58 protein-coding genes and 8 pseudogenes (1 of these 66 cut by a window edge) are annotated in these 54,949 nt (G+C 54.3%); 34 read left to right on the top strand and 32 right to left on the bottom strand.

The features are described from left to right. Positions 1-496, bottom strand: partial view of an Imm70 family immunity protein gene (locus ABLU95_RS21820; protein ID WP_023289588.1) — the 5' portion only. 5 nt of this gene lie to the left of the window's left edge; the window shows 496 of its 501 coding nt (coding positions 1-496); it begins with the start codon at positions 494-496; its stop codon lies off the left edge, out of view. 188 nt (positions 497-684) lie between these two features. On the opposite strand from ABLU95_RS21820, the pseudogene ABLU95_RS21815 reads away from it, so the two are divergent. Both ABLU95_RS21815 and ABLU95_RS21810 read left to right on the top strand, forming a co-directional pair. Continuing rightward, a pseudogene (locus tag ABLU95_RS21815) lies at positions 685-777 on the top strand (hypothetical protein); the annotation flags it as partial. 92 nt (positions 778-869) lie between these two features. Next, positions 870-1,547, top strand: coding sequence for an SOS response-associated peptidase (locus ABLU95_RS21810; RefSeq protein ID WP_023289587.1), 678 nt, complete (start codon positions 870-872; stop codon positions 1,545-1,547). Positions 1,548-1,711: 164 nt separating this feature from the next. Here ABLU95_RS21810 and ABLU95_RS21805 read toward each other — a convergent pair whose 3' ends face one another. From ABLU95_RS21805 to ABLU95_RS21790, 4 genes and pseudogenes are all read right to left on the bottom strand, one after another. Next, positions 1,712-6,481, bottom strand: a complete 4,770-nt coding sequence (locus ABLU95_RS21805) for an AAA domain-containing protein (RefSeq protein ID WP_241516067.1) — start codon at positions 6,479-6,481, stop codon at positions 1,712-1,714. Between the two features lie 331 nt (positions 6,482-6,812). Next, positions 6,813-8,078: a Y-family DNA polymerase gene (locus tag ABLU95_RS21800; protein WP_241516068.1), complete on the bottom strand. Its 1,266-nt coding sequence runs from the start codon at positions 8,076-8,078 to the stop codon at positions 6,813-6,815. Between the two features lies 1 nt (position 8,079). Continuing rightward, positions 8,080-8,298, bottom strand: a pseudogene (locus tag ABLU95_RS21795) (S24 family peptidase); the annotation flags it as partial. A 1-nt stretch (position 8,299) separates the two neighbouring features. Next, positions 8,300-8,536 (bottom strand): annotated as a pseudogene (locus tag ABLU95_RS21790) (helix-turn-helix domain-containing protein); the annotation flags it as partial. A 10-nt stretch (positions 8,537-8,546) separates the two neighbouring features. Here ABLU95_RS21790 and ABLU95_RS21785 point away from each other — a divergent pair. Continuing rightward, positions 8,547-8,772, top strand: a pseudogene (locus ABLU95_RS21785) (DinI-like family protein). 72 nt (positions 8,773-8,844) lie between these two features. On the opposite strand, the gene ABLU95_RS21780 reads toward ABLU95_RS21785, so the two are convergent. Then, complete coding sequence (locus ABLU95_RS21780) at positions 8,845-9,570, bottom strand: DUF1353 domain-containing protein (RefSeq protein WP_241516069.1); 726 nt, start codon at positions 9,568-9,570, stop codon at positions 8,845-8,847. Between the two features lie 313 nt (positions 9,571-9,883). After that, the gene (locus ABLU95_RS21775) at positions 9,884-10,480 is read right to left on the bottom strand and encodes a recombinase family protein (protein ID WP_023289580.1); all 597 of its coding nucleotides are present in this window, start codon (positions 10,478-10,480) and stop codon (positions 9,884-9,886) included. 91 nt (positions 10,481-10,571) lie between these two features. Between ABLU95_RS21775 and ABLU95_RS21770 the strand changes: the two genes are divergently transcribed. Continuing rightward, complete coding sequence (locus tag ABLU95_RS21770) at positions 10,572-11,108, top strand: hypothetical protein (RefSeq protein ID WP_023289579.1); 537 nt, start codon at positions 10,572-10,574, stop codon at positions 11,106-11,108. A 507-nt stretch (positions 11,109-11,615) separates the two neighbouring features. On the opposite strand, the gene ABLU95_RS21765 is transcribed toward ABLU95_RS21770, so the two are convergent. Further along, the gene (locus ABLU95_RS21765) at positions 11,616-11,891 is read right to left on the bottom strand and encodes a hypothetical protein (RefSeq protein ID WP_141650796.1); all 276 of its coding nucleotides are present in this window, start codon (positions 11,889-11,891) and stop codon (positions 11,616-11,618) included. A 278-nt stretch (positions 11,892-12,169) separates the two neighbouring features. On the opposite strand from ABLU95_RS21765, the gene ABLU95_RS21760 reads away from it, so the two are divergent. Further along, positions 12,170-12,529, top strand: coding sequence for a CHAP domain-containing protein (locus tag ABLU95_RS21760; RefSeq protein ID WP_071787217.1), 360 nt, complete (start codon positions 12,170-12,172; stop codon positions 12,527-12,529). A gap of 147 nt (positions 12,530-12,676) precedes the next feature. On the opposite strand, the gene ABLU95_RS21755 is transcribed toward ABLU95_RS21760, so the two are convergent. The 7 genes and pseudogenes from ABLU95_RS21755 to ABLU95_RS21725 all read right to left on the bottom strand — a co-directional run. Further along, positions 12,677-12,976, bottom strand: a complete 300-nt coding sequence (locus ABLU95_RS21755) for a hypothetical protein (RefSeq protein ID WP_348880394.1) — start codon at positions 12,974-12,976, stop codon at positions 12,677-12,679. 281 nt (positions 12,977-13,257) lie between these two features. Further along, a complete protein-coding gene (locus tag ABLU95_RS21750; RefSeq protein ID WP_348880393.1) occupies positions 13,258-14,073 on the bottom strand; it encodes an antitermination protein in 816 nt (271 codons plus the stop codon). Then, positions 14,070-14,366 (bottom strand): DUF1364 domain-containing protein, encoded by a 297-nt coding sequence (locus tag ABLU95_RS21745; protein ID WP_241516103.1) that lies wholly within the window; start codon positions 14,364-14,366, stop codon positions 14,070-14,072. Before ABLU95_RS21745 ends, ABLU95_RS21750 begins: the two co-directional genes overlap by 4 nt. A 2-nt stretch (positions 14,367-14,368) precedes the next feature. After that, positions 14,369-14,575, bottom strand: coding sequence for a hypothetical protein (locus ABLU95_RS21740; RefSeq protein WP_071787216.1), 207 nt, complete (start codon positions 14,573-14,575; stop codon positions 14,369-14,371). Then, positions 14,575-15,171 (bottom strand): DUF1367 family protein, encoded by a 597-nt coding sequence (locus ABLU95_RS21735; protein ID WP_023289574.1) that lies wholly within the window; start codon positions 15,169-15,171, stop codon positions 14,575-14,577. The genes ABLU95_RS21740 and ABLU95_RS21735 overlap by 1 nt, the downstream gene beginning before the upstream one ends. A gap of 35 nt (positions 15,172-15,206) precedes the next feature. Continuing rightward, positions 15,207-15,440 carry a hypothetical protein gene (locus tag ABLU95_RS21730; protein ID WP_023289573.1) on the bottom strand — a complete coding sequence of 78 codons (234 nt, stop codon included), beginning with the start codon at positions 15,438-15,440 and terminating at the stop codon, positions 15,207-15,209. 915 nt (positions 15,441-16,355) lie between these two features. After that, a pseudogene (locus tag ABLU95_RS21725) lies at positions 16,356-16,475 on the bottom strand (DNA polymerase III subunit theta); the annotation flags it as partial. A gap of 400 nt (positions 16,476-16,875) precedes the next feature. Here ABLU95_RS21725 and ABLU95_RS21720 point away from each other — a divergent pair. Further along, positions 16,876-17,628 (top strand): hypothetical protein, encoded by a 753-nt coding sequence (locus tag ABLU95_RS21720; protein ID WP_023289571.1) that lies wholly within the window; start codon positions 16,876-16,878, stop codon positions 17,626-17,628. A gap of 50 nt (positions 17,629-17,678) precedes the next feature. Here ABLU95_RS21720 and ABLU95_RS21715 read toward each other — a convergent pair whose 3' ends face one another. The 4 genes and pseudogenes from ABLU95_RS21715 to ABLU95_RS21700 form a co-directional block, all read right to left on the bottom strand. Then, positions 17,679-17,819 carry a hypothetical protein gene (locus ABLU95_RS21715; protein ID WP_023289570.1) on the bottom strand — a complete coding sequence of 47 codons (141 nt, stop codon included), beginning with the start codon at positions 17,817-17,819 and terminating at the stop codon, positions 17,679-17,681. Next, positions 17,812-18,054, bottom strand: a complete 243-nt coding sequence (locus tag ABLU95_RS21710) for a hypothetical protein (RefSeq protein WP_241516071.1) — start codon at positions 18,052-18,054, stop codon at positions 17,812-17,814. Before ABLU95_RS21710 ends, ABLU95_RS21715 begins: the two co-directional genes overlap by 8 nt. Continuing rightward, on the bottom strand, positions 18,047-18,247 hold the full coding sequence (locus tag ABLU95_RS21705) for a hypothetical protein (protein WP_032429148.1): 201 nt from the start codon (positions 18,245-18,247) through the stop codon (positions 18,047-18,049). Before ABLU95_RS21705 ends, ABLU95_RS21710 begins: the two co-directional genes overlap by 8 nt. A 24-nt stretch (positions 18,248-18,271) precedes the next feature. Beyond that, positions 18,272-18,322 (bottom strand): annotated as a pseudogene (locus ABLU95_RS21700) (Rha family transcriptional regulator); the annotation flags it as partial. A 161-nt stretch (positions 18,323-18,483) separates the two neighbouring features. On the opposite strand from ABLU95_RS21700, the gene ABLU95_RS21695 reads away from it, so the two are divergent. The 10 genes and pseudogenes from ABLU95_RS21695 (at position 18,484) to ABLU95_RS21650 (ending at position 22,911) form a co-directional block, all read left to right on the top strand. Beyond that, positions 18,484-18,870, top strand: a complete 387-nt coding sequence (locus ABLU95_RS21695) for a helix-turn-helix domain-containing protein (RefSeq protein ID WP_023289567.1) — start codon at positions 18,484-18,486, stop codon at positions 18,868-18,870. Between the two features lie 17 nt (positions 18,871-18,887). Next, complete coding sequence (locus ABLU95_RS21690) at positions 18,888-18,986, top strand: YoaK family small membrane protein (RefSeq protein WP_241516104.1); 99 nt, start codon at positions 18,888-18,890, stop codon at positions 18,984-18,986. A gap of 200 nt (positions 18,987-19,186) precedes the next feature. After that, positions 19,187-19,903, top strand: coding sequence for a hypothetical protein (locus ABLU95_RS21685; protein WP_032428826.1), 717 nt, complete (start codon positions 19,187-19,189; stop codon positions 19,901-19,903). Between the two features lie 38 nt (positions 19,904-19,941). After that, positions 19,942-20,439, top strand: coding sequence for a PIN domain-containing protein (locus tag ABLU95_RS21680; RefSeq protein WP_241516072.1), 498 nt, complete (start codon positions 19,942-19,944; stop codon positions 20,437-20,439). Between the two features lie 320 nt (positions 20,440-20,759). Beyond that, positions 20,760-20,990: pseudogene (locus tag ABLU95_RS21675) on the top strand (hypothetical protein); the annotation flags it as partial. Continuing rightward, a pseudogene (locus ABLU95_RS21670) lies at positions 20,983-21,444 on the top strand (DUF550 domain-containing protein); the annotation flags it as partial. The pseudogenes ABLU95_RS21675 and ABLU95_RS21670, both read left to right, overlap by 8 nt. Before the next feature lie 146 nt (positions 21,445-21,590). Then, complete coding sequence (locus tag ABLU95_RS21665) at positions 21,591-21,899, top strand: hypothetical protein (RefSeq protein ID WP_023289562.1); 309 nt, start codon at positions 21,591-21,593, stop codon at positions 21,897-21,899. 7 nt (positions 21,900-21,906) lie between these two features. Further along, complete coding sequence (locus tag ABLU95_RS21660; protein ID WP_004184543.1) at positions 21,907-22,146, top strand: DUF4060 family protein; 240 nt, start codon at positions 21,907-21,909, stop codon at positions 22,144-22,146. A gap of 59 nt (positions 22,147-22,205) precedes the next feature. Beyond that, positions 22,206-22,463 (top strand): excisionase, encoded by a 258-nt coding sequence (locus ABLU95_RS21655; RefSeq protein WP_012541846.1) that lies wholly within the window; start codon positions 22,206-22,208, stop codon positions 22,461-22,463. After that, the gene (locus ABLU95_RS21650; protein ID WP_023289561.1) at positions 22,444-22,911 is read left to right on the top strand and encodes a phage integrase Arm DNA-binding domain-containing protein; all 468 of its coding nucleotides are present in this window, start codon (positions 22,444-22,446) and stop codon (positions 22,909-22,911) included. The genes ABLU95_RS21655 and ABLU95_RS21650 overlap by 20 nt, the downstream gene beginning before the upstream one ends. 222 nt (positions 22,912-23,133) lie before the next feature. On the opposite strand, the gene dcp is transcribed toward ABLU95_RS21650, so the two are convergent. After that, the gene (dcp, locus tag ABLU95_RS21645) at positions 23,134-25,179 is read right to left on the bottom strand and encodes a peptidyl-dipeptidase Dcp (RefSeq protein WP_348880392.1); all 2,046 of its coding nucleotides are present in this window, start codon (positions 25,177-25,179) and stop codon (positions 23,134-23,136) included. A gap of 130 nt (positions 25,180-25,309) precedes the next feature. Here dcp and ydfG point away from each other — a divergent pair, with 130 nt between their 5' ends. Together ydfG and ABLU95_RS21635 are read left to right on the top strand one after the other, a co-directional pair. Then, positions 25,310-26,059, top strand: coding sequence for a bifunctional NADP-dependent 3-hydroxy acid dehydrogenase/3-hydroxypropionate dehydrogenase YdfG (gene ydfG / locus ABLU95_RS21640; protein ID WP_023289559.1), 750 nt, complete (start codon positions 25,310-25,312; stop codon positions 26,057-26,059). 91 nt (positions 26,060-26,150) lie between these two features. Continuing rightward, positions 26,151-26,837, top strand: a complete 687-nt coding sequence (locus tag ABLU95_RS21635) for a GntR family transcriptional regulator (RefSeq protein ID WP_004206025.1) — start codon at positions 26,151-26,153, stop codon at positions 26,835-26,837. 51 nt (positions 26,838-26,888) lie between these two features. On the opposite strand, the gene ABLU95_RS21630 is transcribed toward ABLU95_RS21635, so the two are convergent. From ABLU95_RS21630 to ABLU95_RS21615, 4 genes are all read right to left on the bottom strand, one after another. After that, positions 26,889-27,320 (bottom strand): universal stress protein, encoded by a 432-nt coding sequence (locus ABLU95_RS21630; protein ID WP_048334875.1) that lies wholly within the window; start codon positions 27,318-27,320, stop codon positions 26,889-26,891. 268 nt (positions 27,321-27,588) lie between these two features. Then, on the bottom strand, positions 27,589-29,052 hold the full coding sequence (locus tag ABLU95_RS21625) for a fructuronate reductase (protein WP_348880391.1): 1,464 nt from the start codon (positions 29,050-29,052) through the stop codon (positions 27,589-27,591). Between the two features lie 269 nt (positions 29,053-29,321). Further along, on the bottom strand, positions 29,322-30,605 hold the full coding sequence (locus tag ABLU95_RS21620) for an MFS transporter (protein ID WP_277475494.1): 1,284 nt from the start codon (positions 30,603-30,605) through the stop codon (positions 29,322-29,324). Between the two features lie 114 nt (positions 30,606-30,719). Beyond that, positions 30,720-31,082: a YnfA family protein gene (locus tag ABLU95_RS21615; protein ID WP_072140454.1), complete on the bottom strand. Its 363-nt coding sequence runs from the start codon at positions 31,080-31,082 to the stop codon at positions 30,720-30,722. A 108-nt stretch (positions 31,083-31,190) separates the two neighbouring features. Between ABLU95_RS21615 and ABLU95_RS21610 the strand changes: the two genes are divergently transcribed. Then, entirely contained in the window at positions 31,191-31,532 is a 342-nt protein-coding gene (locus ABLU95_RS21610) for a DUF1283 family protein (protein WP_004206035.1), read from the top strand. Between the two features lie 66 nt (positions 31,533-31,598). Then, the gene (speG, locus tag ABLU95_RS21605) at positions 31,599-32,159 is read left to right on the top strand and encodes a spermidine N1-acetyltransferase (protein WP_004206037.1); all 561 of its coding nucleotides are present in this window, start codon (positions 31,599-31,601) and stop codon (positions 32,157-32,159) included. Here speG and ABLU95_RS21600 read toward each other — a convergent pair. Next, entirely contained in the window at positions 32,153-32,863 is a 711-nt protein-coding gene (locus ABLU95_RS21600; protein ID WP_226327485.1) for a YnfC family lipoprotein, read from the bottom strand. The two genes, speG and ABLU95_RS21600, sit on opposite strands and share 7 nt — an antisense overlap. A 101-nt stretch (positions 32,864-32,964) precedes the next feature. Between ABLU95_RS21600 and ABLU95_RS21595 the strand changes: the two genes are divergently transcribed. The 6 genes from ABLU95_RS21595 to clcB all read left to right on the top strand — a co-directional run bounded on the left by ABLU95_RS21595 (position 32,965) and on the right by clcB (position 39,386). Further along, positions 32,965-33,234, top strand: a complete 270-nt coding sequence (locus ABLU95_RS21595; RefSeq protein WP_257707904.1) for a DUF1161 domain-containing protein — start codon at positions 32,965-32,967, stop codon at positions 33,232-33,234. 150 nt (positions 33,235-33,384) lie between these two features. Beyond that, on the top strand, positions 33,385-35,820 hold the full coding sequence (gene ynfE, locus ABLU95_RS21590) for a selenate/tellurate reductase subunit YnfE (RefSeq protein WP_277475495.1): 2,436 nt from the start codon (positions 33,385-33,387) through the stop codon (positions 35,818-35,820). A gap of 10 nt (positions 35,821-35,830) precedes the next feature. Beyond that, complete coding sequence (locus ABLU95_RS21585) at positions 35,831-36,448, top strand: DMSO/selenate family reductase complex B subunit (RefSeq protein WP_032452738.1); 618 nt, start codon at positions 35,831-35,833, stop codon at positions 36,446-36,448. A 1-nt stretch (position 36,449) separates the two neighbouring features. Further along, a complete protein-coding gene (locus ABLU95_RS21580; RefSeq protein WP_243805656.1) occupies positions 36,450-37,307 on the top strand; it encodes a DmsC/YnfH family molybdoenzyme membrane anchor subunit in 858 nt (285 codons plus the stop codon). A gap of 41 nt (positions 37,308-37,348) precedes the next feature. After that, complete coding sequence (dmsD, locus tag ABLU95_RS21575; RefSeq protein ID WP_087776828.1) at positions 37,349-37,957, top strand: Tat proofreading chaperone DmsD; 609 nt, start codon at positions 37,349-37,351, stop codon at positions 37,955-37,957. A 133-nt stretch (positions 37,958-38,090) separates the two neighbouring features. Continuing rightward, positions 38,091-39,386, top strand: coding sequence for a voltage-gated ClC-type chloride channel ClcB (gene clcB, locus ABLU95_RS21570; RefSeq protein WP_064154666.1), 1,296 nt, complete (start codon positions 38,091-38,093; stop codon positions 39,384-39,386). Here clcB and bioD read toward each other — a convergent pair. From bioD to ABLU95_RS21555, 3 genes are all read right to left on the bottom strand, one after another. After that, positions 39,339-40,034, bottom strand: a complete 696-nt coding sequence (bioD, locus tag ABLU95_RS21565; RefSeq protein WP_065882308.1) for a dethiobiotin synthase — start codon at positions 40,032-40,034, stop codon at positions 39,339-39,341. The genes clcB and bioD overlap by 48 nt on opposite strands. A gap of 127 nt (positions 40,035-40,161) precedes the next feature. After that, complete coding sequence (gene mlc, locus ABLU95_RS21560; RefSeq protein ID WP_032429145.1) at positions 40,162-41,382, bottom strand: sugar metabolism global transcriptional regulator Mlc; 1,221 nt, start codon at positions 41,380-41,382, stop codon at positions 40,162-40,164. A gap of 124 nt (positions 41,383-41,506) precedes the next feature. Next, complete coding sequence (locus ABLU95_RS21555) at positions 41,507-42,409, bottom strand: LysR family transcriptional regulator (RefSeq protein WP_348880390.1); 903 nt, start codon at positions 42,407-42,409, stop codon at positions 41,507-41,509. A gap of 130 nt (positions 42,410-42,539) precedes the next feature. On the opposite strand from ABLU95_RS21555, the gene ABLU95_RS21550 reads away from it, so the two are divergent. Continuing rightward, the gene (locus ABLU95_RS21550) at positions 42,540-43,790 is read left to right on the top strand and encodes an MFS transporter (protein ID WP_023289545.1); all 1,251 of its coding nucleotides are present in this window, start codon (positions 42,540-42,542) and stop codon (positions 43,788-43,790) included. A gap of 30 nt (positions 43,791-43,820) precedes the next feature. On the opposite strand, the gene ABLU95_RS21545 is transcribed toward ABLU95_RS21550, so the two are convergent. Next, positions 43,821-43,913, bottom strand: a complete 93-nt coding sequence (locus tag ABLU95_RS21545; RefSeq protein ID WP_004206050.1) for a hypothetical protein — start codon at positions 43,911-43,913, stop codon at positions 43,821-43,823. A 227-nt stretch (positions 43,914-44,140) separates the two neighbouring features. On the opposite strand from ABLU95_RS21545, the gene ABLU95_RS21540 reads away from it, so the two are divergent. From ABLU95_RS21540 to ABLU95_RS21530, 3 genes are all read left to right on the top strand, one after another. Beyond that, a complete protein-coding gene (locus ABLU95_RS21540) occupies positions 44,141-45,628 on the top strand; it encodes a carboxypeptidase M32 (protein ID WP_348880389.1) in 1,488 nt (495 codons plus the stop codon). 165 nt (positions 45,629-45,793) lie between these two features. Next, positions 45,794-46,156: an acid resistance repetitive basic protein Asr gene (gene asr, locus ABLU95_RS21535; RefSeq protein WP_114508139.1), complete on the top strand. Its 363-nt coding sequence runs from the start codon at positions 45,794-45,796 to the stop codon at positions 46,154-46,156. A 942-nt stretch (positions 46,157-47,098) separates the two neighbouring features. Then, a complete protein-coding gene (locus tag ABLU95_RS21530) occupies positions 47,099-47,911 on the top strand; it encodes a serine protease (RefSeq protein ID WP_044522790.1) in 813 nt (270 codons plus the stop codon). On the opposite strand, the gene ABLU95_RS21525 is transcribed toward ABLU95_RS21530, so the two are convergent. Next, positions 47,912-50,068 carry a bifunctional diguanylate cyclase/phosphodiesterase gene (locus ABLU95_RS21525; RefSeq protein ID WP_348880388.1) on the bottom strand — a complete coding sequence of 719 codons (2,157 nt, stop codon included), beginning with the start codon at positions 50,066-50,068 and terminating at the stop codon, positions 47,912-47,914. Here ABLU95_RS21525 and ABLU95_RS21520 point away from each other — a divergent pair. Beyond that, the gene (locus ABLU95_RS21520; protein ID WP_258315333.1) at positions 50,028-50,117 is read left to right on the top strand and encodes an ArsR family transcriptional regulator; all 90 of its coding nucleotides are present in this window, start codon (positions 50,028-50,030) and stop codon (positions 50,115-50,117) included. The genes ABLU95_RS21525 and ABLU95_RS21520 overlap by 41 nt on opposite strands. A gap of 55 nt (positions 50,118-50,172) precedes the next feature. On the opposite strand, the gene kpnF is transcribed toward ABLU95_RS21520, so the two are convergent. Next, positions 50,173-50,502 carry a multidrug efflux SMR transporter subunit KpnF gene (kpnF, locus tag ABLU95_RS21515; RefSeq protein ID WP_023289540.1) on the bottom strand — a complete coding sequence of 110 codons (330 nt, stop codon included), beginning with the start codon at positions 50,500-50,502 and terminating at the stop codon, positions 50,173-50,175. Further along, the gene (kpnE, locus tag ABLU95_RS21510) at positions 50,489-50,851 is read right to left on the bottom strand and encodes a multidrug efflux SMR transporter subunit KpnE (protein ID WP_023289539.1); all 363 of its coding nucleotides are present in this window, start codon (positions 50,849-50,851) and stop codon (positions 50,489-50,491) included. Before kpnE ends, kpnF begins: the two co-directional genes overlap by 14 nt. Before the next feature lie 442 nt (positions 50,852-51,293). Between kpnE and ABLU95_RS21505 the strand changes: the two genes are divergently transcribed. The 3 genes from ABLU95_RS21505 to ABLU95_RS21495 form a co-directional block, all read left to right on the top strand. Next, the gene (locus tag ABLU95_RS21505) at positions 51,294-52,328 is read left to right on the top strand and encodes an AI-2E family transporter (protein ID WP_023289538.1); all 1,035 of its coding nucleotides are present in this window, start codon (positions 51,294-51,296) and stop codon (positions 52,326-52,328) included. Positions 52,329-52,550: 222 nt separating this feature from the next. After that, positions 52,551-54,206, top strand: coding sequence for a malonate decarboxylase subunit alpha (mdcA, locus tag ABLU95_RS21500; RefSeq protein WP_004206060.1), 1,656 nt, complete (start codon positions 52,551-52,553; stop codon positions 54,204-54,206). Then, the coding region (locus tag ABLU95_RS21495; protein ID WP_348880387.1) for a triphosphoribosyl-dephospho-CoA synthase at positions 54,206-54,949 on the top strand (744 nt) is incomplete at its 3' end. The genes mdcA and ABLU95_RS21495, both read left to right, overlap by 1 nt.

Here is a 54,949-nt window from a genome sequence, read left to right as displayed (position 1 = left end):
TCTTCCAGAAAGGAAGGTCATCATCAGCCAGACGATCAAACTCCTCGACGGGTCTTTTACTATCCTCTATTGCATAGGGTATCTCAGTTCTCCCAAGTAGCATGGGAACAAATTCACCAAAGTCATCATGAAGGAAAAGAGTCATATCATAGGCGATATTAAATGCTTTGAAAATTGTACTGAAAAACGATCCCAAATCAGCAGCCTGCGTGTCCCATGACGTTTTATTCTTATCGACTCCGAACATTGAATAGAACTCGTTATGCAGGGGAAGCCTTGCAAGGCGTGCTTGTATCTCGTCCATTTCTAGCTTTGCTGTTTTTATCTCATCAAAACTCAAAGCTTTTTTATATAGTTTTAACATTACCACAGGATAGCTTGCATCCCTGCGCCCCTGTTCGAGAGTTTCAGACACTGTCTTAAAAAACAGTTCAACATCATCAGGGGAACCCAGCTCATATATAGTTGAAGCACCTAAGAGACCAATTTTACTCATTTTTCGATAAACCTTATATTCGAAGCTTTAATTATTCCATTTGCTTTACTGCTGATGTCTTTAAGGATTTTTCGTCGAATTTCATCAGTTAAGAGCTGCCCTCTGACATCAATGACCAGCTCGTGTACCATTCCCTGGGGCAAGTGCACTAGGCGTGCTACAGCTTGTTCCAAAACCTCGTTAATCAAACCACTAAGAGGGATATTACCACCGATCCGCTGGGCTCCAACGTCGCCGAGGTGGTCCGCCACGCCGAATGCTCGGTACTGGTGGTCCGCTAACTTTCATGATAACGGCCTTCACTAAGATCACCCATTCATTGAGCACTCACACGCGACGTCTATACTTTTAGTCTTACTGACTGGAGGTTTCTATGTGTGGACGTTTTGCACAAGCCCAAACCCGTGAAGAATATCTTGCATACCTGGCGGATGAAGCCGAGCGCGACATTGCATACGACCCTGAGCCGATTGGGCGTTACAACGTGGCGCCGGGGACTAAAGTTTTGCTCGTGAGCGAACGCGATGAACAGCTACACCTCGATCCGGTCCACTGGGGTTACGCGCCAGGGTGGTGGGATAAACCGCCATTGATTAATGCCCGGGTTGAGACCGCAGCCAACAGCAGGATGTTTAAACCCCTGTGGCAGCACGGTCGAGCGATCTGCTTTGCCGATGGCTGGTTCGAATGGAAAAAAGAAGGCGACAAGAAGCAGCCATACTTTATCCATCGTGCCGATGGCCAGCCGATATTCATGGCGGCAATCGGCAGCGTACCTTTCGAACGCGGGGATGAAGCAGAAGGTTTTCTGGTAGTGACGTCTGCGGCCGACAAAGGCCTAGTCGACATTCACGACCGCCGGCCGCTGGTCTTGGCGCCCGAAGCCGCGCGGGAATGGATGAGGCAGGATGTCACAGGGGCGAAGGCAGTTGAAATTGCCGGAGACGGAGCAGTATCCGCCCACCATTTCACCTGGCACCCGGTATCGCGGGCAGTAGGTAATGTTAAAAATCAGGGGGCAGAATTGATTGAGGCTATCAAAAATCTATAACTTGAACACACAGCCAAAAGCGGACATTTTAACAGCAATTAAAAAGATAGATAAAATGCAATCTCAGTCAATGATTAGGAGTCAACTCTATTTAGAGGGTTAGAAATAGTAATTCCTCACCCGGTTAACATCATATTATCGGGTGAGGTTGCTACGTTTCCAGATCAAGACTTCTGTGACTTACTTCCACTCTGTTTTTCATGAATCTGAATATCAATCGCAGAATCATCACTACGTACCTCGTAGTAACGTTCAGGCTTCCGATAAACGTTCACCATCTGATGGCCGGTCGAGAATGTATTCTCTTCAAGATATCTTGCATCGCCCCAAATCATCTTCTCAATTTCATTCGAACCATATTCGCAGTACGCACCACTTGCTTTCACCAACTTCTCAATCTCAGTAACTTTGCGTAAATTTCCAATATTCTCTGTTTCAGCATCAGGCATGACGATGAACAAGTTATCGCGTGCGCGGCTGATCGCTACATTAAGAATATTCTGTTTATTCAGGAACATACGAGAGTCACTTGAAATGCTTGGCGGCGGATTAAGAACCGCAATAATAATATTGCATTCATCTCCCTGGAATCCGTGAATCGTACCGACCTGAACATTTATAGTATCAGATTTGGTAAGCCATGAATCATTCAACTTGCTCAGGAGATTAGCTTGAGCGCGATAAGGAGCGATGACTCCTATACGGATTATCTCTGAATTTTTTCTCTGTATCTTCCCTGACAGCCAGCGAACAAATTCGAAAGTGAACAATGCTGAATAAGTCTGATAAGGTGTTCCGCTCTCCATTCGTTTTGCCCGGTAAATACTTTCATATTTACTGACCGGAAATTTGATGAGATTTATCGGCATAGCATCAAATCCGCAAAAACTAAACGAACAGGGAGATTCTGCCTTACGGTGATGTTGCAAGATCCCGTCATAAGTGAAACGGCTATAAACTTCACCAATTGCAGGAATACTTCGATACTGTGTTTCCAGATTGACTATCGGGTAATCATGAGGCTCCGTCGACGGCTGCGCAAAAGAACCTCGCTTATTGAGACCGACCAGCGTGTAAATGTTCTCATCTTTCCATTCTTCTACAGCAACAATCGGCCCAATCTGGAAAGGATCTCCAGCGATAATGAACTTTCGTGGACGGGTGCGATAAAGTGGATAAATGATGTTGGCTAACGAAATCATTGACGCTTCGTCAATAACGACTGTATCCCACTCCATGTCATAAAGTTTTTTACCATACTCACCAGTAAATCCATCATAGGCGAAGCGAGCAATGGTGGTGATTGTTATAGAGCGATCCAATGCGCCGATGTTGAATGTTCTGTCCCGCCATACTCCAGCGTTTTCAATACGCGCATCAACAGATGATCCGAAACGCACCAACCACTCCTGATATGAGGTATCCTCAACCATCGCCTCCACGATACGGGTCGTCAACACGTCTGCAGCCTTGTTGGTTGGCGCTAGGACAAGCACGTTTTCCTTCCCGCAACCCTTCATTTTTGGTATCAGCACTTTTTCTGCGAGATGAGTCGTCTTACCTGTTCCTGGTGGACCAAACACAAACTCAATATCAGGCGTCAGGCCCGTTTTCATCGCAAACGTTTCGTTTAATCTTAATTCCTGGAATCGTTCCAGTAACACCTGCTGCAGGAACGATGGATTCTGGACTTCAATACGTGCTTCCACCACCTCTTTCAGTGCCATCCCTTGTAAATCATCGGCAGATTCCAGTTTACCGAGCAATGAAAATTCTCTGGCCGTAAACGACTCAATACGTAATTTTCCTGTACGCCCATTACCAAAATCGAGATCCACACGTATGCCGGAAAGTTCTTCAATAGATTGTGGAATGAAGCGACTAGGTTCTTTCAGTACGATGGTTCTGGATGATTGTTCATCGTACTCAACCTTGCCAAAGCCAATAGAAATAGTCTTACTGTCAGCATTCTTTGTTCTGGTTGCTAAGCATTCAAGTTCCAACAAAGCCAGAAACCAGCCATAACTGTAGCGAGGTAATTCGTTGGCCTTGTCATATAACGTTTGCTCATGCTCCAGACGGTCAATTTCACTGGCATAACGGTCTTTGGCCAGGTCAATTTTATTGCCGTAGTTAACCGTTTTTGGCGTGTAATCGTCTGTGTCGATGCTCTCGTCGCTTTGACGATCTGCTACCACAGAATAGTCTTTCTGCGGGCCATCCGAGTGGGTGTCCTGGACGGATGGACGGCGTCGAGCAATATCACGGATGAATGGTGAGTCGGCCACTGGCTGATCTTTGTCAACGGGCCCCACGATTGGTTGGAATGAATCTTGCTTTTTTCGCTTAGCATCTTCAATCGCTATGCGGATTTCGTCCTCTGACAAACCGGAGTGTTCAATTGCATCCGCCAGTCTAATCTTTCTGGCTTCCTCGGGGCTTAAATGTATCTCATCACGAATGTTCAAAAAGTTGATGAGCATCTTTGCTTCTGAACTGACTGTGTCGTATTGCTCTGCAAGCGTTTGAATCGTGATCTCTTTGGCGGAAACCCATGCTCCATACTTATCAAGGATCCAGCGGGCTGTACGCAATTGTTCTTGCTCTGCGGATTCGTAACATTCGCTTCGATTTGAATAATAAAACCATACATGCTTGCCGCTGAGCTGGTGAATAAATTGTGGGAGTAATTTCCACAGCAGGAGTGACCGTGGCAAGTCAATATTTGCGATGATCTGCTGACAGCCATCAACTTTTTTTTCATACAGCTTGTGCGAACGTCCTTCTAAGGATAAGTGTCGTTCGCGCAGCTCTTGCCACTCAATATAGCGCCCTTCTGAGATTATTTTAGGGCGATCTGCAATTCCCAGTTTTTTGAAAAAGTCCTTAAGTGCAGGATATTCTTTTTCGCTAAACATTTCGTGGTATTTTTCCAAAAACAGAAACGGTGTTTCTGGCTTGGTCGTGAACCAGGTTTGCAAATCCTCGGTCGGCATGTAGATGTCATCGGCTTTGCCATGAGAAAACCCATTCTTTCCAGCCGTTATGTAGAGAAGAAAAGCTTTATCCTTAATAAGATTAATAAATTCTGAAACGTCTTCGTTTTTACACTCTTTGAAGTAACGGAAGAATCGGCCGAAATGGGTGTCGGCGTTATCAGGGCTGCTGGTGCTGTTATAGGCCGGGAGGATCTTGTTGTAGATCTCATCACGCAGGCTTGGCTTCTTGATTCCAAATTTTTCAATAAACTCACGAGTGCTCTCGTCGGACAGCAATTCGACATTGACGGTCTTGTAGCCGTCAATATCGTCGTCTGGTAGAAACAGGATGAGTTGATTCCTGGCATCAAAGGCCGGAATTGCCTGACCTTGCTGGTCAAGAAAGATAGGCTTATCTTTCACAATTTTTTGGTAAGAATTGCGTCCGGCAAGATATATATAGAGTCTGTGCAGCCATTTTATTGACTGACTGGCGATAAAGTCAGCGGTAAGTTTCTTAAGTGTAGCTTCGGGATCAAGACTTGATACGATAAGATTAGGTTCTCTTATTGACCATACCCTAGCATCGCCGCCGTCGATGTAATCAGCCAGAGCCTTATTAACATTTTGTACGTCTTTCTTGCCACGACTACGAAAAATCCAATTCGCGTTCTCTGTACCCGTCAATTGCGCCAGTTGCATGTCAGAGAATAATTCAACCAGTTCACTGTCTGCTGCCCAATAGGAGCAGCTTTTTGGTGAGTAGTTAGCATTGGCGGCAGGGAGCAACGTATCGGTCTGGAGTTTGGTTTTGATAGCAGAATAGAACGGCTTGAACGAAATTTTTCTCCGGTCGTCCAGTTCACTGAACTGACTTTCGTCATAGGGAATAATGTCAAAGATGCCATCATCGAGTAGTTTTTTATCACGAATAATGGGTAAACTATCCGCTGCAAGTTGCGCCAACTGCTGAATCAGTTGCTGGTTATGCTTTTCTCCTGCTTTGATACCTTCACGACTATCCGTTAACAGAAATGGCGCGTGAAGGATAAATTTCAGATGTGTTATTTCTTTGGTCGGGAAAAAACAGAATGCTGGATGTTCAACAGGCTCGAGTTTCCCGTCTTCTCCAATAGCATACCCTATTGTGCAGGCATTTCTGTTCGCGTGATTGTGTGTAAACAGGAGTAATTGATGAATAGCCTTAATGTCACCCAATTCTAATGTCAGCACCAGTTTTCGCGCCAGAATGTCCTCTTGCTCCAGCTCCTCTACAATTTTTTTAGTATATCTACCGTTAGTTTCACCTACGGTAAAGGATACCGATTTTAACGTCGAAAGGAATAAAACTGGAAATTCAAGCGCTTTCAATTTTTCAAAAATTTCGTTGTAGCTCTCCAGTGGCGTTTTTTCTTTATGGTCAAACGGAAAGAAAAAAACGGTATCTGAAGCATCGCGCCAATCAAGGTCAGCATTCAGCATCTGCGGCACGATGAAACGTTCGATCTTAAAACGAATTCTAGGGTCGTATATGTGTGGGGTTTGCGTGTATTGAAAGACAGCTTTAAATCCTACACCGAACTTACCTATAGACGCCTCTGTCTTACTTGAGTTAGCGATGGAGGTGATTGAATTGATATGTCCTAAAGCACCGTTGCCAGCGTCTTCACCTTCGCAGTGCGGGTCAGATACGGAAAAGTGAATAGAGCCATTATGAATGAAATACAGCCCATCTTGATCAAGGCGGAAGCTCACCGATGTTGCTCTGACATCATCTGCGTTTTGCAAAAGCTCGTAGATGAAATGCGCTTGGTCGGAATACTTGTCCACAACGCTGCGCTGGATGCCACGCATTGATGGTTTTTCCAGAGTGTTAGCATTATCCGCACGATCTTGCATTAGGGCGTAAAACCATTCTTTTTCCTGTTCGGTCAATCTATCTTCATGCGATTTCATCTAAAACTAGCCTTAAAGTTTAGTTGAGCTGTGTTCATTCAAAAACAAACTCAGACGATATTCAATCCACTACCGGAGTGGACTGCCCCTTGCTCTTGCGTAGCGTATGGCTTCCCACATCTAGGAAACCTGGACGGCATCAGTACTTGCCGTACTCAGTCAAAACCGCGTTGTGGGGAACTGGCTGGCCCTTTGTAAGTATCCGCTTAACTAATCCATTCGCTTTTAGAGAATTCTCAGAGAACGGTTCAGGTATCTTATAAGGCCAATGTCCGCTCCTCGCTCTAAGCGGACCGTAGTAGCAGTACAACCACTAAATGTTAAGGCTGAGTCACCTGACTTTGAGCAGGTCACAGAACCTCGTAGTATAGCGCGGCGAAAGCATTTCTCGCTTCATCTGCCAGGCGGTCTGGATCCCCTGCCCTGCAAAATACAGTGTACCCCTGCCATCCTTTGCGTTGAGATGGTCGAGAACTTCCATCAGTTTCTCGCTGTTCTTCCGCGGTGCGTTGTCGTCGAAGAGGTTGAGCTGCGCTACGCCCTGGCTGTAGAAATCTCCCAGCATTACGCCTGCTTTCTGGTAGCGATGCCCGTCTCGCCAGATTGCATCGAGACATTTCGTCGCCACAGTGATGATGTCCCGGCTATCCTGGGTCGGTGTAAGCAGCTTTACTGATGCATTGTTCCCGTAGTATGGCTCGTTCAGCGCAAAGGGACTGGTTTTGACAAAAGCGGAGATAAACCGGCAATACTGATGCTCGCCACGGAGCTTCTCCGCAGCTCGCGATGCGTATGAACATATAGCCTGTCTCATCTCATGGTATTCAGTGATACGGCCGCCGAACGAACGGCTGCACACGATTTCCTGCTTTACCGGCGCGAACTCCTCAAGACCGAGACATGGCTCTCCGCGCAGCTCCCGCACTGTTCTTTCCAGCACAACATTAAAATGCTTCCGGATAAAACGGATATCGGTATCCGCCAGCTGCAGTACCGTTTTAATGCCCATTGTCTCCAGATTTTTACTGATACGGCGCCCAACCCCCCAGACCTCATCCACCGGAAGCAAAGCCATCAACTTTCTCTGCCGTTCCAGATTCGACAAATTAACCACGCCTCCGGTCTGCCGCTGCCACTGTTTCGCGGCGTGATTGGCCAGCTTCGCCAGGGTTTTAGTCTGGGCTATGCCGACGCCGACCGTGAGGTGCGTCCTGCGCAGAACCGTCTCGCGAATTTCCCTGCCAAAGTCGGTAAGATCGCGACAGTTTCGCACACCATTAAGATCGCAAAATGCCTCATCAATACTGTAAATTTCGCAGCGTGGAGAGAGTTCCTCCAGTGTTGTCATCACTCGGTTGGACATATCGGCATAAAGCTCATAGTTGCTGCTAAACGCGATAATACCGTGCCGGCGAAATATGTCCTTTTGCTTGAAATAAGGCTCACCCATTTTGACGAAGGGCTTCGCCTCTTGCGAACGGGCGATCACACAGCCGTCGTTGTTTGACAGAACGACTATCGGCCGCCCCTTCAGGTCAGGACGAAATACAGTTTCGCAGGATGCGTAAAATGAGTTCACATCGCAAAGTGCAAACATCTCAGCCAGCCGATTTGATGATGTAAGTTACGACCCCGAACACATCGAGAGTATCCTCGCTACCGACGACTATCGGCGAATATGCAGGGTTCATTGGGTTAAGCTGAACCCGCGGATGCAGTTGCAGCTTCTTAACGGTGAATTCCCCATCCACAGCAGCAATAACGATATCGCCATGAACTGCTGTTCTTGAGCTATCCACGACCAGAAGATCACCTTCCTTAACCGGCTGGAAAATATTTATGAATCGTCTTCACCCCCACCCCTGTCTCATCGGCTACCTGCTGCCTGGTAGCGCCCGTACCCAACATCCTGCGGCATCGCTCCACAACCTCAGTGGACATTACCCGGCGGCGTCCGCCGACTCTCTCCTGCTCCCTCGCAGCGGCTAAACCGGCTCGGGTACGCTCCACTATCAACTCGCGCTCCATTTCCGCCAGGGCGCTCATGAAGTGGAAGGTGATCATCATGCGTGTAGAGATCAGCATTGCCAAAGGGTTCAATACATGCTTTGAAAGAAGAAATGACCCGACGGATTAGCGAGCAGTACGATGATGTTGAAGTGATCGTGAAGACGGCCAGCAACGACGGTTTGAGTGTGCTGTGGGCGACCAATAAGGAAATCGCGAAGGAGTTTGTGGAAGAAACGTTGCAAAATACCTGGGAGACGGCGGACGACTGGTTTGTGCGTTGATTTGTATTATATAGTTAGTGTGAATATAATTATAGAGGCTATACCTTGTATTTATAGCCTCTATTTATTACTTTATCTTTTAGGAACCACAAAACTATCACCATAGTGGCAATAAGTCGGGTTCTTAGCGATAACCGGATCTTTTACCCCATCCAATATTAACTTCTTCTGTAGCTCTTTCCATTTGATATTTGGATATTTTTCAATTATTAAAGGAAAATACTCCTTGGGGATGAATCTTATTAAACCCGCATTTTTCTCTCTATAATTCTTCTGCCAAGAATGCTTGCCAAAATCATGCACGCCAGTATGGACAAAGAAGCGCTTTACCACATTTACATCACTTTCCTTCATTCCTAACACCAATATTCTATCTGCTTGATCTTTAGTGCATACTTGGGTCCAATAAAGATAATCATGCACCACTGCTGCTCGCCCGTACTCTCCCTTTGACTTGAGCCCCAAACGAGATAGCTCGGGAGGTATAGAAGCAAAGTCTGTAACAAACCCCGCAGGAATAACAATCTTTTCTCCTGTATTTCCAATCTCATAAATCATATCCGAATACAAATACTCATATACACCATCATTCAGAGAAATTGAAATTGCAGGCCCAGGAGCCTTAAAGAGGGTAGCATTGTCGGTTAACAAGAAAGAGCTACGTTTTACCTCGTTAGTTTTTAAATCTATCGGTTGATTAGCGTAAGAATCACAAAGAAACGATTGAAATAAAAAACACACAAGAATTAGAATTACTTTATGAATTATCAGGTTGATTTCTCTTTTTTTACGTAACATACCCCCTCCTTTATAAAAAATATCAACCACTATATACATTAGTCAATACACAAAATTTTCCTTGGTATTTTTAAAAAAAAATTCATCGCCTAAAAATTAACAAAGAAGAAGATAGAAACTCTTAAATATCAAATAAAATAAAAATATCCACCTCTCTACCGCACTCACGTCTGCGATCTGCTGACGGACCACAACAAATTTATGAAGGCGGAAGAGATTTTGCAGAATGCTGCGACGGAATACCCGAGCTGGGCGATGTACCCTGTTCTTTGGATTCGACGACACTATGCGGCAGGTGACACGCTGTCAGAAATCAGTTTCGTTGCCTCAATGCTGTCTGATTTGTGGATTTTTTATCGCTGTATTGCACCGGGAGGTATTTGTAAATCGTCTTCACCCCCACCCCTGTCACATCTGCGATCTGCTGCCTGGTAGCGCCGTTCTCCAGCATTCTGCGACACCGCTCCACAACTTCAGTGGTCATTACTCGGCGACGGCCACCGACTCTCCCCTGCTCCCTCGCTGCGGCTAAACCGGCGCGGGTACGCTCGACGATCAGCTCGCGCTCCATTTCTGCCAGGGCGCTCATGACGTGGAAGAAAAAGCGGCCTGCTGGCGTACTGGTATCGATGCTGTCGGTCAGACTGCGGAAATTTACCCCGCGAGCCTGCAGCTCCGACACGAGCGTAATCAGATCGCGCACGCTGCGGCCAAGTCGGTCCAGTTTCCAGACCACCAGCACATCGCCGGGCTTAAGCCTGCGTAAGGCGCGCTTTAACCCTGGCCGCCGGGCATTTTTCCCGCTGGCCATATCCTCAAAAACCAGCTCACATTCTGCGCGGATCAGCGCGTTTTTCTGTAAATCGAGGTTTTGATCCCCGGTTGATACCCTCGCATAGCCAATCAGCACGATCTAATTCCTTGAAATAGCTGATTGTAAAAGGCCGCTGCCATTCGCTCAAACCCTCGTTTGGGCGAATACCGTTTTGGAGCAAAAAAACATGGCCTTTGATCCGCCTCTTGGGAGCACTTCGCCCGCGGTGCTGCTCGATAACGCCACTCGCCTGGATAATTTGCTGAATAGCCTGGCACTGGTTTTCCCTGACCGCTCCGGGGCTGATCTGGATACCTGGCGAGGTATCATGTCGCGGATTTCGACTACGCTGGACGATATCCGGCGCAACCTGGTTCCGTTGAGCCGTCAGTATATGACCCTCACGGAAGCGCAGGCGGATATCGCGAACATTCCGCCCGGCTCTGCGACGTTCGTTCGTAGCACAGCCGACGATGCTCTCGCAGATGAATACATCAATATCAGCGGCACACTCACCGCGACCGGTAAAAGGGGTCAGGCCCATCGGGATGATTTAACAACAGGTCGTATCGAAGATGGTTCCCGTGAGCCTGAAATGAAAAAGGCCGCGCAAGTGCGCAGCATCCAATATGGCGACTACTACAACCAATACCGAACAAATACCCACACGCAGAGTGCTAGCCCGATGACCACCATGATTTTGCTCATTGACGCTCCTGAGTGAAAAGTTACTTTTGCCGTTCCGGCCAAGTGATTATCTCAATAACGGCGGAGCAAAGTTCCGTTTAAGTCTGTGAATTACTGGTTCATGCAAATTTTTTTAAAAGTTACTTTTAATGGCCAGTAATGCACGCTGCCAGTGCAGCGAGGATAGCCGCAATGGTCCCAAGGTAGAGGGATTGGGTTGTGGTGCTGTGCGTCAGCAGTTCCTTCGTCGCCTTGGTATCCGCCGCAACCGAACCAACTAGCATCAGAAAAAGCCACAACGGAAAGAGCTCTGGTTTGGCTCGACATCTGTTAGGGTGGAACAGCCCTCAAATGTCAAATGCTCTTACCTATTGTGTGCCCTGTTTCGTAGGTCTGGCGGCCAGGCGAGCAATCTGGCACTTATAAGGACTTATTTAAGCGTTAATGCTCATGCCCGTGTATCGTAGTTGCCGTCATGTGGCGGCTTTTGGACCTGTCTGATATTGTTGATTTGAGAAGACCACAATACTGACAAGGAGATTATCTAATGAGCAAGGTTGACTTTAAGTGCCTTGGCTGCGGCCAAAATCTCACTGTACTCAGTGAGGTCGAAATCAAGAGTGTAGAGGATATTGAGGGAACCACCTGCGCCAACTGCGGGAGGGTCATTAACAAATCTGACATTGACAATCAAGCACTTAACCATATCGATAAGCTTGTCCGGGACATGCTCGGGAAGCCCCTCAAGTAACTCAGAAATCTTACTTTCAATCCTGCTGGTATCTGCGGTTATGGGTGCCAGCACTTTTGCTTTCTTCATGGCAAATACCCCAGACAGCTAATTCAAAATAGTTGCGTTATTCAATCTGGTTCAGGGCTCTCGCGCATGGGCTTTAACGTGTCGTGCAACACGTCTCTACCCAAGAGCCCTGACCGGATTGCAGAGAGTCTGGTGTCCTAGTCTCATTAAGCCAAGTTACTAGCTGGTTCTGATAAATATTCTCAGCGAATCGTCAAAAAGCATTAATAATTATATTGGTGTTGAGATTTCCTGGCCCTCGATGAGGATTTTTATTTAGAGATAAATAAGGATTAAATATGCCTTGGGATAGATATTTAGCAGCGCAATATGCCAGAAACCATGCAGAAAACCATAGTACCGGGTTATGCGCTCGATATGTTACTGATGCAATTCACCATGGTGGACTTGCTATCCCCAGAACTCCTTTTGCCAAGGATATGGGGAATACTTTATTCGCAGCCGGTTTTAAGTACGCTATTGTCAGTATTGATATTGGAGATATTGCTGTAATCCAGCCGATAACAAACCACCCGTATGGCCATGTTTGCATCTATGATGGAGAGAGCTGGGTTAGTGATTTCATTCAGCGAACAATGTATCCGGGGCTGGCATACAGAAATGCAGCCCCTCCTTTCATCATTTTTCGGCATGCCTGATTTAAAAGTGAAATTGCAAATAGATAATGCCATACAAATCAGTTAACAACGTATAAAGGGCTCGCGATTGCGAGCCCTAATTCCCTCAACGATTGAAATAACGAACAATAACAACCATGAAAAAGATAATTGTTGCAGTTAGGGAAATTAATATTTAGCAGGGCTATCCACCTGTAACTGTTTGCCAGCAAGCGAACAGACGCTGCTACAAACTCCTACGAACGCAAGTATCGCAGCACTAGCAAGCCTACCTTTAGGCCCGAAGAAGGCAGCAATTTTAGCTGCAGCTTCAAGTTTTTCCTTATACTTGCTGAACACCACACATGCATCAGCAAAACTACCTTGTATCTGGGCCTCTTGAGCCTCTTCAAAAAAATCATTGAGCAATTTTGTCGCTTCTTCAATTTCTTCGTCAGAGGGTTCCTGAACTGTATCCGGGGTTATCATTTGTATGCCTCCAGAGATAAATTATGCTGTATGTAGTGACTAAGAGTTACTACAACTTAAAGAGTAAACCAACCTCCGTAAGATCACCGCTAATTTAAAACAAATACCTCATGGATTTACCGATGGCTGCAGCCCCCAAGAAAAGCAAAAACCCCGCCGAAGCAGGGTTTTGATGATTAGTTTCGTTCAGGCGCTATACACCATGATTGAGAGCATACGCGACAACTTCGGACAAAATCAAGCCCTGCGTATCGAAAAAGCAAAATATTGTCACTATCGTTTTAAAAATTGGTCGATTGCTGAAATTCTTTGTCTGCATGACGCTCTTCCTTCCAGCATACGTCCACCAGCGCATCGCAGAAAGGTTTCCAGTTGCGGGTCCATGTTCTGATGTGCAGGTCTGGGATAAGCGTCAGAATCGCTTTATAAGCATCAGTAGATGGCATCGTTGAAAAGCCATTCCCCGAACAGCGCTCACAGATTTTATATACCGGAGCTCCCTGCTCTCTTGTCGCTTTGCGGTCCAGAACCCGGCCAGAACCACCACAGCGGCAGCGAGCATTTATTTTCCCCTTACCGTCACAGGCTTCACACTTAGCGCTGAAGACGGCTTTTACTTCATTCCACTTATCCCAGTCGGACGGACGAACAGCACGGGACTTTTTAGCCCAATATGGTGCTTTGCCCCACGGATTAGAAACTTTGCGTTCCGTGGTAGTGGTTTCAATCTTTCCGGTGCCATTGCATACCCTGCAGACTCCCGTTGTTTCCGCGGACCGGGAATACTCCGCAAAGGCAAACTGCGCCAAAATCAGGCAGCAGCGCCCCAGCTCTTTACCAGCTGTTTTGCGTACGTTCTTCGGTGCGGTTTCAATCGCATACCGCGCTAGCGCCCGGACGGCCAACTGCTCATCTGTCTTGCTGATGCCAGCTTTACCGAAAAATGCAGCCAAGCCGAATCGTGCACGACTGCTGGTGGTACCGATGGCCGCCATAACATCTGTTCCGGTCAGGCGATTTGGTGTTGTGCTTTTCACGTCATCGCTGATGTGCATACCCTGAGGGCTGAAATGTTTTAAGGATGCTTCGAGTTTCATGCTTTCAGTAACCCCTCTTTTTTCCATATAGCCAAAGTTCTTAGCACGCCTTCCGCATGCATCAGGCGCAGTTCGTCGCGGGTGTAATCAGTGGTTTTCTTTCTGCCATCAATGAGATCGTGGCAAGCAATGCAGGCAATTGCTCCCTGGGTATCGTCCGGCTTGCATCCAGTTCCGCAGGTACCCGCCAGGCGGTAATGCGCCAGAACACTGGTTTCCGGATTGCCATTGCAATACCCGGGGATCCGTACTGTGCATTCGCGGCCTCGGGCCGCTTTGTGAAGGTTCGCCATACTCACCCCCACATCCTGTTGCGCCAGCGAGAGTCTGGCCGCGGCGGATTTTTGTCCTCCACCAGCTGCGCGCTGACGGTCCATGTCATAAAGTCAGGGTTTAAGCTTCGTTCGACCTTTACGCCCCGCTGGCGATATCTCGCCATTAGTTCGTCGGCCTGCTGCGTTGTGCATTCGAGATGGTGAAACCATGAGTGTTTCATCGGCATCACCCCGCGAAGCTTAAAAGCTGGTTGGCGGCGTTCTCAGCTTCCTGCAGGCTGTTGAACGAACGAGAGAGGATCCACCGCCAGAGAACATCCAGCGATGCTTTGTACAGTTCCTGGAACTCGCATTCGTCCATGCTTGCGAAAGAAATGCTGCGAGGGTGTTTTTTCAGCGTGCCGTCCGGCAGCTGTATGGCGTCATAGTGGCCGGCTTCAACGATGACCCACGCCCGGTAAGCATCGAAAGATTTGCAAATACTGATATAGCCGGATCGCTTCTCGGCTATTCGGTCGAGATATTGCCCGGCGGCATCAAGCAACGCCGATTCACTCCCGCCATATGCAGCAAGGTATTTGGCGTAACCTGTGATTAGCCTGCGCTCATTAGACGAAATCGCCCCGCCGGTAGGTTCCCAATATTCAAAACCGAGATTGAGTAAAGCAAAGTAACGGCGGTGAAACGCCGGATTACGGACAAGCTTATAATCGGCCTCCAGAACGGAGCCGAGCTTGCATTTTGATTGTAGAAATTCGCTGGTCTCCTGCGTGGCAGGGATCAGTAAACCTTGTGACTGCTTTATTAAGTGCAATTGCGCCATGGTTTCTCTCCGTGGCGCAGTAGGTCAACGGTTGTTCAGGCCGTTGATTTCATATTATCAGAAGGCGGGATAACCCGGTAGCCGAGGCGATGCAGAAAAATGGTCATTGCGTTGAGATTAAATACTCCCTCGTCCTCAAGCAGTGGTCGCATAGAAGTAACACCATTTGCCGTGTATACCAGAACCCGGCCTGCTGCCCTGATGCTGCCAACAACTTCACCTGTAGAACGTTTAACCAGATCGTAGTACTCATTACTCTCATTGCGCATCCCTACCTCCCGGAAGCAAAACCATATACTGTGTTTTTATACAGTATAAATTAATGTTAAATCACTTACATGTGAAAATTTCATGGTAGCGGAAGATATGATGGCAGATGAAGATCGTCCTACAAGCCCCTATTTTCAAAGGAGATAATCAAAATCGAAACTTTGGTGCTTTTGTTTATTTTTACCGGTTGACGGAGGTAAAAGCTTTGCACGTTGGCCAAAGGCATATTTTGTGTGTTGTACAAGTCCCTATTTGATCAATGCAGTGATGAAATAGCAAAATATGATATTTAGTTAAAGTAACCGAAGGTTTTGCAGCATTAAAATCCAAATTATTTGGAAATATCTACATGACATATTGCACCGCCCTTCTGGCAAAAGATGAGTAATGGTTAACGACAAGGAACAAGTGTTAATAAACACCGGTGCAGGTTTGGATAATGAGGTGGAACTTCTGATGTTCTGCCTGGCCTCCTCCTGATAGTGTGCGCCAGGACGAAAGCGACCCCTTATCGCAGGTAAGGTGGAAGTGGAACATAAGAAATCGTCGTGTTAGTTGTTGCCGCACGCGTTACTTCCTGAAAGCTAAAGTGCTGCATGTAGAGCGCACAGGTCACCGGAGTTGTTCAAGCTCCGATGACATGGTTATGGCTGGTTGATAACGTAAAATCAATTTAATGGCTTCGGTTTATAAAGCTTGATCGCTTCCTCAAGTGATTCCCGTTTTATCTCGCTCTGGTGGGCAACCAGATAGTTTTCTCCTTCGTACGGATACACTGTTAAAGAATATTTTTCATTCTCTAAAACTATGGACCGTATTTCAGGAGGGATTCTTCCAACATATGGCTGGCAAGTAACGTAAGAATCGAATTCGCCGCGAAAAACTAAAATTTGTCGCTCCATTACTCTCCTTATTTTTTTATTCAATTCTACCATTTCGATGTAGCGCGCATCGCTCGCTCGCGGAAGTTGTAAGCTCTGCTCGCGGTAGTAGCTAACTCGCTCCATGAGGTACTCGCGCAAGCGCTGGTACCGCTAGTTCTATCTTGCTGTGTTTTTCCCCCAGAGTCTAGTTCCACTAGTATCCCAGAAATCTGCCTGGCAACCCAACCTTGACACCTCCCGATGACCCCCACAAACAGCCTTGGCAAAAACACTAGTGTCCTTTTTATGGCACAACCTAATCACGCCCCAGGACCGTGATAACCGTAGTTCCAGTGCAAGTTTGGCGGTGGCAGTTATTCCCTTTCTGACCATCGCCCTTTTTACAGCAGGACGACATTGCGATGACTTCATGCTGTAAATCCTGTGACACCCAGCCAAGGACGGCACTTTCCATCGTCCCTGTTTCGCCCGGTTCGTCAGGGCATTTTTTTGCCTGGTGACTGAGTGCTACCATAACGGTATACTGCCATAAAAAACATATGGGATTATCATGTTAGAATCACTTAAAGAATTCACGACATCAACATTCAACACAGCAATGAATCGCGTTAAAAACCCTGCATTCGGTGCCTTCGCAATTTCATGGTGCGCATTTAACTGGAAGCAAATACTTTATTTGTTTTTTGCTGATAATGGGATTTACTACAAAATAGAATACATTTCACAAAATAGCAACTGGTGGAACGTAATTGTTTTCCCTGCATTGTCGTCACTTATTTTATGCTTTGCACTCCCGTGGATTAATAATGCTATAACAAAATTGCAAAGCAAACCTCTTGATAATGCAGATTCAATCGATAACTTCAAACAGGCTAGAATGATTCAACGCGCTACAAGATTACAGCGATTGAAAGCCAAGCATGACGTGACCTATGAAAAAGTTAAAACTGGTGACGAGAAAAACATTCAAAAAATGAAAGAAGAAATTACAGAGTCACAATCAAGAATGGGAGAAATAACAAAGGAGAGAGATGAACTTTCCCTACATCTTTCACAAGAAAAAGCTAAACTCAATCATGCTTTGGGGGAAAATAGCGCATACCAGGAAAGATATAAATCAATGGAAAATGAACTCAATAAGGCTAATGATGAAAACCGCGAATTGGAATCACTCCTTGATTATAATATGCAATTTACACTTGGTAGTTCAACAGTCCCTGATGCAGTCAAAGCGCACCTAATAGAGGTTCATAATAGGGCTATAGAATTAGGGTTAATCGGGACAAGAAAAAATAAAAAATAAATCCCGCCCACGGGTCATACTAGCTGCTCACGTTGGGCGGTTTTCCTCCGTCATTGAGTTTTCCAGTAGGTTTCCATCCCCTGCGCCTTCTCAAGCGCCTCTACCAGCTCTATGGTCTCCGCTGGGGAAAGATGCTCACCACATTCAGCGTTTTTTTTGGCTGTCTGCGCCAGTTCGGTGATTTCAGTCATGGCTGGCCTCCTCGTGCAGCTGCGCGGCAATGCACGAAAAAAATGACTCCCACGTATGACTGTTAAGAGCTGATGCAAACGCCGCGTTAAGAACTGCAGCATCACAGCCGTCATCGGTACAGAGCGCGATTTTTTTCTTCAGGCGCGCTTTGGCTTCCTGCAGTTGCATACCCCGGCAGGCGCGCGGGATATACTCAGCAATTTGAGCGATACATTTTTCGTTCTGTTTAAACATGCTTCACCCCGACAGGCTTGATGGTGTCCAGCAGCAGCCGGCGGCGCGTATTTTCTGCAAAGTGACGGCGCCCGGTTTCTTTGTGGTAAAACTCGTTTTTGCCAACGACCCACATCCGCTCTGTCTGGTGCAGTTTTTTTACCTGCGGACCGTCTTTGGTGATCACAATGCCGGTGGCGGTGAAAATAGGCAGAACGCGATCTGCTGGTACGACTCCCTGGTAGCGGTTTTTCCAGCGGCTAACTGACATCGGTTTGATGCCCAACATGTTTGCAAGCTTGGTAGCTGTGCCTGCGGACTTTATGGCTTTTGTTAACCCGTTCATAGTTATCTCCGTTGTAAATGAAATCAAATTAAGCCCAAGGCTTAATAAAAAGTAAAGGTCCAGACGAATTTCCAAGTTTAAGCAAAAGGCTTATTCTTCAAAACATGAAAGAGAAAACCGTACTTAATCCGATACTTGTTGAACGTCTTACAGAGTTGAACAAGCGCGGCATGACTAAATCCGATATGGCTAGGGTTGCTGGGGTAACTCCGCAATCAGTAAACGGCTGGTTTAAAAAAGGCGTAATCAGCAAAAAGTCAGCGCTGGCTGTAGCTGACGCAGTTGGCGTTTCGGTACCTTGGTTGCTCGGTGAGGACGTTGATGAAAAAGGCGGGCTTAAACCAGACGAACAGCGCCTACTGGAGCTATACCGCCAACTGCCGGAAGAAGAACAGCAGAATATATTGCGGATCGTGTCACTGCGCCTCAAGGAACTCGACGAGTTATACGCCAAGTACATGGGGCGGAGGATCAAGGGTGATGGCGAGTGACATTTGATGGCTACCTTATGAGAATCGGTATAGCTTTCCCGGTAATAGTTTTTATCGTTGCTGTAGCATTTCTGGCTTGGTTTATTCTGGGTGGTTACGCCAATCCTGGTGTTTAATGCTGAGCTATCAGTGAGCTATGCCTCTGGCATACGGGAGACCTAGCTAGCTAAACGGTATGGTATGTTTCTTGAGTGAAAAGTGGTTTTAGAAATGCCATCTTTCAACGCTCAAACTCGTTGACGCCTTGTGAGTCATGCACAACAATAAAATTGCGTAAGGGCAATTTTTTAACAGATGTTGAGGTTACGTTAAATCCATGGGCAAAGATAATCGCCTGACCTTAAAACTTGATGGAACTAGCCCCGATGAGCTTACTATGTCTCGTCTAGGTAAGTATCTATCAGCTCTATCTGACCTGTATGGCTCAGTGGATGCCGTTCACTTTAAGGATGTGAGCGAGGGGTCGGCATGTCTGAACACCTGGGTTGATAGTCAAGCGTCATACGATGCCGTCATACAGCGTTCAATGTCACAAGCAGCCACATCAGGAAGTTCTTATCTAAAATTAGTTACTTTATTAGCGCAGGATGGGTTTGAAGCGAGACTTATTAACAAAGACAAGGTTACCATAATTGATTTTCCTTCCATCAATGAAGAACCATCTGTCATTGTAAGAAAGAAAGGCCAAGTGCAAGGGAAACTTTATAATGTTGGTGGCAAGGATGAGTCTGCACCAGTTAAGCTTGAGGGTGCTAGTGGTGAAACATACCATTGCGAGGCGACACCAATCATGGCTGCGAAACTTGGAGCTCTTCTTTTTAAACAAATACGAGTTTCAGGAGAAAGCGAGTGGGTAAAAAAAGACGGTAAGTGGAAACTTAAAAAACTAATAATTCAATCCTACGAAGTTTTAGAAAAATCCAATTTGAAGACTGCGTTTAAAGCATTACAGAATGCTCCAGGTAATCATTGGAAAGAAGAAGATGACACTCAAGCCATCTTAAAAGCTTTAAGGGCGCTAAATTGCGAATAATATTCGATACTAACATTCTAGTACAGGCCATCACTGGCATGAAGGATGGTTGCCAGTTAACCAATCCTGAGAATGGGTTGGAGATACTCGATCCCCTTAGAAGAGTCGAAGCTTTGATCGATATGATAGAAAATAGTGGTGGAACTATTATCATCCCCACTCCTGTGTTAGCCGAATACCTCGTGGGTATAGATAAAAAAGATCACCAAACCCATCTTAATATGATTCAACAACAGTCTTGTTTTGAAATAGTCAGCTTCGATGAAATCGCTGCAATTGAATGCGCCCAGATGCCTTCGCTAAAAGAACTAAAGCTTATGATGAAATCTGATACAGCGAACATGGTTAAATTTGACAGACAAATTATTTCTATTGCTAAAGCCCTCAATGTTGATGAGGTATGGACTCATGACAAAGGCGTTTACAACTTATGTAAAAAAATGGGAATAGTAGTCAAATGTCTGGCAGATATAGATCCCGCTCCAATACAAGTTTTGATTGATTTGAGTCCGGATGCTTCCTCAGAACTTCACTAGTTAACTTTAGAATCCGTACCCGGCCATCGTGCCGGGTTTTTTGTGCCCGTCTTATGCATCTTCCTCATCTAACCTTTTCCCGAACTCCCTAAATGTGTTCATAGCGTCAGGATTTCATGTCCTCCAATCCCCACGATCATCAAGATTAAGTCTAAAACTTACATACCGCGTTCGCTTCAGACTTGACAAATATTAAGCCCCAGACTTAACATGATATCTCCAAGACTAATTCCAAACCACCTAGGCATGGAGCCCACGAAGTAGCTGCCGGCGGCATACGAAACACCGGATGAGGTGGAGTTATTCACGCGCAGTAGGTTTATATCCGCGAAGCTGCACTCACCACGGCTAACTGCATGGTTGAACGAATGGCAGAAGATAACGCCCGAGCTGATTTTGGTATTAAGGGTTGGTCGTCGGATTTCTCAGACTGGTACGACGAACGTCGGGAGCACTATCGCAAAGACGCAAAGCTCATTCTTGATGCGTTTGCCTGCAACGAAGCTATTGATGAAGAAATTCAGAACGAGCTGGAGGCCTGGAATGACTGATATCGCCACCTTCACTAATGAGCAATTAATCGCCGTGTGCCGTGCTGACGTGGCGGAAATGTCGAAGTTTTTAAAAGAGGGTGAATTCAGCAATCCGTTCCGCGCAGCTATGTATTTGCGTATTACTGAAATCGCATTGGAAGCGCTGATGGGGGAGTTCTCATTTGCTCGCAATCAGGTTCGCCGCGAACACGCTGAATGGTCACATGCCACCTTCGGCAATGTTGGTCCGGCTGGCCCACTGAAACACCTCAGCATAGAAGCGCTTGAAGCTGCCGCGGAACCTAACGACCACAGCGAATGGGCTGATATGCAGTTCCTGATGTGGGATGCCCAGCGCAGAGCGGGAATCACTGACGAGCAGATTACCCAGGCGATGATCGATAAGCTCGCGGTAAATAAGGCGCGCCAGTGGCCCGATCCAAAGTACGGGGAACCTCGGATGCATTTACGAAGCGAAGACGAATCACTCAACGCCAGGCGCCGCCGTAATCGTGAATCAAATGCGCGCGCTCGCGAACGTGAAACGCCCGCACAACGCAAAGCCAGACTGGAGAAAAACAGATTGAGAATGGCTCTTCGTCGTAAGGGAGGTGCCAAATGAGCCTGAAACACCGCCTGCCCGAGCTGGAAGCCAGCATCGACCCGGCAGCATTGCGCGCAGCCGCCGACGAATATTCGGATCTGCTTCTGACTTTGTGCTTGTGCATGAAGATGGCCGGCCCCACCCGGGCTAACGTGCGCGCCTGCGCCACCGAGCTTAAAAAGCGCCTGACAACCTGGCACAGCCATAAAGAGCTCAATGCAATTCTGTCCAGTTGGGATCCCGTTGGCTATGTTCTCGGCCTCCGCCGGGAAGCGATCGACAACGCACGCGCAGCTGGCGATCCAGTTGATGTTTTTGTGTGAGGTGAATATGCGACTGATTAACCGAAGCAAACAATCACCGCTGGGCCGTCAGGCGTGCGATGCCGCGCTGGCAAAACATGTTGAGCTTTATGGCGATTATGGCCGGCAGAAAATGAAGCGGACCTATACCGTCGTGGTTCAGGGCACAAAAATCACTGTTGAGGTCGTTAATAGGAATTGCAGCTACGTGGCCACGGCCATGAACTGCGCCCGGCGGCTCCGGCATTTACCCGGTCAGGTTTCCTGATATCGGAATATCACCCTATCGGGCTTTGATGGCTCATATTTATCAAACTGGAGGTTTACATGGGACAGCTCGTTAGCTTAGAAGACTGGGCTTCCGGTCCTAATGGGTTTAAGCATCCGCCATCCAGAGCGTCGTTGCACAGAATTGCAAAAACGGGACAAACGATCCCGAGGGCGCTAAAGCTTGGTCGGCGATGGGTTATAGATGAAGATGCAAAATTCATAGGCTTAATCACATCGCCGGTTCTACCACCCCGCATGCCGAAAGCGGTTAAAACGCTAATGGAGCGAGTAATTAATGGCAGCCAGACCACGTGATCACAAAGTTAATATTCCAAATCTTTATTGCAAATTGGATAAACGTAACAGCAAAACTTACTGGCAATACCGGCACCCCTTAACCGGTCAGTTTATCGGGTTTGGCACTGATCAGGATGCGGCCAGTCAGGCCGCAACTGAACTTAATCGCCTGCTGGCACAACAGGAAACGGCTCAGTCGTTTGCCCTTATAGATATGGTGAATCATAAAAAGGTTAATTCAAAAAAATCCATACGGATGCGGGTATGGATAGACCGTTATCTAAAGATTCAAGAGGAGCGACTCAGTGATAACGAAATAAAACTTAATACGCTCAAATCGAGAAAGACATGCGTCGGTGTTCTTGCACAACGGATTCCTGATGTTGGGATACAGGAAGTAACCACGAAAATGCTTGCAGCCATTACCGACGAATATAAAGCCAAGGGTATACCCAACAGCTTTTAGGACACTCATCAGAAAAAATGACAGCACAGTATCACAACGATCGGGGTCTTGATTGGGTGAAAGTAAAGGTGTAGCTACGTGAAAAATTGGGCCGTACCCCCATGCAAATTTAGCAAAATTTAAAGATTCATTTTGGGGAAAAGTTTTGGAGGGATTTTGGGGAAGAAAAAATCGAAAAAAACCGGGCTTCGCGCCCGGTTATCGTGTCAGCGCGAAATGGCCCTACGCATTCAGCCCACGATTTTTCAGCATCGGCTCAATCTGTGGATCGTGCCCGCGCCACTGGCGATAAAGTTCAGCTAAATCAGCGCTATTGCCGCGCGACAGAATCGCGTCGCGGAAGCGCTGACCGTTCTCACGGGTCAAACCGCCCTGCTCCACAAACCACTGATAGCCGTCGTCGGCCAGCATCTGGGTCCACAGATAGGCGTAATAGCCTGCCGCATAGCCGCCGCCGAAGATATGGGAGAAGTAGCTGCTGCGATAGCGCGGGGGAACGGCCGCCAGATCGAGGTGTTCTTCCCGGAGTACCCTCTGCTCAAATGCGTCCACCTCGTCCGGAAATCCGGTGGTCGACAGCGTGTGCCAGCGCATATCGAGCAGCGCGGCGGCTAGCAACTCGCTCATGTCATACCCTTTATTGAAGGTTGCCGCACGCAACATATTGTCGCGCAGCGCCTCCGGCATCGGATCTCCGGAGCGATAGTGCTTCGCATAGTGGGCGAATACCTGCGGATGGCTGGCCCAGTGTTCGAAGATTTGCGACGGAAACTCGACAAAATCCCGCGGGGTATTGGTCCCGGAGAGGCTGGCATAGCGCTGGCTGGCGAACAGTCCGTGCAGGGCGTGGCCAAACTCATGGAACAGGGTGATCACCTCATCCCATGACAACAGCGCGCTCTGTCCGCTCTGCGGCCGGCTATAATTGCAGACGTTATAGATAACCGGGCGCTGCTCCCGCAGGGTCGACTGTTCGACAAACACGTCCATCCAGGCGCCGCCGCTCTTTGAATCGCGCGCGAAATAATCACCGTAAAACAGCGCCATCCCTTCGCCATTGTGGTCGAAGATCTCCCAAACCCGCACATCCGGGTGGTACACCGGGATGTCAAAGCGTTCCACGAAGCGGAGCCCAAAGAGCTGCGATGCCGTCCAGAAGACGCCGTCCTGCAGCACGCGCTCGAGGGCAAAATAGGGTTTGAGCTGTGCGTCATCAATGGCATAGGCAGCCCGCCGCACCTGCTCGCTGTAGTAGAGCCAGTCCCATGCCTGCGCGCGAAACTCCCCGCCTTCGTTGTCGATCACCTGCTGGATATCCGCCAGCTCACGTTCCGCCCTCGCCCGCGCCGCCGGCGCGATCTGACGCATAAAGCCCAATGCCTCCGCCGGAGAAGCCGCCATCTGATCGGTCAGCGCCCAGCTGGCGTAATTTGCCGCCCCCAGCAGTTCCGCCTGCTGCGCGCGGATCGCCGCCAGCCGCAGCACCAGACTACGGGTATCATGCTCATCGCCCTGTTGATTGCGCGTCCAGCCGGCGGCGAAGAGATTCTCCCGCGTTTGCCGGTCGCGCAGCGCAAGCAGCTGCGGCTGCTGGGTGGTGTTGGTCAGCGTCAGCAGCCAGCGATCGCCGAGCCCTTTTTCGCGCGCCGCGTCGGCCGCAGCCGCTATCTCCTCATCGGTCAGGCCATCCAGTTGATGCCGGTCATCGACCACCAGGCCACCGCTTTTCGCCGCCCCCAGCAGCCGCTGCTGGAACTGACTTTGCAAAGCGGCCGCTTCGGTGTTCAGGGCGCGCAGCACCGCCTTCTGCGCCGGGGCCAGCGTTGCCCCGGCGTGAACAAAGCGTTGCCATGTCAGGGTCAGAAGACGCCGGGATTCGCCGTCAAGCGAGAGCGTCTCGCGCTGCTCGTAGACGCTGTTCACCCGCTGGAATAAAGCCTCGTTGAGCCAGATGTCATTCCCCAGCCCGGCGAGCTCGGCGGAAAATTGTTCATCCAGTGATTGCAGATAAGGGTTGGTATGGGCGCTGGCCATGGCGAAAAAGACCCGCGTCACCCGCACCAGCAGCTGTCCGCTCTGCTCCAGCGCCTCGAGCGTGTTGGCGAAACTGGCAGGCTGCGGATTGTCGATAATGGCGCGGATCTCCTCGCGCTGCTGCCGGACGCCCTCATCAAACGCCGGCCGATAGTGACTGTCTTCAATCAGATCAAACCGCGGCGCCTGGTAAGGCAACAGACTGACGCTAAAAAAGGGGTTTTGTTCGGACATCTTTCTCTCCTGTACAGGCTTATCCTGTAAGATTAGGCTTCTCCTTAAGGGGTCGCAATGATTTCCGTTACCGGTCGCCGCCTGTGCGTGCTATGGTATGAAAACACAAAAAGCGTTGAGGAACAGTAAGATGATTATCATGGTCACCGGCGCCACTGCCGGTTTTGGTGAAAGTATTACTCGCCGTTTTGTCGCTAACGGTCATAAAGTGATTGCGACCGGACGTCGCGAAGAGCGCCTGAAGACGCTGAAAGACGAGCTGGGCGATAATCTTTATATCGCGCAACTGGACGTTCGCAACCGCGCCGCTATTGAGACGCTGATTGCCGACCTGCCCGCCGAGTGGCAGGCAATCGATGTGCTGGTGAACAACGCGGGTCTGGCGCTCGGTCTGGAGCCGGCGCACCGCGCCAGCGTGGAAGACTGGGAAGATATGATCGACACCAATAATAAAGGGCTGGTGTACATGACCCGCGCCGTCCTGCCGGGCATGGTGGCGCGCAATCGCGGCCACATCATCAACATCGGCTCCACGGCAGGCTGCTGGCCTTACGCCGGCGGTAACGTCTATGGGGCGACCAAAGCCTTCGTCCGTCAGTTCAGCCTCAATCTTCGCACCGACCTGCACGGCACCGCGGTGCGCGTCACCGACATCGAGCCGGGTCTGGTGGGCGGCACGGAGTTCTCGAACGTCCGCTTTAAAGGCGATGACGCCAAAGCCGGTAAAACCTACGAGAACACCGAAGCCCTGACGCCGGAAGATGTGACCGAGGCGGTCTGGTGGGTGGCCACCCTGCCGAAACACGTCAACATCAACACCCTGGAGATGATGCCGGTGAGCCAGAGCTTTGCCGGACTCAGCGTTCACCGCCAGGGCTAACCGTCAGCCACCCGGCCTGCTGGCCGGGTATGGGCGGAACCGCAAAAAACGCGTAAAATAGTGCGCATAACCCCATAAAAAGTAACCATCAATGGCCGCAGAATCGCAACTGAATCCGACGCAACCCGTCAATCAGCAAATTTATCGCATCCTCCGCCGGGATATCGTTCACTGCCTGATCCCGCCTGGCACGCCGCTGTCGGAGAAAGAAGTCTCCGTGCGTTTTGCGGTATCTCGTCAGCCGGTGCGCGAGGCCTTTATTAAGCTGGCGGAGAATGGACTTATCCAGATCCGTCCCCAGCGCGGCAGCTACGTCAACAAAATTTCCCTGTCTCAGGTGCGCAATGGTTGCTTTGTCCGCCAGGCGATTGAATGCGCGGTGGTCCGCCGTGCCGCTGGCATGATTAACGATGAGCAAGTCTATCAGCTGGAGCAGAATCTTCATCAGCAGCGTATTGCCGTCGACCGTCAGCAGTTAAACGACTTTTTCCTGCTTGATGATGAATTTCACCAGAAGTTGTCAGTTATTGCCGATTGTCAGCTGGCCTGGGATACGGTGGAAAACATCAAAGCCGCTATTGACCGCGTGCGCTACATGAGCCTCGACCATGTCTCCTCCCCGGAGATGCTGCTGCGCCAGCATCATGAAATTTTCACCGCGCTGGAAAAACGCGACGCCGAGGCGGTCGAGAAAGCCATGAGTATTCATTTGCATGAAATCAGCGAATCCGTGCTGTTGATCCGCCAGGAGAATCGCGACTGGTTTAGCGAAGAGTAAGGATCAGACGGCTGCGAAATAAGGCAGACGCAGCCGTCGTAATGGAAAGGATTATCTGACCACCAGCACCGGCGTTTTGGCGTAGCGCAAAATGGATTCGGCGTTGGAGCCCAGCAGATGGGTGGAGATCCCCGGTTTGCGGGAGCCAATCACTATCACATCGAACGCTTCGTTGTTACTGATAGCCAGAATTTCATCGCGCACGTTACCAAAGACGACCCGGGTATGGATCCGCGACATCGGTATGTCGAACAGTCGCGCCACCTCGCGCATCTTTTTCTCCGACTCTTCCTGCATATAGGCTTCGAATTTACGAATATCCGCCGTAAACCCGCGTAATAACGAACGGCTGCTGTTCGGCAGAACGTTGAGCAAGGTGATTTCGCCATTTTCCGCCGACGCGAGAAATTCCGCGTGACGCACTGCCTTATCGCTTAAATCCATTTCAAAAACATCAACAGGCAATAAAATCTTTTTATACATGGCCCGCACTCCTTTTCCAGAGAAAGTGATTTTTCAATAACTTAACTATGCCATTTTTGCGGTGAATGACCAGCCTTTATTCGGAAAAATAACAGCTAATTATCTTTAGTAAATCAGGGAAATATAGAGTTATGTAAGGACATTGCGGTCGATCATATTTTTAGTCTGCTAAAAGCAATCGACAGCAAAAAAAGATATATCAGCGGAACCGTGCGGAAACAGCAGAAGAGCCGGTGTCGACCCCATGACCGACACCGGGAATAAACGATTATTGCGCCTCAGCCCATGCGGCAACGGTCGCTTTGGCCCCCTGACGCTGCAGCGCAACATAGGCGCGGGTCACCGCCGAGACGAACCGCGCTTCCTGCGGCAGTTCACGGCCGAAGATGGCCTCAATGCCCAACAGCGCTTTGACGCGCGCTTCGCCATCGGCGCTGGCGGCAACCGCCTCCTTGATCACCGGCAGCAGCGGATCGCAAATTTCGATCGCCTGGCCGGCGTCGTCAACACCGCCGACATAGCGCATCCAGCCCGCCACGCCCAGCGCCAGCAGCGTGAAGTCATGCTGGTGCGCCAGGTGCCAGCGTACCGAGTCCAGCATACGCTGCGGCAGCTTCTGGCTACCGTCCATGGCAATCTGCCAGGTACGGTGTTTGAGCGCCGGATTGCAGTAGCGGTCAATCAGCAGACTGGCATAGTGTGACAGATCCACCCCCTGCACTTTCAAGGTCGGAGCCTGCTCGTCCAGCATCAGCGCCAGCGCCGCGCGGCGGTAGTTGTCATCCTGCATACAGTCGTTGATATGCTGATAACCGGCCAGATAGCCGAGATAGGCGAGGAACGAATGGCTGCCGTTGAGCATCCTCAGCTTCATCTCTTCGAAAGGCACCACATCGGCGACCAGCTCCGCCCCCGCTTTCTCCCACTGTGGACGTCCGGCGACAAAGTTATCCTCAATCACCCACTGGCGGAAAGGCTCGCAGGCCACGCCAGCCGGGTCGCGCACGCCGGTCAGCTGTTCAATTTTATCGAGGGTTTCCGCCGTCACCGCCGGGACAATACGGTCCACCATGGTCGACGGAAAGGTGACATTCTGTTCTATCCATGCGGCGAGATCCGCGTCCAGCGCCCGGGCGTAGGCGCAGACGACGTTGCGCATCACATGACCGTTTTCCGGCATGTTATCGCAGGACATCACGGTAAAGGCCGACAGCCCTGCCGCCCGGCGACGCGCTAAGGCCGCCACCACCACGCCCACTGCCGATTTCGGCTGGCGCGGGTTAGCGAGATCGGCGGCGATCAGCGGGTGATCGAGCTGCAGCTCGCCGCTGGCTGGCGAATGGCAATAGCCTTTCTCGGTAATGGTCAGGGAGACAATGGCCACCTGTGGCTCACACATCGCCGAAAGCACGGCCTCGAGACCATCGACCTGGGCGTGCAGCGCCTGCTTCACCACCCCGACCACGCGCGCGGTCCACGCGTCGGCGGACATTTCTGCCACGGTGTACAGAAGATCCTGCTGCCGGAGATCGGCGATCTGCTGCTCGCCGCCAATCAGGTTGACTTCAGTGTAGCCCCAGTCGCTGCAGTGCTCGCTGGCCAGTATATCGGCGTAGACCGCCTGATGGGCGCGGTGGAACGCGCCATAACCCAGATGGACGATACGGGGAACCAGCGCGCGGCGATCGCAGTCCGGCTGTATGGCGTTAGCGGTTAAGAGGGTGTTTTCCATGATGACTCTCGTTGTTATGTGGCTCATCAACCATTCTCTGGGATAACTCTCGAGGAGAATGCCTTTGTGCCTCAACCATCTCACGCAATTGGTATAACATCTTTGATTTCTGTCAACTACCATACAAGAAGCTTTTGCCGGGTTGTGGCTGCTGGCGAGCGATCACAAAATCTCTGGGATGGCAGGAGATAATCCGCCGCGAAGCGGTAAGAGAAGATGGAGCATGGCGCAGGCCGCGCCTCCCTGCGGGCCTGTGGCTTCCTGGTCGGTTAATCGATGCGGGTTTTGACGATAAAGAAGTAGCACAGCGCCCCGGCGAAGGTCACCCCGGCGGCGATCACCAGCGCCAGATTGAAAGAATGGGTGGTATCCACGACCCAGCCGGTGACTATCGGCGCGAAGGAGGCAAACACAAAGCTGCCAAAGTTCTGGATCGCCGCCACCGACGCCACTTTATGCTCCGCCACCAGCACCTGTACCAATCCCCAGGCGGAGGTGCCAGCGAAATGGACGCAGAACAGCGCCATGGAGATAAACGCCACCGCCTGGGTCGGCGTGGACGATTGCACCACCAGCAACGTTCCCAGCGCCGACAGCACCAGACCGGCAACGATCGCCGTTTTGCGGGTTTTCGCCAGGTCGTAGCCTCTGCGCGCCAGGGCGTCGACCACCAGACCATTGACCCACATTCCCACCGCCGCGGCGAGGAACGGGATCGCCGCCACCCAGCCGGTGCGCGCCAGGCTTAACCCCTGCTGAGCCTGCAAATAGCCGGGCAGCCAGGCGATATATAGCCAGCCGGTATAGTTCACCCCGGAGAAGCCGAGGATCATCCCCCAGGTGGTACGCCGTTTAAACAGCGCCAGCCATTCGCTCAGTTTCAGCGCCGGCCGGGCCGCCTCCTCGCTGGCCAGATAGCGTTGCTCCTCCTCCTGGAGGGTAAATTGCCGCCGGTTACGGTATCCCACATACCAGCACAGGCCGACCAGAATACCGGCCAAACCAATCACCACAAACATTGTCCGCCAGCCCCAGGCCAGCTGCATGATGACCAGGGCCGGCGGGGCGATGGCTTGCCCCAGCACCGTCGAGGAGTTAAATATCCCCACCGCCGTGCCGCGCTCTCTTTGCGCATACCAGTCGTTGATCGATTTCACCCCGGCGGGCATAAACGGCGCTTCACCGATCCCGAGGCCAATGCGCAGCAGAATAAAATGCGAGAATGAATTGACCATCCCGGTCAGGGCCTGCATCGCAGACCAGAATATCAGCCCGGCGCCCAGCACAACCCGCGGTCCGAGGCGATCCAGCAAAATGCCCGAGGGCAGTTGCGCGAAGCCATAGGAGAGAGAAAAAGCGGAGAGCAGCACCCCGAACTCGGTGGCGCTCAGACCCAGATCGGCGCGTATCGCCTCCCCGGCGACGCTCAGGGAAGAGCGGTCAAGAAAGTTAACGATCCCGGCGATAAACAGCAGCGTCAGGGTGATCTTCTGCACCCGACGGATGCGCAGCGGCGTCGCGCCCGCCTGTGGGGCAAATATCTCAATAGCCATCGTGATTCCTTACAGAGTCATAACCCAATATGATGTCTGATAAGTAAGGCAACAGGTCGACTACCATACAAGAATTAGGGTTTAAAAAAGTGGCAGGGATCACACAAGACGGGCTTACGCTCGTCCCCAGCCCGCCACGATGATCAGCATGCCGCACAGGGCGATGGCCGCGCCCGCCCAGTCATAATGGGTTAATTTGACCCCATCAACGACCCGCAGCCAGAGCAATGCCGTACAAACGTAGACGCCACCGTAGGCGGCATATACCCGCCCGCTGGCGGTCGGATGGAGCGTCAGGAGCCAGACGAACAGCCCCAGCGCCAGGCCGGCGGGGATCAGCAGCAGCGGCGTGGCCCCGCGCTTTAACCATAGCCACGGCAGATAGCAGCCGACGATTTCACACAGGGCGGTGGCAAAGAACAGCAGCGTTGTTTTGAGCATTAAAAGATTCGTAAAAGAGACAAAGCGTTGAACTATTCTACGCGATAATAGCCCTTTCCCTACGCTGTTTCGTCGGCTATGCCCGGCAAAAGAGCTGTAGTAAACTTAACCTGAGGGTTAACCCATCACTTAAAGGAAATCGTGATGAACATGACACTGAACAAACGCTGGTGCCTGACCGCCATTCTGGCGTTAAGCGCCGTCGTCTATACCTCCAGCTCGTTCGCGGCCACCGACCGGCTGGTGATTGAGTCCGGCGACAGCGCGCAAAGCCGTCAGCAGGCGTCGATGGAAAAAGAGCAATGGAACGACACCCGCAGCCTGCGCCAGAAGGTGAACAAACGGGCGGAAAAAGAGTGGGACAAAACCGATGTCGCCTTTGACGCGCAGGATAACTGCCAGAAGAGCGCCAACGTCAATGCCTACTGGGAACCAAACACCCTGCGCTGCCTTGACCGCCGCACCGGCCGGGCGATCAATCCCTGAGCACGCTGGCGCCTGCGGGCGCCGCCTTTCAGCCCCCTCTTTTCCGCTTTGACCACAGGAATACCCATGACCGACGCGCTACACGTCAGACTCCGCCCCCTTGAGCGCGAAGATTTGCGCTTTGTTCACCAGCTCGACAACAACGCCAGCGTGATGCGCTACTGGTTTGAAGAGCCCTATGAAGCCTTCGTTGAGCTTTCCGATCTGTACGACAAGCATATTCACGATCAAAGCGAGCGTCGCTTTGTGATCGAATGCAATGGCGATAAAGCCGGACTGGTGGAGCTGGTGGAGATCAACCATGTACACCGCCGGGCCGAATTTCAGATCATCATCTCACCCGACTTCCAGGGAAAAGGCCTCGCCACCCGCGCCGCACGGCTGGCGATGGACTATGGCTTTACCGTGCTCAATCTGTATAAGCTGTATCTGATTGTGGATAAAGAGAATGAAAAAGCGATCCATATTTACCGCAAGCTCGGCTTTATGGTCGAGGGTGAACTGATCCATGAATTTTTCATTAACGGCGAGTACCGCAACACCATCCGCATGTGTCTGTTTCAGCATCAGTATCTGGCGGAACACAAAACGCCGGGCCCGTCTCTGCTGAAGCCGACGGCTCAGTAATAATCAATGCGGTTTTTAATCGTGTAGTGGCGGGTCAGCGGCGGCTGCACGCTTTCATCGATCACCTGCAGCTCACAGCTCAGCGGATTGTTATGGCGATCGTAGTCGCAGGTCTGGCGCACCGTGCCCAGCGTGCGGTCGTTGAAGGTGCTGATGGCGGTATAGTCCATTTTCTTGCGCGGATCCTTCGACGGCGTGGAGGCGACGGTAAATCGCTCCTCTTTGGCGGTGGTGGTTTTCCCCAGCGGATAGCCATCGCTGTCGTAACGGTAGGTGGCGGTAGTCTCTTTGCCGCGGGCGCTGATAATAAAGCCGTTATCATCCGTTTCCCAGCTCACGCCGGTGGCGGGCATCTCCGCCAGCTGACATTTCCCCTGCAGACGCAGCCGCTTCTCATGGGTGCGGCCATCGACGTAATAGTTGGCGTCCAGCAGCAGCGTGGCGCCGGTGTTATTCTCCACATCCTCCAGCGTCAGCAGATCGAAACATCCCTCTTTTGACAGCTGCGCGCTCACCTTCTTGACCACCACATCGTGTTCGTCCAGTAACGTCTGGCTAAAATCCTTCACCGGACCGCGCAGCGGATCGAACTCAAACTCATTGGAAAAACTCGCCATCTCCGGGGTGAAGGCTTCCGGGGCGCTTTCGCGGTCGCACGCCGTCAGCAGCAGCGCGGTGGGGATCAACCAATACAGTCTTTTCACAGGTGATTCCTTTTGTGTACATCCAATCATATTAGCAAATACAATTGTTTACACCAGTTCTGCTATGCTTAAATCTGGATACCATCGATAAGGAGCGTAAGATGAAACTATCCCTCTGGACAGGCGCCGTGCTGCTGCTGTGCTCCACGACCGTGCTGGCGGCCCCCGACTCCTGTGAACGGGTCAAAAATGATATTCAACAGAAGATCATTAACAATGGCGTACCGGAAACGGCCTTCAGTCTGGCCATTGTGCCAAACGACCAGGCGGACCAGCCCGGCGCTCAGGTGGTGGGTCATTGCGCCAACGACACATTCAAAATCACCTACACCCGTAACAGCGACAGTCCCGCCGAAAACGACGCTCAGTAAGCCCGCCTCGCTTTCAAACGAAAGATCTTATCCCTGCATTGACCAGGGATAAGATCTGCCGGCTACCCATAACGTATTATCGCTCACCCCGGCGTTTGTTAATGACGCGGCGGCCCTTCTCCGCCCAGCATAACTATCATGGAGTGAGCAATGTCGAATCAGGAATCTTCCGGCGGCGTCACCCGACGCGCGCTACTTAAATCCACAGCCCTCGGTTCTCTGGCGCTGGCCGCCGGCGGGCTTCCCCTGCCCTTTACGCTGCGCAACGCCGCGGCGGCGGTACAGCAGGCTGCCGGCGACAACACCCGCATTGTCTGGGGCGCCTGTTCGGTCAACTGCGGCAGCCGCTGCGCCCTGCGGCTGCACGTGCGTGATGATGAAGTGGTCTACGTGGAAACTGATAACACCGGCGACGACCGCTACGGCGATCATCAGGTCCGCGCCTGCCTGCGCGGGCGTTCGATTCGCCGGCGCATCAACCACCCGGATCGCCTTAACTATCCTATGAAGCGCGTCGGCAAACGCGGAGAAGGCAAATTTGAGCGTATCAGCTGGCAGGAAGCGCTGGATACCCTTGCTGACCGTCTGAAACGCGTCGTCGCGCAATATGGCAACGAAGCCGTGTACATTAACTACTCATCAGGAATCGTCGGCGGGAACATGACCCGCTCCTCGCCTTCCGCTTCGCCGGTGGCGCGGCTGATGAACTGCTACGGCGGCTCGCTTAACCAGTACGGTACCTACAGCACCGCGCAGATCGCCTGCGCCATGCCCTACACCTACGGCAGTAACGACGGCAACAGCACTTCGGATATTGAAAACAGTAAGCTGGTGGTGATGTTCGGCAACAACCCGGCGGAAACCCGCATGAGCGGCGGCGGCATTACCTGGTATCTGGAACAGGCCCGCGAGCGCTCCCACGCGCGGATGATCGTTATCGATCCGCGCTACACCGATACCGCCGCCGGTCGCGAAGATGAGTGGATCCCCATTCGCCCCGGCACAGACGCCGCGCTGGTCGCCGGTATCGCCTGGGTGTTGATTAACGAAAATCTGGTGGATCAGCCGTTCCTTGATAAATACTGCGTCGGCTACGATGAGAAGACGCTGCCGGCCGGGGCGCCTGAGAATGGCCACTATAAAGCCTATATCCTCGGCGAGGGCGACGACGGCGTCGCCAAAACGCCGCAGTGGGCTTCGCGTATCACCGGCATCCCCGCCGATCGCATCATTAAGCTGGCGCGCGACATCGGCATGAGCAAACCGGCCTATATCTGCCAGGGCTGGGGGCCGCAGCGCCAGGCCAACGGCGAGCTCTCCGCCCGGGCGATCGCCATGCTGCCGATCTTAACCGGCAACGTCGGCATCAACGGCGGCAACAGCGGCGCCCGCGAATCGACCTACACCATCACCATCGAGCGTCTGCCGGTGCTGGAAAACCCGGTGAAAACCGCCATCTCCTGCTTCACCTGGACCGACGCCATCGCTCGAGGCCCGGAGATGACCGCCACCCGCGACGGCGTGCGCGGCAAAGAGAAGCTGGATGTGCCGATCAAGTTCCTGTGGAACTACGCGGGCAATACCCTCATCAACCAGCACTCCGACATCAATAAGACCCACGAGATCCTGCAGGACGAAAGCAAGTGCGAAACCATCGTGGTCATCGACAACTTTATGACCTCGTCAGCGAAATACGCCGACCTGCTGCTGCCCGACCTGATGACCGTTGAGCAGGAAGATATTATTCCCAACGATTACGCCGGCAATATGGGCTATCTGATTTTCATCCAGCCCGCCACCTCGGCGAAATTTGAACGCAAACCGATTTACTGGATCTTAAGCGAAGTGGCGAAACGGCTCGGCGACGATGTCTACCAGCGTTTTACCGAGGGACGCACTCAGGCGCAGTGGCTGCAGCATCTGTACGCCAAAATGGTGGCGAAAGATCCGGCGCTGCCGGCCTACGATGAGCTGAAGCGAATGGGCATCTACAAACGCAAGGACCCGAACGGCCACTTCGTCGCCTATCGCGACTTCCGCCGCGATCCTGAAGCGCATCCGCTCAAAACCCCGTCCGGCAAAATTGAGATCTACTCCAGCCGGCTCGCCGAGATTGCCGCCCGCTGGCAGCTGGAGAAAGACGAAGTCATCAGCCCGCTGCCGGTCTATGCCTCCACATTTGAAGGCTGGGACGATCCACTGCGCAGCCAGTATCCGCTGCAGCTGTTTGGATTTCACTATAAGGCGCGCACCCATTCCAGCTACGGCAACGTGGACGTGCTGCAGGCCGCCTGCCGTCAGGAAGTGTGGATCAACCCGCTGGACGCGGAAAAACGCGGGATTAAAAACGGCGATCTGGTGCGGGTGTTCAACCAGCGCGGCGAAGTCCGGCTGCCGGCGAAAGTGACGCCACGCATCATGCCGGGCGTGTCGGCGATGGGCCAGGGCGCGTGGCACGACGCCAATATGGCCGGGGACCGGGTTGACCATGGCGCCTGCATGAATACCCTGACCACCCATCGCCCGTCGCCGCTGGCGAAAGGGAATCCGCAGCATACCAACCTGGTCGACATCGAGAAGGTTTAAGGAGTAAACCATGAGCACGCAATATGGATTCTTTATCGACTCCGCTCGCTGTACCGGGTGCAAAACCTGCGAGCTGGCCTGTAAGGACTATAAGAACCTGACTCCGGAAGTCAGCTTCCGTCGCATCTATGAGTACGCCGGCGGCGACTGGCAGGAGGACAACGGCGTCTGGCAGCAGAACGTGTTCGCCTATTACCTCTCCATCGCCTGTAACCACTGCGCCGATCCGGCCTGCACCAAGGTCTGCCCGAGCGGGGCGATGCACAAGCGCGAAGACGGTTTTGTGGTGGTGGATGAAGAGGTGTGCATCGGCTGCCGCTACTGTCATATGGCCTGCCCGTACGGCGCGCCGCAGTATAACGCCGACAAAGGCCATATGACCAAGTGCGACGGCTGTTATCAGCGCGTCGCCGAAGGGAAAAAGCCGATCTGCGTCGAGTCCTGCCCGCTGCGGGCGCTCGATTTCGGCCCCATTGCCGAACTGCGCGCTAAGCACGGCCAACTGGCGGCGGTGGCCCCGCTGCCCTCGGCGCACTTCACTCAGCCGAGCATCGCGATCAAACCTAACCGCAACGCCCGGCCGTGTGGCGATACCACCGGTTACCTGGCAAACCCGAAGGAGGTGTGAGATGGGAAGCGGATGGCAGGAATGGCCGCTGGTGCTGTTTACGGTACTGGGGCAATGCGTGGTCGGCGCGACCCTCGTCAGCGGTCTGGTCTGGCTGACGCTGGCGGACCAGCGCGAAGCGCGGCAGCGGCTGGTGCGCAGCATGTTTTTTATCTGGCTGCTGATGGGGATCGGTTTTCTCGCCTCAGTGATGCATCTCGGTTCGCCGCTGCGGGCGTTTAACTCGCTGAACCGCGTCGGGGCCTCGGCGCTGAGCAACGAAATCGCCAGCGGTGCCTTGTTTTTCGTCGTGGGCGGATTCTGGTGGCTGCTGGCCGTGCTGGAAAAAATGCCGGCGGCGCTGGGTAAAGTCTGGCTGGCGATCGCCCTGCTGTTGGGGCTGGTGTTTGTGCTGGCGATGACCCGGGTTTATCAAATCGATACCGTGCCGACATGGTACACTGGCTACACCACCAGCGCCTTCTTCCTGACGGTACTCCTCAGCGGGCCGCTGTTCGCCGCCCTGCTGCTGCGTATGGCGAAAGTCGACGTTAACGTCTGGTTTATTGCCGGGCTGAGCGTGGCCGCGCTGGTCATCAGCGCCGCGATTATCGTGATGCAAAGCGCCGGGCTCGGCGCCATTCACAGCGCCGTTCAGCAGGCGGCCACCCTGCTGCCGGATTACGGCAGACTGCAGGCCTTACGTCTGATCCTGCTGGCGCTGGGACTTGGCTGCTGGCTGTGTCCGCTGATCCGCCGTCAGCCGCAGCGCGCTGCGGGGCTGTTGGCCGGCCTGTTGCTGGTCCTGATCGCGGAATGTATTGGCCGCGGCCTGTTTTATGGGCTCCATATGACCGTCGGTATGGCGGTTGCCCGTTAATGAGACGGCGCGCCGGCGCGCGCCGCAGAAAGGAATAAGTGATGATGCCGTTCCCTCACCGCGACGCTGTCGCCTTAAGCGCCCGTACCCTGGGCGCGTTGTTTTCTTATGCGCCGAATAGCCCGCAAATCGCGCCGCTGGTGGCCGCCTTCCAGGACGGCAGCTGGCAGCAACAGTGGCCCTTCCCGGTTGCCGCCCCGCTGGCATCGGGGTTTGCCGCGTCGGTTGAAGAGTCGTTGCCGGAAGCCTGGCAGCGCCTGTTTATCGGACCGTGGGCCCTGCCGGCGCCGCCATGGGGATCCGTCTGGCTGGATAAAGAGTCGGTGCTGTTCGGCGAATCCACACTGGCCCTGCGCGAATGGATGCGCGCGAACGGCATCGCACTGGACGCCGATCGCAACGAGCCGGAAGACCATTTCGGCACCCTGCTGCTGCTGGCGGCGTGGCTGTGCGAAACGGAGCAGGAGGCGCTGTTTGCCCAGCTGCTGGCCTGGCATCTGCTGCCGTGGTCCGGGCGCTTCCTGAGCGTCTTTGTCGAACATGCCACCCACCCCTTCTACCAGGCGCTGGGCCAGCTGGCGCAGGCGACCCTGGCGCAGTGGCAGGCGGGTCTGCCCCTCGCGGTGGCGGAAAAGCCGCTCTATCGCTAATCCCTTTGCCGCGCCGGGAGTCGGCGCGGTTTCCTTGATGGCTCCCCTCTCCGTAACCCGCACTTATCGCTTTTGCATATAAGTTTATTCCCTATCACAATAAGGCCATGTTTTCCCAATCTCGCCGTGACCGATGCACCGTCTTCATCCCTATCCTGATGTGCAGGTGATGTTTCGTCGCCTGCTGATCGCCACGCTGATTGGCCTTCTCGCCGCCCTGGCGGTGGCCCTGTTTCGCCATGCCATGGTGGTGCTGGAAACGCTGTTTCTCGGTAACGACAGCGGGAGCCTGGTCAACGCCGCGCAGTCGCTGCCGGCGTGGCGACGGCTGATTACCCCGGCGCTGGGGGGACTGGCGGCAGGGGCACTTCTCTGGCTGTGGCAACGACGCCGCGTTGCCCGTCCGCACGCCGCCACCGATTATATGGAAGCCCTGGAGACCGGAGACGGTTGCTTCGATACGCCGGCAAGCCTGGTGAAGTCGCTGGCCTCGCTGCTGGTGGTGGTCACCGGCAGCGCGATTGGCCGGGAAGGCGCCATGATCCTGCTGGCCGCGCTGGCAGCCTCGCTGTTCGCCCGCCGCTTCACGCCGCAGGCCGAATGGAAACTGTGGGTCGCCTGCGGCGCCGCCGCCGGGATGGCCAGCGCCTATCATGCTCCACTGGCCGGCAGCCTGTTTATCGCTGAAATTCTGTTTGGCACGCTGATGCTGGCCTCGCTTGGGCCGGTAGTGATCTCGGCGGTGATCGCCCTGCTGCTGACCCAGTTTCTCAACGGCGGCGCCGCGCCGTTGTACCATGTCGTCCTGCAGCAGGATCTCAGCGCGCTGCACTATGGCCTGATGCTCGCCACTGGACTGCTGGCCGGACTGTGCGGGCCGCTGTTTATCTGGCTGATGGAATACAGCCACCGCGGGTTCGTCAGGCTGAAACTGGCGCCGCCGTGGCAGCTGGCGCTGGGCGGTCTGATCGTCGGCGGCCTATCGCTCATCACGCCGGCGGTGTGGGGCAACGGCTACAGCGTGGTGCAAAGCTATCTGCTGCTGCCGCCGCCCGGCGCGCTGCTGGTGGCGGTATTCCTGTGCAAACTGCTGGCGGTGCTGGCCAGCAGTGGCTCCGGCGCGCCGGGCGGGGTGTTTACCCCCACGCTGTTTGTCGGCCTGGCGATGGGCATGCTATTGGCCCGCTTCAGCGGGCTGTGGCTACCTGGGGAGCAGGAGATGGCTATGATGATGGGACTGACCGGCATGGCGGCGTTTCTTGCCGCCACTACCCATGCGCCAATCATGTCGACTCTGATGATTTGTGAGATGACCGGGCAGTATGTGCTGCTGCCCGGCCTGCTGATCACCTGCGTGGTGGCGTCGGTGCTGTCGCGTACGTTACGCCGGGATTCGATCTATCGCCATCACGTTGCCGAGCATGTCTAAGTCGACGTAGCGGCTTAGCTCACGCTGTTCGGCGCGCGGCAGATACGGCAGCTCGCCAATGAGCGGCGCAGGCAGCTTTTTGCTGAGCACATCGATGATTTCGGCGTAGTGCGCCAGACCGGGGTTGATGCGGTTGGCCACCCAGCCGATCAGCGGCAGCCCGTCATTGGCGATCGCCTGGGCCGTCAGCAGCGCATGGTTGATGCACCCTTCCTGGATCCCTACCACCATCAGCACCGGGAGCTGCTCCTGTACCACCCATTCGGAGAGCGGTCGCAGGTCGTTCATCAGGCTGCGCCAGCCGCCGGTGCCTTCAACCACCACGTGTTCAACCTGCCCGGCCAGCCGCTGCAAACCATCCGACAGCAGACCGTAGTTGATCGGGCAGCTGTGCGCCACGCTGCTTTCGTCTTCGCTTAAGGCGATGGGATTGACAGCTTCATAGGGTAACGCCAGCGTGGAGACGCTCTGCAGCACCAGCGCGTCTTTATTACGCAAACCGTCCGGCGTCTCTTTGCTGCCCTTCGCCACAGGCTTGTACCCGGCCACGCTTTTGCCTCTGGCAGCAAGTGCCTGCAACAGCGCACGGGAAACCACTGTCTTCCCGACAGCAGTGTCTGTACCTGTAATAAAGAAACGCTTAAACATCACTAACCCCACAGTTTTGTCGATGAAATATACGGGAGAGAAATAATCAACAGTGGGCAAAGTCTACGTGAAGCCGCTGGGGGTCAGCTTGAGATAGCGCAATTTTTGGTGTGACTATGAAAAAATGTTAACCCTGTAACAGTCGTATGAGTAAGGATCCGTTATAGAGCGCATCCTTGACCAGCGCCGCGCCAGCCATCGTTCCGCGGTTGGAGAACTGGGTGCTTTCAACCGCGATATGCTGGCTGTAGGCCGGGAGTGATTGTTGCCGAATGCAGCTGGAAATTGCCGGAAAAAGAATGTCCGCCGCCAGGTTAAACGGCGAGCCGATCAGGATTTTCTGCGGGTTAAACAGATTGACCATGATCGCCAGAATGCGACCGACGTGATGACCGACGCCGCTGATAATGTCCCGGGCCAGCAGGTCGCCCTGCAGCGCCGCCTGGCACAGCCACTCCACGCTCAGCGGACGCTGATGCAGCAGCGAGCTCATCGACTGCGCCATCCGCATCTGCGCCAGCTCCAGCACGCTCTCCACGCTGGCGATCGTTTCCAGACAGCCATGGTTACCGCAGTAGCAGCGTTTGCCATAGGGGTCGACCTGGGTATGACCGATCTCCACGAGGCTGCTGCTGCCGGCGTGCAGCAGACGTCCGTCGGTGATAACCCCGGCGCCGACGTTATGATCGATCACCACCTGAATGACGTCCCGGGCGCCGCGCGAGGCGCCAAACAGCGATTCCGCCATGGTCCAGGCGCTAATGTCATGCTGAATATAGACCGGCACCCCGGTATGGTTGGCCAGCGTTTCGCCCAACGGGACGTCTTTGACCTCTTCATAAAACGGCATGCGATGAATAATGCCGTTTTCGGTATCAATGATACCCGGCATCGTTATGGCGATGGAGGTGAGGCGTTCCAGCTTCTTCTGGTGGCGAATAAAGAAGCGATCGATATGGTCGATGATCCGCGTCAGAAACGGCGAGCTGTCGGTAAGGGCCAGCTCCAGCTGCTCCTCCACCACCAGCTGGCTGCTTAAATCGCGCAGCGAAAGGTGGATCTCGCCGCGGCTGATGCGCACCGCCAGATAGTGCCAGGCCTCGGTTTCCACCATCAGACCCACCGCCGGGCGCCCGCGGCTGCCGGGCTCCTGAATCTCGGTCTCCTGCACCAGATGCGCTTCCAGCATCTCGCGGACAATTTTGGTGATGCTGGCGGGCGCCAGTTGCGCAAATCGGGAGAGGTCGATACGCGATACCGGGCCGAGCTGATCAATCAGGCGATAGACGGCGCCCGCATTGGTCTGCTTAATTTGATCGATATGGCCTGGTTGACTATCCGCTACCACCATTGACTCCCTTTATTTTCGCGCTTCGAAATAAACTTTCGGCTATGGTGAAGCACTTCGATGGTGAACGTCAAATTTTTGCTTAGCCTTGTGATTTACCGCACATTTCCAGCCCCTTTTTGCCTCAATTGCGCTCGTTTTTCCAGACCAGCAGCGTGTCACGAAAGCGTTTTGCCAGCGCCCCCTGCTCATGGTGTTTCGACCACACCAGCCACATCTCCGACACCGCATCCTTTTCGTCAATCGGCAGCCAGCGCATTTCGCTGAGCTGCACGCGCTGAAAGGAGGCCGGCAGGATCGACACCCCCAGCCCGGCGGCTACCAGGCCAATAATGGTCATCGCCTCCCCCACCTCCTGGGCAATCACCGGCGTATGGCCGTAGCGGCGCAGCAGGCCAAGGATGTCGTCATACAGGCCGGTACCGACGTGCGGGTCGAAAAAGACGAACGGCTCCCGCGCCAGCGCCGCCAGGCTGACCGAGGGCTGGCGGGCCAGCGGATGGTCCACTGGGACCATCGCCAGCAGCGGCTCGCGCAGCACTCGCTGCCACGCCAGGGTGTCCGGCAGTTGGGTATTGCGCAACAGGCCGAGGTCGAGGGCTCCCTCGCTCAGCGGGACAATCTGTTCGCGGGTATTGGTCTCGCGGGTGAGAATATGCACATCCGGGTAGCGCTGACGAAACAGGGACAGCGTATCGGATACCGCCTTGATAAAAGGGGCCGAGGAGGTAAAGCCGATACGCAGTTCGCCCGTTTCCCCATGGTGCAGACGGGCGGCGCGGGCGGCCGCGTCCTCCACCTGGGCGAGAATTTGTCGGCTGTCGGCGAGAAACTGTTTCCCCGCCGCCGTCAGGCTGACGCTGCGGTTGGTGCGGGCGAACAGGCGGGCGCCGGTCTGCTGCTCGAGGATCTGAATTTGCTGGCTTAACGGCGGTTGAGAGATGTTCAGTCGCGCCGCGGCGCGGCCAAAATGCAGCTCCTCGGCGACGGCGACAAAGTAGCGCAAATGACGCAACTCGATATTCATATTTAAAACGTCTTATTTGAGATTATTAATATATTAGACAGAATATTTACATTTTCATACCCTAAAAATGTGAGCTGAATGGTCACAACACTCTGTTGGTAAGCAGCAACTTCTACCCAAGGAATTCTCTGTGAGTCGTACAACAACCGTTGACACCGTGCCGGCGGGCGAGGTCAGCGTCGCTGGTGCATCCCGCCCGGATCCGTTTATTAAGCGCGGCACCCCGCAGTTTATGCGCGTCACGCTCGCGCTATTCTCCGCCGGTCTGGCCACCTTCGCCCTGCTCTACTGCGTACAGCCGATCCTGCCGGTGCTGTCGAACGAGTTCGGCGTATCGCCGGCCAGCAGCAGTATTTCTCTCTCCATTTCCACGGCGATGCTGGCGGTGGGCCTGCTGTTTACCGGCCCGCTGTCGGACGCCATAGGCCGCAAGCCGGTGATGGTCACCGCGCTGCTGCTGGCCGCCTGCTGCTCGCTGTTGTCGACCATGATGACCAGCTGGCACGGCATCCTGATTATGCGCGCCCTGATTGGCCTGTCGCTGAGCGGCGTGGCGGCGGTCGGTATGACCTACCTGAGCGAGGAGATCCACCCCAGCTTTGTGGCCTTCTCTATGGGACTCTATATCAGCGGCAACTCCATCGGCGGCATGAGCGGCCGCTTGCTCACCGGGGTCTTTACCGATTTTTTCGGCTGGCGCGTGGCGCTGGCGGTGATCAGCGGCTTCGCCCTGGCCGCGGCGATTATGTTCTGGCGAATCCTGCCCGAGTCGCGCCATTTCCGCCCGACCTCGCTGCGGCCAAAAACGCTGCTGATTAATTTCCGCCTGCACTGGCGCGATCGCGGCCTGCCGCTGCTATTCGTCGAGGGTTTCCTGCTGATGGGGGCCTTTGTCACCCTGTTTAACTACATTGGCTACCGTCTGATGATGTCGCCGTGGTCGTTAAGCCAGGCGGTGGTGGGTCTGCTGTCGGTGGCGTATCTCACCGGGACCTGGAGCTCGCCGAAAGCGGGCGCCATGACCGTACGCTATGGCCGCGGTCCGGTGATGCTCGGCTTTACCGGCGTGATGCTCTGCGGCCTGCTGATGACGCTCTTTTCTTCCCTGTGGCTTATTTTCCTCGGCATGCTGCTGTTCTCCGCCGGCTTCTTCGCCGCGCACTCCGTCGCCAGCAGCTGGATTGGCCCGCGCGCGCGCCGCGCCCGCGGTCAGGCGTCATCGCTGTATCTGTTCAGCTATTATCTTGGCTCAAGCCTGGCGGGGACATTAGGCGGGGTGTTCTGGCATCGCTACGGCTGGAACGGCGTCGGCGGATTTATCGCGCTGCTGCTCCTTGCCGCGCTGTTGACCGGCACTTGCCTGTATCGGCGACTCAAATAATCGCGCGTGACGTGGCCTGCGGGCCACGTTTCACCACATGCCCATGATAGATGACAAGCCCATCAGCTCTCTGACGGCATCAACGGACAGTAAGGCAATAAACAGCCAGGTGAACGGATTCATAAACCACCCCCGAACCTCCAGACTTGCGTTATCGATCACAGTTTAGTCACGATGCGTTACCGATTTCTGCAATACTGCTCACAGAGCCACGCTTTTTTTCCTGCTAACACGCGGCTAATGCTTTACCCCGCCCTCTGCGCGCCACGCTCGACCCGCCAGGCGTATCAGGATAGTGTAGAGGCATACCGATAATCTGTTCATTCACCTGTCACGGACCGAACGCTACTATGACTGAAAATACGCCTTATCAGCAGCTTACCCGCACCTTTCAGCGCCTGTCGCGCTTTTCGCATCTCTCCGCCATCGCCGGCTGGGATATGTTCGCCATGATGCCTCCGGGCGGTAGCGCCGCCCGCGGCGAAGCGCTGGCGGAACTCGGCGTGCTACAGCATCAGATCCTGACCGATAAAAAAGTGGGCCAATGGCTGCAGGCGGCCCGCCAGCAGGATCTCAACGACCTCGAACAGGCCAACCTGCGGGAAATGCAGCGCCAGTACGATCAGGCGGCGCTGCTGCCGGAGAGCCTGGTGGAGGCCAAATCGCTGGCCGGTAGCCGTTGCGAACATGCCTGGCGCAGTCAGCGACCGGCTAATGACTGGGCTGGCTTTGCCGATAATTTGCGCGAGGTGGTCAGGCTGAGCCGCGAGGAAGCGCAGATCCGCGCCGACGCCCGGGGCGGCTCACGCTATGACGCGCTGCTGGATATTTTCGAACCGGATATGACCAGCGCCCGGCTGGACAGCCTGTTTGCCGATCTCAAGTCCTGGCTGCCTTCCCTGCTGCGACAAGCGGTCGATAAGCAGGCGACGCGAACCTTGATCGCCCCGCAGGGGCCGTTCCCGATCCCTGAGCAGCGCGAACTGGGTCTGCAGGCGATGCGCATCCTCGGCTTTGACTTTGACGGCGGGCGTCTGGACATCAGCGCCCACCCGTTTTGCGGCGGCGTCCCTCAGGATGTGCGCATCACCACCCGCTACAACGAAAACGACCTGCTCAGCGCTCTGTTCGGCGTGATCCACGAGACCGGCCACGCCCGCTATGAGCAGAATCTGCCTCGCCCGTGGGTCGACCAGCCGGTAGGACTGGCCCGCTCTACTGCTATCCATGAGTCGCAGAGCCTGTTCTTCGAAATGCAGCTGGGACGCAGCGAGCGCTTCCTGAAACGCCTGCTGCCGGCGGTGCGCGAACGCTTTGGCGATCGGCCGGCCTTTAGCGAGGAGAATTTCATCGCCTGGAACCAGCGGGTGAAACCAGGCTTTATTCGCGTTGATGCCGATGAGGTCAGCTATCCGGCGCATGTGATCCTGCGCTATGAAATTGAACGCGCGCTGATCGACGGCGAGATAGAGGTGGAAGATATTCCGTCGCTGTGGGATGAGAAAATGCAGCACTGGCTGGGACTGTCGACCACCGGCAACTACCGGGACGGCTGTATGCAGGATATTCACTGGACCGACGGCGGCTTCGGCTACTTCCCTTCCTACACGCTGGGGGCGATGTATGCCGCGCAGCTGATGACCGCCGCCCGTCGCGCGCTGCCGACGTTAGACCGCGATATCGCGGAAGGGGATTTCAGCGCCCTGTTTGACTGGCTGCGGCAGAATATCTGGCAGCATGGCAGCCGCTTCACCACCTCGCAGCTGATCCAGCAGGCCACCGGCGAGGATCTTAACAGCTGCTACTTCCGCGACCACCTTACCGCCCGCTATCTGTGATCGTCCGCGCCGGGCTGCCCGGCGCGTCCTTCCACTCCCCGCCTTGTACATTCGGTTACACGCCGATACCAAACACTCACGGAAAGCCCGAAAAGACAAGCATATAGTGATTTCACCGGCCCCGCAGTGGGGTTGAAATTAAGAAAACTTTTCGAGGATATCAGAATGAAAAAAGTATTAGCTCTGGTCGTTGCCGCTGCTATGGGTCTCTCTTCCGCCGCTTTCGCTGCTGACGCAGTAAGCACCACTCAGGCGCCAGCTGCTACCCACAGCACTGCTGCCAAGACCACCCATCACAAAAAACACCATAAAGCCGCGGCCAAACCAGCTGCAGAGCAGAAAGCTCAGGCTGCCAAAAAACACAAGAAAGCAGAAGCTAAACCAGCCGCTGCCCAGAAAGCCCAGGCCGCGAAAAAGCACCACAAAGCTGCCGCTAAACCGGTAGCCCAGAAAGCTCAGGCAGCGAAAAAACACCACAAAACCACCAAACACCAGGCCGCTAAACCTGCTGCACAGCCGGCAGCCTAATTCCTCCCGGTGAACCAACCTTCTTAAATAATCGGCGCTGCTTCAGCGCCGTTTTTTCTGGAGAGCACTATGCTGCGGCGTTATCGTTTTGAGCTCATCCTGATCCTGTTAATCATTTGCGCAGTGGTTGCGACCCGCTTTTTCCTCTATTAATCATTTCGCCTTTCTCTCCCGTTTTGCCGCCTGGCTCAGACTTCCCGCAAGGTGAATGTCGCGCAAATATTGTTGCCCACCCTTATCACTCTCTTTTACCCTGCCGCTGCCAGCGGCGCAAATCATGCCCGGCGCCCGAAGACGCCAGACACGTTAGCAATAAACCATCGCGCGCCTGGCCCCCACGCGGCGGCCAGACTCATCACAACGCACGTACCGCTTCCATCACCAGATAGCCGGTTGCGCCCCAGATGGCCACCGAGACCAGGGAAACATAGACCAGTGCGCGAATACCTTTTTTAGACATATACCCTCCGAACGCCGGGGAAATAGAATTCAGGCTATCATCGCCGGTATTACCTCTCTATTTACTCAACGGACGGGTGACGGTAACAACGTTTTCGGTGAGAAAATGTTTCGCATTGAAAATAATTACGTGAGGCGTAAAGAAGTGCGAATTCTGGTGAAGTTCTGGCGGGTAAAAGTATTATTTTTGCGCATTATGCTGCCAAACCAGGAATAACCTCAAAGAGGTATTGCTGCATTATTCGCCAATTTCAGTACGTTCTGATACACGAATGTGCTTGCGCCAGACCGTGCTTTCTGCGGAAATAGCAGCAGAAGGTTAATGGTATTAACCGATTGAAATCAGAAGGTTTTACCCGCGCCAGAGCCTGTCGCGCGCAGATGAGACATGCCGTTTGGCCTGATTAGAATTATTGTTTACTTTCAAAAACTTAAATCTCCTGCTACTGTCAATAGACATCATAGCCTCCCCCAGAGAGTGATATGCGTAGAGACGTTCTGTTATTACTGTGTTCATTTTATCTGTTACCTCTGGGCGCACATGCCGAAGATAGCGGACTGAGCGCCAAAGATATTAAGACGTTGTTTTTCGGCCACGATGAGCGTAAAGCGGTGAGCCGCCCGGAGGAGAGTCCGTGGGACGCGATTGGCCAGCTGGAGACCGCCAGCGGCAATCTGTGCACGGCGACGCTCATCTCCCCCAACCTGGCGCTGACCGCGGGCCACTGCCTGTTAACGCCCCCGCGCGGCAAGCCGGACAAAGCGGTCGCTCTGCGCTTTATTTCCCGCAAGGGTAACTGGGTGTATGAGATCCACGGCATTGACGGACGCGTGGATCCCGGGTTAGGCAAGCGTCTGAAAGCCGACGGTGATGGCTGGATCGTTCCCTCCGCCGCGGCGCCCTCGGATTTTGGCCTGATCGTGCTGCGCTATGCCCCCTCGGGCATCACGCCGATCCCGCTCTTCCCCGGCAGTAAGGCCGATTTAACCGCCGCTCTGAAGGCGGCGGACCGGAAAGTGACCCAGTCAGGTTATCCTGAAGATCATCTGGACAATCTTTACAGCCATCAGGATTGCATCGTCACCGGCTGGGCGCAAAACAGCGTCCTGTCGCACCAGTGTGACACCCTGCCCGGCGACAGCGGCTCGCCGCTGCTGCTGAAAACCGCGGACGGCTGGCAAGTGATCGCCGTGCAAAGTTCGGCTCCCGGCCCGCAGGATCGCTGGCGGGCGGACAACCGCGCCATCGCGGTGACCGGCTTTCGCGATAAGCTGGAGGCGCTGGCCGGAGAGTAATTACCCCTGCTGCTGACGCCGCTGCAGCAGGTCGGCGATCGGCATCGGTTTACTGAAGTAAAAGCCCTGTAGCCGGTCGCAACCGGCCCGCCGCAGCAGCGCCAGCTGTTGCGGATCTTCAACCCCCTCCGCCACGACCGTCATCCCCAGCGCGCGGGCGATGCGCACCGTGCCGCGCACCATCTCCGCCGCCTGCGCATCGCAATCCACCCGCCCGGCGAGGGATTTGTCAATCTTCAGGCTGTCAAAGCGAAAGCGGCGTAAATAGCCGATGCTGGAGTAACCGGTGCCAAAATCGTCCAGCGCCACGGCGATGCCCTGGGCCTTCAGATTCTCCATCACCGCCTGCGAACGTTCCGGATTTTCCAGCACATAACTCTCCGTCACCTCCACCTGCAGGCGCGACGGCGGAAAGCGGCAGGCAGCGACCGTTTCCATCACCCGGCTTTCAAACGCCGGATCGCGAAATTGCGCCGGCGAGATGTTCACCGACAGCAGCAGATCGCCCACCGGCTGCAGGTCGCTGCAGGCGCGTTGCAGGACGAACTGGCCGAGGGTGTCAATCAGGCCGCTACTCTCGGCAATGGCGATAAACGCATCCGGCGCCAGCGCACCCTGCGGGCGACGCGGCCAGCGCAGCAGCGCTTCAACGCCGGTCATCGCCAGCGTATCGGCATCGACCACCGGCTGATACCAGACCTCAAATTCATCCTGCTCCAGCCCCTGACGGATGCCATTCTCAATCATCAGCTGATGACGTCGCACGGCATCCAGCGCATCGTCATACCAGGCCGTCCGCCCCTTGCCGCTCTTCTTGGCGTGGTACATGGCGATATCCGCCCGGCGAAACAGTTCGGTACTGGAGCATTCCGCCGGAGTACCGCTGGCGATGCCGATGCTGGCGCCGATATAAATTGTGCGTTTGCTCAGCGCCACCGGCGCTTTAAGCAGCTCCAGCGCCGCCCACGCGAACGCCGCGGCCCGGTCGATCGCCTGTTCGCCGCTCACCGCCATGGCGAACTCATCCCCGCCCATTCTTGCCAGCATGGCCCCCGCCGGCACCCGTTTTTGCAGCGCGCTGGCGATATGGCGGATCAGAGTGTCGCCCACATCGTGGCCATAGTTATCATTCACATCCTTAAAACCGTCCAGATCGATAAACACCACGCACTGCATATCGTGCTTACTCGTGTCGCACACCTGGCTGAGCCGCAGCAGCAGCGCACGCCGGTTGGGCAGGCGGCTAAGCCAGTCAATCAGGGCGATCTCCCGCGCCTGACGTTCGCCGCGGGCCAGCTTATACATGCCGAGGCTGCTGAACAGAATAAACAGCAGGATCAGGCTGGCGGCCACCCCGGCGATCAACCGCATACTGCCTGACGAGGCCAGGGCCGCTTCGGCGCCGGGCAGGCGCGGCTGCCACGCCAGATAGCCCAGAACCTCGCCTCCCTGCGTGCGCAGCGGGATCCTGTGTTCGCCTGGGCCGTCGCTGAGATGCAGATGGCTTATCTGGAAGGTGTCGCCTAAACGCTCCAGCAGCTGAGGGCTGATGTGCCGGGTAATGACCAGATAGCGTCGGGTCTCGTCAGCCACCTGCAGCCGGCCGCTCGTCGGCCGTATCAGGCCGATGCCGACGAAAGCGATCCCGGCCTCGGTACGTGTGATGCCGGCGAAGGCGTTTCTCCCCTCGCGCAGAGCCTGTGCATGATAGCGGATCAGGCTGGTCAGCCCGGCGCCGAGAAATGAGAGGTCTTCCCGGGGCATAACCTGACTCTGAAAGGCGCCCCACAGGATGTGATAATGTTCATCAAGGACAAAGGTGCCGTCATACAGGTTATTGATTTTGAAGCCAGATCCCCAGGAGTCGTACAGCCATTTTTGATCCAGGCTGGGAGCGTAAGTCTGGGTCACCGCATCGTCCCAGATGGCATTGTCCAGCACCAGCGACAGCACCCGGTTGACCGAGGTCTGCACCGCCCCTTCCACCGACAGGACCGAGCGCTGTTGGTCAATTTCATTGGATTTGCTGGCAATGAGGTGTTGCGAGAGGTAAAGCAGGGAGATCACCGACGCGGTGAGGCCGAGCCCGGCGAGAAAAATCATTATTGACAACGTCCTGGCGGAAGGAATTTTCCGCCAGCCGAAAGCTGTGAGCATGCGCAGTCCTCATCGTCACCGGGCACAATACCTGCGGGGCCGGTCTTGAGTAAGCATACTACAGCGAACCCGTTTTGCCGCCTGGCTTTGCAGGCGGCGCGACGTCAGGCGAGTTTAATTAACACCATGCCGGCAACCAGCAGGATGACACCCGCCCAGCCTTTGTTATTCAGGCGCTGGCCAAACAGCACCCAGCCGGCGGCGATGGTCGCCGCGATACCGAAGCCGCCCCACAGCGCATAGGCGACCGACAGATCGATGCCTTTCACCGCCTGCGACAGGGCGCTGAACGCGCCCAGCACCGCCGCCAGCGACAGAATGCCATAGACCTTGCGGCGGAAACCGTCGGAAAACTTCAAAAAGACGTTGGCAATAATTTCCAGAACAATGGCGATAGCCAGCCAGATGGCGTGGATCCACTCAAACTGCTGCATGAGCCACCTCCTGCTTCGACGACGCTTTTTTCTGGGTGCCGGACTTAATTAAGACGATCCCCACCACCAGGGTGGTCAGACCGGCTATTTTCAGCAGCGACAGGCTTTCATCAAACAACAGTACGCTGAACAGGGTGATCAGCAAAATACCAATCCCTTCCCATAACGCGTAGGCCACGCCGAGGGCAATTTTTTTAACCGCAAAGGCGAGAAAAATATATGACAGGGCAATCATGGCCAGCATTAAAATAAATCCGGTATGCCCACCGCTAATGCTTGCCCATTTCATCGACAAGGTGCCGGTAATTTCAGCAATAATCGCTAAAGCTAATAAAATCCAATAAAACATGATCCCTTCTCCTGCTTGAGAATATAATCCATTACCGTTTACGCGACGCGTAAACAGGAAAATTTCTGACGTAGATTTCGCTGTGCGCTTGGCGCCAGCTCAGGCAGAAAGAAGGTGACTATAGCGCCGAATGCCAGTGCTGTTCGCCGGCAAAACGGGAAAAAGTGAGGGATACTGCGGGGTGATTTAAAATATACATCCTGAACTGATTGTCCATAAAATTACAATTATCCGCGGTGTTGCTTCTCGTCCGGTGCGGATGAAAATTGTCCTCAGTAGTTAAACACAGGTACATTTGTAGCATAGTGCTACATTTTATTCAAAGACTTTGCAATTCTTTACGCCGCGGTTTTGCTGCAATGCGTTTTTTCTGAAAAAAAACGTCATTATGCTAATGTAACGCAACCTGTTAACAGGCAAGGAAGATTGAGGACGGGATCCTATGGCTAAACCTATTATTACACTTAACGGATTAAAGATGGTCATCATGCTGGGCATGCTGGTGATCATCCTGACCGGCATTCGCTTTGCGGCAGACATTATTGTCCCGTTTATACTCGCGCTTTTTCTGGCGGTGATTATTAATCCGCTGGTCCAGCTGCTGGTCCGCTGCCGGGTGCCACGCGTGCTGGCGATCTCATTGCTGATCGGCCTTATCGTCATGTTAGCCGTTGTGCTGCTGGCCTCGCTGGGGACTTCGCTTAACGAGCTGGCGCGCACCCTGCCGCAGTACCGCAACTATCTCTACGAACCGATGCAAACCATCGCTCCCTGGCTGCAGCGCCTGGGCTTTACCGTCTCGGTGGTGGAGCTAAACAAATACATCGACCCCAACGCCGTGATGACCCTGGTCACCGGTCTGCTCACTCAGCTGTCGAACGCCATGTCCTCGATTTTTCTGCTGCTGCTGACGGTGGTGTTTATGCTGCTGGAGGTTCCGCAACTGCCCGCCAAACTGCAGCAGCTGATGTCCCGCCCGGTAGAAGGCATGGGGGCCATTCAGCGCGCCATCGACAGCGTGTCGCATTATCTGGTGCTGAAGACCGCGATTAGCCTGGTCACCGGGCTGGTGGTCTGGGGCATGCTGGTTCTGCTGGACGTGCGTTTCGCCTTTATGTGGGGGCTGCTGGCCTTCGCGCTGAACTATATTCCCAATATTGGCTCCGTGCTGGCGGCCATCCCGCCGATCCTGCAGGTCCTGGTATTCGGCGGCCTGTACGAGGCGCTGGTGGTGCTGGCCGGCTATCTGATCGTTAACCTGGTGTTCGGCAATATTCTCGAACCGCGGATCATGGGGCGCGGCCTGGGACTCTCCACCCTGGTGGTATTCCTGTCGTTGATCTTCTGGGGCTGGCTGCTGGGTCCGGTCGGTATGCTCCTGTCGGTGCCGTTGACGATCATCGTCAAAATCGCCCTCGAGCAGACCAGCGGCGGCCAGAGCATCGCATTCTTATTAAGTGATGTGAGCAAAGAGTAACCCTTCCCCGGGGGGGCGAGTGGCCGGCCCCCCCTCTCCCTGACACCTGTGGTAGACCACTACGCCTTTCGTATTATTGATCCTCATCACAAAGGGCCAATCACAATTGTTACTCTCAGGCTAACGATTGGCCGCCGTGCTTAATTGATGCTCCGCGCCTCGCATCGCACACTAAACTCCACCAGGACAAACAAAACGATTTGTCGAATCAGGAGGTTAATAATGAATGCCGAACAAACGACGGGGCGGGTCTGGAACCGTCGCCGGACGGAAAAGCAGCGGCGGCTGGCCGAGGCCAACATCCCCGGCAAAGTCATCCCCACTGACCAGCTGGTCAGCGTACTGGAAAACCTGCTCGCCCCCGGCGACCGGGTGGTGCTGGAAGGCAACAACCAGAAGCAGGCCGATTTCCTCTCCCGCATGCTGGCGGAAGTCAATCCGCAGAAAATCCACGATCTGCATATGATCATGCCGAGCGTCGGGCGCAGCGAGCATCTGGACCTGTTTGAAAAAGGTATCGCCCGCAAACTCGATTTCTCCTTCTCCGGTACCCAAAGCCTGCGCATTTCGCAGCTGCTGGAAGATGGCCTGCTGGAAATCGGCGCCATTCATACCTATATCGAACTCTACTCCCGCCTGTACGTCGATCTGTCGCCCAACGTCGCGCTGATCGCCGGCTACAAAGCCGACCGTAAAGGTAACCTGTATACCGGGCCGAGTACCGAAGATACCCCGGCGCTGGTGGAAGCCGCCGCCTTCCACGACGGTATTGTTATCGCCCAGGTTAACGAACTGGTGGACGACGAGTGCGATCTGCCCCGCGTCGATATTCCCGGCTCGTGGATTGATTACGTGGTGGTCGCCGACAAGCCGTTCTTTATTGAACCGCTGTTCACCCGCGACCCGCGCCTGATTAAGCAAGAACACATTCTGATGGCGATGATGGCGATCAAGGGCATCTACGCCGAGCATCAGGTGCAGTCCCTCAACCACGGGATCGGCTTCAACACCGCCGCCATCGAACTGCTGCTGCCGACTTACGGCGAACAGCTCGGTCTGAAAGGCAAAATCTGTAAACACTGGACCCTGAACCCGCATCCGACGCTGATCCCGGCGATCGAGAGCGGCTGGGTGGAGAGCGTGCACTGCTTCGGCGGCGAGCTGGGGATGGAAGAGTACATCCGCGCCCGTCCGGATATCTTCTTTACCGGCCCGGACGGCTCCATGCGCTCCAACCGCGCCTTCTGCCAGCTGGCGGGGCAATACGCGGTGGATATGTTTATCGGTTCGACCCTGCAGGTTGATGGTCTGGCTAACTCCTCGACCGTCACCCGCGGCCGCCTTTCCGGCTTCGGCGGCGCGCCGAACATGGGCCACGATCCGCACGGCCGCCGCCATGCCACCCCTGCCTGGCTCAATATGATCACCGAGCCGGACCCAATGCAGCGCGGTAAAAAACTGGTAGTGCAGATGGTCGAAACCTTTCAGGCCGGGGTGAAGCCGACCTTTGTTGAGACTCTCGACGCGGTCGACGTCGCCAAAACCTCCGGCATGCCGCTGGCGCCGGTGATGATTTACGGCGATGACGTCACCCACGTGCTGACCGAAGAGGGTATCGCCTACCTGTATCGTGCGGAAAGCCTGGAAGAGCGCCGGGCGATGGTCGCCGCCGTCGCCGGGATCACCGACATCGGTCTCGGAGTGGACGCGAAACGCGTGGCTGCCCTGCGTCAGAGCGGCAAAGTGGTCTACCCGGAAGATCTCGGCATTCGCCGCAGCGAGGCCACCCGTTCGCTGCTGGCCGCCGGCAGCGTCGCCGACCTGGTGGAATGGTCCGACGGACTGTACAACCCACCGGCAAAATTCCGGAGCTGGTAATGAAAATTCTCTCCCCCCTGCACGCAGAAAGCCGCGTCAGCTGGCTGGCGGATACCGCCAGCGCCTGTCTGATTGACGAAGCCCGTCTGAGCCCGAAACCGGGTCTGGTTGACAGCCGCGGCAGCGGCGCGCATCAGGACCTCACGCTGGCGCTGATGGAACACTCCGCCCGCAGCCTGCAGCCGACCTTCCACGCGCTGGCCCAGCAAAGCTGGCGCCGCCCGGCGGATATCGCGCTGCGCGAAACCGTCGGCCGCCTTGGCCGGGAAGGCGAAGCGCAGATGATGCAGGCCACCGGCGGGGTCAACACCCACCGCGGCGCCATCTGGGCGCTGGGGCTGCTGGTCAGCGCGGTAGCGATGTTGGGGGGAGCGGGTCATTCACAGGCGATCGCCGACACCGCCGCCGCCCTCGCCCGTCTGCCCGACGGCCTGGCGCCGAAAAGCTTCAGTAAAGGGCTACGCGCCAGCCGCCGCTGGCAGGTGCCGGGCGCGCGCGAAGAGGCGCAGCGCGGTTTCCCGCATATCACCACCCTGGCGCTGCCGCAGTTACAGCAAAGCCGCGCCCGGGGCGCCAGCGAGCCGCAGGCGCAACTTGACGCGCTGATGGCCATCATGACCTCGCTGAGCGATACCTGCGTGCTGTCGCGCGCCGGCTTGACCGGCCTGCAGACCATGCAGCAGGGCGCCCGCGCGGTGCTGGCGGCCGGCGGGTGCGCCAGCGTCGCCGGACGCGGGGGGGGG

The sequence above is a fragment of the Klebsiella sp. GG_Kp146 genome, assembly GCF_040061975.1.
GTDB classification, from domain to species: Bacteria; Pseudomonadota; Gammaproteobacteria; order Enterobacterales; family Enterobacteriaceae; genus Klebsiella; species Klebsiella quasipneumoniae.
Note: the sequence above shows the minus strand (reverse complement) of the source record. Positions and strands in the feature narration are given on the sequence as shown.

What these genes read in the sequence shown, in the direction of transcription:
- ABLU95_RS21810 (WP_023289587.1), top strand. Translation starts at nt 870, where the DNA reads ATGTGTGGACGTTTTGCACAAGCCCAAACCCGTGAAGAATATCTTGCA.
- ABLU95_RS21805 (WP_241516067.1), bottom strand. Translation starts at nt 6,481, where the DNA reads ATGAAATCGCATGAAGATAGATTGACCGAACAGGAAAAAGAATGGTTT.
- ABLU95_RS21800 (WP_241516068.1), bottom strand. Translation starts at nt 8,078, where the DNA reads ATGTTTGCACTTTGCGATGTGAACTCATTTTACGCATCCTGCGAAACT.
- ABLU95_RS21780 (WP_241516069.1), bottom strand. Translation starts at nt 9,570, where the DNA reads ATGTTACGTAAAAAAAGAGAAATCAACCTGATAATTCATAAAGTAATT.
- ABLU95_RS21770 (WP_023289579.1), top strand. Translation starts at nt 10,572, where the DNA reads ATGGCCTTTGATCCGCCTCTTGGGAGCACTTCGCCCGCGGTGCTGCTC.
- ABLU95_RS21765 (WP_141650796.1), bottom strand. Translation starts at nt 11,891, where the DNA reads ATGAAGAAAGCAAAAGTGCTGGCACCCATAACCGCAGATACCAGCAGG.
- ABLU95_RS21760 (WP_071787217.1), top strand. Translation starts at nt 12,170, where the DNA reads ATGCCTTGGGATAGATATTTAGCAGCGCAATATGCCAGAAACCATGCA.
- ABLU95_RS21755 (WP_348880394.1), bottom strand. Translation starts at nt 12,976, where the DNA reads ATGATAACCCCGGATACAGTTCAGGAACCCTCTGACGAAGAAATTGAA.
- ABLU95_RS21750 (WP_348880393.1), bottom strand. Translation starts at nt 14,073, where the DNA reads ATGAAACTCGAAGCATCCTTAAAACATTTCAGCCCTCAGGGTATGCAC.
- ABLU95_RS21745 (WP_241516103.1), bottom strand. Translation starts at nt 14,366, where the DNA reads ATGGCGAACCTTCACAAAGCGGCCCGAGGCCGCGAATGCACAGTACGG.
- ABLU95_RS21740 (WP_071787216.1), bottom strand. Translation starts at nt 14,575, where the DNA reads ATGCCGATGAAACACTCATGGTTTCACCATCTCGAATGCACAACGCAG.
- ABLU95_RS21735 (WP_023289574.1), bottom strand. Translation starts at nt 15,171, where the DNA reads ATGGCGCAATTGCACTTAATAAAGCAGTCACAAGGTTTACTGATCCCT.
- ABLU95_RS21730 (WP_023289573.1), bottom strand. Translation starts at nt 15,440, where the DNA reads ATGCGCAATGAGAGTAATGAGTACTACGATCTGGTTAAACGTTCTACA.
- ABLU95_RS21720 (WP_023289571.1), top strand. Translation starts at nt 16,876, where the DNA reads ATGTTAGAATCACTTAAAGAATTCACGACATCAACATTCAACACAGCA.
- ABLU95_RS21715 (WP_023289570.1), bottom strand. Translation starts at nt 17,819, where the DNA reads ATGACTGAAATCACCGAACTGGCGCAGACAGCCAAAAAAAACGCTGAA.
- ABLU95_RS21710 (WP_241516071.1), bottom strand. Translation starts at nt 18,054, where the DNA reads ATGTTTAAACAGAACGAAAAATGTATCGCTCAAATTGCTGAGTATATC.
- ABLU95_RS21695 (WP_023289567.1), top strand. Translation starts at nt 18,484, where the DNA reads ATGAAAGAGAAAACCGTACTTAATCCGATACTTGTTGAACGTCTTACA.
- ABLU95_RS21690 (WP_241516104.1), top strand. Translation starts at nt 18,888, where the DNA reads ATGAGAATCGGTATAGCTTTCCCGGTAATAGTTTTTATCGTTGCTGTA.
- ABLU95_RS21685 (WP_032428826.1), top strand. Translation starts at nt 19,187, where the DNA reads ATGGGCAAAGATAATCGCCTGACCTTAAAACTTGATGGAACTAGCCCC.
- ABLU95_RS21680 (WP_241516072.1), top strand. Translation starts at nt 19,942, where the DNA reads ATGAAGGATGGTTGCCAGTTAACCAATCCTGAGAATGGGTTGGAGATA.
- ABLU95_RS21665 (WP_023289562.1), top strand. Translation starts at nt 21,591, where the DNA reads ATGAGCCTGAAACACCGCCTGCCCGAGCTGGAAGCCAGCATCGACCCG.
- ABLU95_RS21660 (WP_004184543.1), top strand. Translation starts at nt 21,907, where the DNA reads ATGCGACTGATTAACCGAAGCAAACAATCACCGCTGGGCCGTCAGGCG.
- ABLU95_RS21655 (WP_012541846.1), top strand. Translation starts at nt 22,206, where the DNA reads ATGGGACAGCTCGTTAGCTTAGAAGACTGGGCTTCCGGTCCTAATGGG.
- ABLU95_RS21650 (WP_023289561.1), top strand. Translation starts at nt 22,444, where the DNA reads ATGGCAGCCAGACCACGTGATCACAAAGTTAATATTCCAAATCTTTAT.
- dcp (WP_348880392.1), bottom strand. Translation starts at nt 25,179, where the DNA reads ATGTCCGAACAAAACCCCTTTTTTAGCGTCAGTCTGTTGCCTTACCAG.
- ydfG (WP_023289559.1), top strand. Translation starts at nt 25,310, where the DNA reads ATGATTATCATGGTCACCGGCGCCACTGCCGGTTTTGGTGAAAGTATT.
- ABLU95_RS21635 (WP_004206025.1), top strand. Translation starts at nt 26,151, where the DNA reads ATGGCCGCAGAATCGCAACTGAATCCGACGCAACCCGTCAATCAGCAA.
- ABLU95_RS21630 (WP_048334875.1), bottom strand. Translation starts at nt 27,320, where the DNA reads ATGTATAAAAAGATTTTATTGCCTGTTGATGTTTTTGAAATGGATTTA.
- ABLU95_RS21625 (WP_348880391.1), bottom strand. Translation starts at nt 29,052, where the DNA reads ATGGAAAACACCCTCTTAACCGCTAACGCCATACAGCCGGACTGCGAT.
- ABLU95_RS21620 (WP_277475494.1), bottom strand. Translation starts at nt 30,605, where the DNA reads ATGGCTATTGAGATATTTGCCCCACAGGCGGGCGCGACGCCGCTGCGC.
- ABLU95_RS21610 (WP_004206035.1), top strand. Translation starts at nt 31,191, where the DNA reads ATGAACATGACACTGAACAAACGCTGGTGCCTGACCGCCATTCTGGCG.
- speG (WP_004206037.1), top strand. Translation starts at nt 31,599, where the DNA reads ATGACCGACGCGCTACACGTCAGACTCCGCCCCCTTGAGCGCGAAGAT.
- ABLU95_RS21595 (WP_257707904.1), top strand. Translation starts at nt 32,965, where the DNA reads ATGAAACTATCCCTCTGGACAGGCGCCGTGCTGCTGCTGTGCTCCACG.
- ynfE (WP_277475495.1), top strand. Translation starts at nt 33,385, where the DNA reads ATGTCGAATCAGGAATCTTCCGGCGGCGTCACCCGACGCGCGCTACTT.
- ABLU95_RS21585 (WP_032452738.1), top strand. Translation starts at nt 35,831, where the DNA reads ATGAGCACGCAATATGGATTCTTTATCGACTCCGCTCGCTGTACCGGG.
- ABLU95_RS21580 (WP_243805656.1), top strand. Translation starts at nt 36,450, where the DNA reads ATGGGAAGCGGATGGCAGGAATGGCCGCTGGTGCTGTTTACGGTACTG.
- dmsD (WP_087776828.1), top strand. Translation starts at nt 37,349, where the DNA reads ATGATGCCGTTCCCTCACCGCGACGCTGTCGCCTTAAGCGCCCGTACC.
- clcB (WP_064154666.1), top strand. Translation starts at nt 38,091, where the DNA reads ATGCACCGTCTTCATCCCTATCCTGATGTGCAGGTGATGTTTCGTCGC.
- bioD (WP_065882308.1), bottom strand. Translation starts at nt 40,034, where the DNA reads ATGTTTAAGCGTTTCTTTATTACAGGTACAGACACTGCTGTCGGGAAG.
- ABLU95_RS21555 (WP_348880390.1), bottom strand. Translation starts at nt 42,409, where the DNA reads ATGAATATCGAGTTGCGTCATTTGCGCTACTTTGTCGCCGTCGCCGAG.
- ABLU95_RS21545 (WP_004206050.1), bottom strand. Translation starts at nt 43,913, where the DNA reads ATGAATCCGTTCACCTGGCTGTTTATTGCCTTACTGTCCGTTGATGCC.
- ABLU95_RS21540 (WP_348880389.1), top strand. Translation starts at nt 44,141, where the DNA reads ATGACTGAAAATACGCCTTATCAGCAGCTTACCCGCACCTTTCAGCGC.
- asr (WP_114508139.1), top strand. Translation starts at nt 45,794, where the DNA reads ATGAAAAAAGTATTAGCTCTGGTCGTTGCCGCTGCTATGGGTCTCTCT.
- ABLU95_RS21530 (WP_044522790.1), top strand. Translation starts at nt 47,099, where the DNA reads ATGCGTAGAGACGTTCTGTTATTACTGTGTTCATTTTATCTGTTACCT.
- ABLU95_RS21525 (WP_348880388.1), bottom strand. Translation starts at nt 50,068, where the DNA reads ATGCTCACAGCTTTCGGCTGGCGGAAAATTCCTTCCGCCAGGACGTTG.
- kpnF (WP_023289540.1), bottom strand. Translation starts at nt 50,502, where the DNA reads ATGCAGCAGTTTGAGTGGATCCACGCCATCTGGCTGGCTATCGCCATT.
- kpnE (WP_023289539.1), bottom strand. Translation starts at nt 50,851, where the DNA reads ATGTTTTATTGGATTTTATTAGCTTTAGCGATTATTGCTGAAATTACC.
- ABLU95_RS21505 (WP_023289538.1), top strand. Translation starts at nt 51,294, where the DNA reads ATGGCTAAACCTATTATTACACTTAACGGATTAAAGATGGTCATCATG.
- mdcA (WP_004206060.1), top strand. Translation starts at nt 52,551, where the DNA reads ATGAATGCCGAACAAACGACGGGGCGGGTCTGGAACCGTCGCCGGACG.